Source organism: Pedobacter chinensis (genome assembly GCF_003339865.1).
GTDB lineage: Bacteria > Bacteroidota > Bacteroidia > Sphingobacteriales > Sphingobacteriaceae > Pedobacter > Pedobacter chinensis.
This window is the reverse complement of the sequence record NZ_QPKV01000008.1, coordinates 173,015-220,912: the sequence shown is the minus strand read 5'-3', so window position 1 is coordinate 220,912 and position 47,898 is coordinate 173,015. Positions and strand designations below refer to the sequence as shown.

The 47,898-nt window shown below is 40.8% G+C and carries 42 protein-coding genes and 1 tRNA gene; 27 read left to right on the top strand and 16 right to left on the bottom strand.

Annotated elements, in window-relative coordinates; all coding sequences use genetic code 11:
* Positions 1-143: 143 nt before the first annotated feature.
* The 4 genes from DU508_RS18715 to DU508_RS18700 form a co-directional block, all read right to left on the bottom strand.
* Entirely contained in the window at positions 144-620 is a 477-nt protein-coding gene (locus tag DU508_RS18715; RefSeq protein WP_115404288.1) for a DUF2271 domain-containing protein, read from the bottom strand.
* A gap of 5 nt (positions 621-625) precedes the next feature.
* Positions 626-2,191: an ankyrin repeat domain-containing protein gene (locus DU508_RS18710; protein WP_115404287.1), complete on the bottom strand. Its 1,566-nt coding sequence runs from the start codon at positions 2,189-2,191 to the stop codon at positions 626-628.
* A gap of 71 nt (positions 2,192-2,262) precedes the next feature.
* Positions 2,263-3,516: a DUF4374 domain-containing protein gene (locus DU508_RS18705; protein WP_115404286.1), complete on the bottom strand. Its 1,254-nt coding sequence runs from the start codon at positions 3,514-3,516 to the stop codon at positions 2,263-2,265.
* Positions 3,517-3,539: 23 nt separating this feature from the next.
* Complete coding sequence (locus DU508_RS18700; RefSeq protein WP_115404285.1) at positions 3,540-5,930, bottom strand: TonB-dependent receptor; 2,391 nt, start codon at positions 5,928-5,930, stop codon at positions 3,540-3,542.
* Between the two features lie 211 nt (positions 5,931-6,141).
* On the opposite strand from DU508_RS18700, the gene DU508_RS18695 reads away from it, so the two are divergent.
* From DU508_RS18695 to DU508_RS18685, 3 genes are all read left to right on the top strand, one after another.
* Positions 6,142-7,128, top strand: a complete 987-nt coding sequence (locus DU508_RS18695; protein ID WP_115404284.1) for a helix-turn-helix domain-containing protein — start codon at positions 6,142-6,144, stop codon at positions 7,126-7,128.
* A gap of 101 nt (positions 7,129-7,229) precedes the next feature.
* Positions 7,230-7,856, top strand: a complete 627-nt coding sequence (locus DU508_RS18690; protein ID WP_115404283.1) for an O-methyltransferase — start codon at positions 7,230-7,232, stop codon at positions 7,854-7,856.
* A 12-nt stretch (positions 7,857-7,868) separates the two neighbouring features.
* Complete coding sequence (locus tag DU508_RS18685; RefSeq protein ID WP_115404282.1) at positions 7,869-8,171, top strand: DUF3861 domain-containing protein; 303 nt, start codon at positions 7,869-7,871, stop codon at positions 8,169-8,171.
* Between the two features lie 95 nt (positions 8,172-8,266).
* Here DU508_RS18685 and DU508_RS18680 read toward each other — a convergent pair whose 3' ends face one another.
* Both DU508_RS18680 and DU508_RS18675 read right to left on the bottom strand, forming a co-directional pair.
* Positions 8,267-8,998 carry a LytR/AlgR family response regulator transcription factor gene (locus DU508_RS18680; protein ID WP_115404281.1) on the bottom strand — a complete coding sequence of 244 codons (732 nt, stop codon included), beginning with the start codon at positions 8,996-8,998 and terminating at the stop codon, positions 8,267-8,269.
* On the bottom strand, positions 8,995-9,984 hold the full coding sequence (locus DU508_RS18675; protein ID WP_158542210.1) for a sensor histidine kinase: 990 nt from the start codon (positions 9,982-9,984) through the stop codon (positions 8,995-8,997). The genes DU508_RS18680 and DU508_RS18675 overlap by 4 nt, the downstream gene beginning before the upstream one ends.
* A gap of 491 nt (positions 9,985-10,475) precedes the next feature.
* Here DU508_RS18675 and DU508_RS24360 point away from each other — a divergent pair, with 491 nt between their 5' ends.
* From DU508_RS24360 to DU508_RS18635, 8 genes are all read left to right on the top strand, one after another.
* Positions 10,476-10,802, top strand: a complete 327-nt coding sequence (locus DU508_RS24360) for a DNA cytosine methyltransferase (protein ID WP_394341379.1) — start codon at positions 10,476-10,478, stop codon at positions 10,800-10,802.
* Positions 10,759-11,397: an aldo/keto reductase gene (locus tag DU508_RS24140; protein WP_233509673.1), complete on the top strand. Its 639-nt coding sequence runs from the start codon at positions 10,759-10,761 to the stop codon at positions 11,395-11,397. Before DU508_RS24360 ends, DU508_RS24140 begins: the two co-directional genes overlap by 44 nt.
* Complete coding sequence (locus DU508_RS18660; RefSeq protein WP_199562745.1) at positions 11,381-11,626, top strand: hypothetical protein; 246 nt, start codon at positions 11,381-11,383, stop codon at positions 11,624-11,626. The genes DU508_RS24140 and DU508_RS18660 overlap by 17 nt, the downstream gene beginning before the upstream one ends.
* Positions 11,627-11,890: 264 nt before the next feature.
* Positions 11,891-11,964 (top strand) — tRNA-Pro (locus DU508_RS18655).
* A gap of 629 nt (positions 11,965-12,593) precedes the next feature.
* Positions 12,594-13,787, top strand: a complete 1,194-nt coding sequence (locus DU508_RS18650) for a winged helix-turn-helix domain-containing protein (protein WP_115404278.1) — start codon at positions 12,594-12,596, stop codon at positions 13,785-13,787.
* 114 nt (positions 13,788-13,901) lie between these two features.
* On the top strand, positions 13,902-14,426 hold the full coding sequence (locus tag DU508_RS18645) for a DinB family protein (protein ID WP_199562744.1): 525 nt from the start codon (positions 13,902-13,904) through the stop codon (positions 14,424-14,426).
* A gap of 196 nt (positions 14,427-14,622) precedes the next feature.
* Complete coding sequence (locus DU508_RS18640) at positions 14,623-15,741, top strand: TlpA disulfide reductase family protein (RefSeq protein ID WP_115404277.1); 1,119 nt, start codon at positions 14,623-14,625, stop codon at positions 15,739-15,741.
* 380 nt (positions 15,742-16,121) lie between these two features.
* A complete protein-coding gene (locus DU508_RS18635) occupies positions 16,122-16,475 on the top strand; it encodes a nuclear transport factor 2 family protein (RefSeq protein ID WP_115404300.1) in 354 nt (117 codons plus the stop codon).
* Between the two features lie 10 nt (positions 16,476-16,485).
* On the opposite strand, the gene DU508_RS18630 is transcribed toward DU508_RS18635, so the two are convergent.
* Positions 16,486-16,845 (bottom strand): winged helix-turn-helix transcriptional regulator, encoded by a 360-nt coding sequence (locus DU508_RS18630; protein ID WP_115404299.1) that lies wholly within the window; start codon positions 16,843-16,845, stop codon positions 16,486-16,488.
* A gap of 100 nt (positions 16,846-16,945) precedes the next feature.
* Between DU508_RS18630 and DU508_RS18625 the strand changes: the two genes are divergently transcribed.
* Together DU508_RS18625 and DU508_RS18620 are read left to right on the top strand one after the other, a co-directional pair.
* Complete coding sequence (locus DU508_RS18625; protein ID WP_115404276.1) at positions 16,946-17,332, top strand: DoxX family protein; 387 nt, start codon at positions 16,946-16,948, stop codon at positions 17,330-17,332.
* Between the two features lie 683 nt (positions 17,333-18,015).
* The gene (locus DU508_RS18620) at positions 18,016-18,576 is read left to right on the top strand and encodes an alpha/beta fold hydrolase (protein ID WP_115404275.1); all 561 of its coding nucleotides are present in this window, start codon (positions 18,016-18,018) and stop codon (positions 18,574-18,576) included.
* A gap of 49 nt (positions 18,577-18,625) precedes the next feature.
* Here the strand turns inward: DU508_RS18620 and DU508_RS18615 are convergent, their stop codons facing one another.
* The gene (locus tag DU508_RS18615; RefSeq protein WP_115404274.1) at positions 18,626-19,138 is read right to left on the bottom strand and encodes a tetratricopeptide repeat protein; all 513 of its coding nucleotides are present in this window, start codon (positions 19,136-19,138) and stop codon (positions 18,626-18,628) included.
* Positions 19,139-19,729: 591 nt separating this feature from the next.
* Here DU508_RS18615 and DU508_RS18605 point away from each other — a divergent pair.
* Positions 19,730-20,308: a Crp/Fnr family transcriptional regulator gene (locus DU508_RS18605; RefSeq protein WP_115404272.1), complete on the top strand. Its 579-nt coding sequence runs from the start codon at positions 19,730-19,732 to the stop codon at positions 20,306-20,308.
* A gap of 59 nt (positions 20,309-20,367) precedes the next feature.
* Here the strand turns inward: DU508_RS18605 and DU508_RS18600 are convergent, their stop codons facing one another.
* The 8 genes from DU508_RS18600 to DU508_RS18570 form a co-directional block, all read right to left on the bottom strand.
* On the bottom strand, positions 20,368-20,724 hold the full coding sequence (locus DU508_RS18600) for a cupin domain-containing protein (protein WP_115404298.1): 357 nt from the start codon (positions 20,722-20,724) through the stop codon (positions 20,368-20,370).
* Positions 20,724-21,350 (bottom strand): alpha/beta hydrolase, encoded by a 627-nt coding sequence (locus DU508_RS18595; RefSeq protein ID WP_115404271.1) that lies wholly within the window; start codon positions 21,348-21,350, stop codon positions 20,724-20,726. The genes DU508_RS18600 and DU508_RS18595 overlap by 1 nt, the downstream gene beginning before the upstream one ends.
* An 11-nt stretch (positions 21,351-21,361) precedes the next feature.
* Entirely contained in the window at positions 21,362-22,297 is a 936-nt protein-coding gene (locus tag DU508_RS18590) for a ring-cleaving dioxygenase (RefSeq protein WP_115404270.1), read from the bottom strand.
* A gap of 140 nt (positions 22,298-22,437) precedes the next feature.
* Positions 22,438-22,605 (bottom strand): hypothetical protein, encoded by a 168-nt coding sequence (locus tag DU508_RS23915; protein ID WP_158542209.1) that lies wholly within the window; start codon positions 22,603-22,605, stop codon positions 22,438-22,440.
* A gap of 29 nt (positions 22,606-22,634) precedes the next feature.
* A complete protein-coding gene (locus DU508_RS18585; RefSeq protein ID WP_115404269.1) occupies positions 22,635-24,008 on the bottom strand; it encodes an alginate export family protein in 1,374 nt (457 codons plus the stop codon).
* Positions 24,005-24,445, bottom strand: coding sequence for a DoxX family protein (locus DU508_RS18580; RefSeq protein ID WP_115404268.1), 441 nt, complete (start codon positions 24,443-24,445; stop codon positions 24,005-24,007). The genes DU508_RS18585 and DU508_RS18580 overlap by 4 nt, the downstream gene beginning before the upstream one ends.
* 64 nt (positions 24,446-24,509) lie before the next feature.
* Positions 24,510-26,294 (bottom strand): amidohydrolase, encoded by a 1,785-nt coding sequence (locus DU508_RS18575; RefSeq protein ID WP_115404267.1) that lies wholly within the window; start codon positions 26,292-26,294, stop codon positions 24,510-24,512.
* A 64-nt stretch (positions 26,295-26,358) separates the two neighbouring features.
* The gene (locus DU508_RS18570; protein ID WP_115404266.1) at positions 26,359-27,048 is read right to left on the bottom strand and encodes a hydrolase; all 690 of its coding nucleotides are present in this window, start codon (positions 27,046-27,048) and stop codon (positions 26,359-26,361) included.
* Positions 27,049-27,738: 690 nt separating this feature from the next.
* On the opposite strand from DU508_RS18570, the gene DU508_RS18565 reads away from it, so the two are divergent.
* The 13 genes from DU508_RS18565 (at position 27,739) to DU508_RS18500 (ending at position 47,711) form a co-directional block, all read left to right on the top strand.
* Complete coding sequence (locus DU508_RS18565) at positions 27,739-28,323, top strand: RNA polymerase sigma factor (RefSeq protein ID WP_115404265.1); 585 nt, start codon at positions 27,739-27,741, stop codon at positions 28,321-28,323.
* 145 nt (positions 28,324-28,468) lie between these two features.
* On the top strand, positions 28,469-29,587 hold the full coding sequence (locus tag DU508_RS18560) for a FecR family protein (RefSeq protein WP_115404264.1): 1,119 nt from the start codon (positions 28,469-28,471) through the stop codon (positions 29,585-29,587).
* A 276-nt stretch (positions 29,588-29,863) separates the two neighbouring features.
* Positions 29,864-33,205, top strand: coding sequence for a SusC/RagA family TonB-linked outer membrane protein (locus tag DU508_RS18555; RefSeq protein WP_115404263.1), 3,342 nt, complete (start codon positions 29,864-29,866; stop codon positions 33,203-33,205).
* 34 nt (positions 33,206-33,239) lie between these two features.
* On the top strand, positions 33,240-34,730 hold the full coding sequence (locus DU508_RS18550; RefSeq protein ID WP_115404262.1) for a RagB/SusD family nutrient uptake outer membrane protein: 1,491 nt from the start codon (positions 33,240-33,242) through the stop codon (positions 34,728-34,730).
* 30 nt (positions 34,731-34,760) lie between these two features.
* Complete coding sequence (locus DU508_RS18545) at positions 34,761-35,570, top strand: DUF4843 domain-containing protein (protein WP_115404261.1); 810 nt, start codon at positions 34,761-34,763, stop codon at positions 35,568-35,570.
* Between the two features lie 10 nt (positions 35,571-35,580).
* Positions 35,581-36,999, top strand: a complete 1,419-nt coding sequence (locus tag DU508_RS18540; RefSeq protein ID WP_158542208.1) for a PKD-like family lipoprotein — start codon at positions 35,581-35,583, stop codon at positions 36,997-36,999.
* Between the two features lie 116 nt (positions 37,000-37,115).
* Entirely contained in the window at positions 37,116-38,258 is a 1,143-nt protein-coding gene (locus DU508_RS18535) for an AhpC/TSA family protein (RefSeq protein ID WP_115404297.1), read from the top strand.
* A gap of 162 nt (positions 38,259-38,420) precedes the next feature.
* Entirely contained in the window at positions 38,421-39,554 is a 1,134-nt protein-coding gene (locus DU508_RS18530; protein WP_115404259.1) for a TlpA disulfide reductase family protein, read from the top strand.
* A 70-nt stretch (positions 39,555-39,624) separates the two neighbouring features.
* A complete protein-coding gene (locus tag DU508_RS18525) occupies positions 39,625-41,316 on the top strand; it encodes a trypsin-like peptidase domain-containing protein (protein WP_158542207.1) in 1,692 nt (563 codons plus the stop codon).
* 168 nt (positions 41,317-41,484) lie between these two features.
* On the top strand, positions 41,485-42,129 hold the full coding sequence (locus tag DU508_RS18520; protein ID WP_147273663.1) for a hypothetical protein: 645 nt from the start codon (positions 41,485-41,487) through the stop codon (positions 42,127-42,129).
* 68 nt (positions 42,130-42,197) lie between these two features.
* The gene (locus DU508_RS18515; protein ID WP_115404256.1) at positions 42,198-42,695 is read left to right on the top strand and encodes a cupin domain-containing protein; all 498 of its coding nucleotides are present in this window, start codon (positions 42,198-42,200) and stop codon (positions 42,693-42,695) included.
* Between the two features lie 125 nt (positions 42,696-42,820).
* Positions 42,821-43,549 (top strand): acyl-CoA desaturase, encoded by a 729-nt coding sequence (locus DU508_RS18510; RefSeq protein WP_115404255.1) that lies wholly within the window; start codon positions 42,821-42,823, stop codon positions 43,547-43,549.
* 1,738 nt (positions 43,550-45,287) lie between these two features.
* Positions 45,288-47,711, top strand: coding sequence for a TonB-dependent receptor domain-containing protein (locus DU508_RS18500; RefSeq protein ID WP_115404253.1), 2,424 nt, complete (start codon positions 45,288-45,290; stop codon positions 47,709-47,711).
* Positions 47,712-47,898 lie beyond the last annotated feature (187 nt).

The following is a 47,898-nucleotide window of genomic DNA, read 5'->3' as shown; positions in this document are numbered from 1 at the left end:
GCTGAGCAATTGGGCTACAACTGCTCAGAAACTTGCCATTTGGTTTCCTGATAGAATGATATTAGATTTGAATTGATTTTTTTGAGAAGCATTATTTTAGATTGACACAGTTTATTTTACAAAGCCTCTTGACCTGTCAAACCCTACATTTTAGCAAATCTCACAAATCGAATAAAACCCTTACCATCGGTTTTGGCATTTAATGCCTCGGTGGTTAAAGGTACCTCGACATCCTTTGGCTGATATTTCTGGTCTTCAACTGCCGATTCAAAGCGAAGTTTAAAACCTTTATTGATTTTGGCATCCTCTAACTCTATGGTCAGGTTAGTGCGTTCGCCACCTGTAACCGATGCTCCTGTGATGGCGTTGATGTTGGCAGGTTTTTTTGTGTTGAACTTGTGCCATTCTTTTAAACTGCTGTACCATTTTTTATCGGCTCCGAGCACATACATGGTTTTTTCATAATCGCCCTGTGGATTGATCAGCGAAATGGCTATGTACGCACCTTCCCCCATATAGTTTGACATTTGAATCAGGCATTTGTACCTGGTTGTCTGAGCTGAGGAAAACAAAGCGAGCATGGATAAGGCAAAGGTAAGGAAAGATGATATGTACGACATGTCAACTATTTTAGAAAGTCCACTGATACATTGTTTCTTGACAAGGATTCATTGTCCTTTGCCATTGAATAAGCGGTTTCCCCGAATTCATTGGCCATCTCTTTTTTGGCACCGATGGACAGAAGGTATCTAAGCACCGAATCATCTTTGGCGACCAAAGCTGCCTTGAACAAAGCCGTTTCGCCTTGTTTGTTTTTTGCATTGATGTCGATTTTAAGATCAGCCAACTTTTTGAACAGAACAACATCATTCTTGGCAGCGGCCAGATGATACAAAGTACTGCCATCTTTTTGCGGAGCAGTCAAATTTACTCCCTTAGCCTGAAGTGCTTTCATTTTATTTCCGAAATCGTCCTGCGGAGATGCATTTGCATCGGATGTGCCTGTTCCGAAACCGCTCCCGCCACCAGGCCGGCCCCCACCAAAGCCGCCACGTCCACCCCGGCCACCTCCGGCGCTATAAGATTGGATGAGCAGGTAGGCGAGGTCATTTCCATCTGCATCCTTAACATTTACATCTGCACCTTTTGACAATAAAAGTGAAACTGTTGCGCCTAAGCCGGATTTTACGGCCCCAACCAGTGCAGATTCTCCTTTCTTGTTAACGGCATTTATGTTTTTTACCAAAGGAAACAATGTTTCCACCACTTCAAAACTTTTGCCTGATGCGGCATTGATGAACGGTGTGTTTCCATCCTGATCAGCTTTGTTCACATCCACACCTTTGCTGGCAAAGTATTTTACCACATCGGCCTGATTTTGTTTTTTGGTAATGAAATGAAGAACATTTTGTCCGGCCTTGTTCATGATTTTCGGGTTCATTTTCAAATCCTCGACCAAATATTGATACACATCAATTTTATTCGCGCTGCGATAAGTTCCTTGAGATGCCATTAACAGCGCATTTTCATTGTATTTCGCACCCTTTTGAAGCAGTGATTTCATTAAGCCGACATGACCAATTCTTGCAGCGTAGTTAAAAGCAGTATTGCCCTGATCATCTGTTGAATTAATGGACAGACCCTTAGAGATAAGATAATCCGTGATTGTCAAATCCTTGTCGGTCGAAACTGCAAGTAATAGAATGTTGGCTCCGTCTTTGGCCTGGTATTTTCTGTTGATATCAAGACCGTTTTTCAAAAATGCATCAATAACAGCAACGTTTAATGTTCCCTGTCCGGCAGCAAATGTGAGCGCCGTGTGGCCATTGGCATCCAGAAAATACATGTCAGAGCCTTTTTTCAATAAATAATCAGTGATCTCTGCATTGCCCTTATTAGCAGCGATATGCAGATATATTCGGCCCTCAACGGTTAAGCCTGCCAAATCCACGCCAGGCTGATCGATCAGGTACTTAATGGTCTCGTCCGGTGCGTCATTATTGATCGCCATAAAAAGCGGATCGGTAGCGCCCTTGATCTCCTTAAAATCAAAACCTTTATCAAGCTCTGCTTTCACAGTAGCTACATTTGGTTTTCCTTCCCAGAAAGCCCTGTCTAAAAGCGGTTTGTTTTGCTGTGCATGTAAGCTTAATGAAGCCATTGCAAAAGCAACAAGTAATATTTTTTTCATTTTTGATATTGTCAGCTACATAATTAAAGACAAGTTCTTTGAAACTGTCAAGTGGTTTTCTTTTGTGCGGATTACTTTTGTGGGCTTAGATAACCGAGCCCGGATATACCCGTAGCACCTCTCACGACCATGCCTTTTTTTGCACTGAATGTCTTTGGATCAACCACATAAACCACAGGGTCTGCATTTGCGGTTGTCACGCCGACATAGCACTTTCCTGTAAGCGGATTGGCATAAGGCCAGCTTGTGGCTGTGATCTCTTCCTTGGCAGGGAAACCGGATATCCATTTAAACTCTTTGGTTGACATGCGTACGATCGCATATTGAGATGCGGCACCTGCGGTTGCCGGTGCTCCAGCAGTATTATAAAACTCAAGGAAAAAGTAGTCTTCGGTCAAATGGAATACTCTCTTGAAACGATAACCGGCAACAGCTTCAATATCGAAGTAGTAAGTGGGATCAAACCCATTTGCTCCTTTTTTTATTACTAGGGCACCTGCATGTTTCGTGGTTGCCGCACTGTAGGAGCCAGAGAAAACATAAGTGTCGCCATTGTCGGCATTTCCCATTTGTGAATAACGGGCACCTTGTCTCTGACCCGCAGAGTAGCTTAAACGGTCGTCCTGATAGAATGCCTTCACGTTCAGGTTGACGTCCAGTTTTGCCACATAAACTTTGTTTGGGTCTCCGTTTGTCAATGTCACGCCAGTCAAAAACTCGTTATTGCCAGCATCCTCAATACCAACGAACTGTGCCTCCAGACCCGTGCCCTGAAAGTTTTCTGTTTCCATGAATTTCTCGGTAGTTGCATTGTTGTTATTATAATCAATGAAATAGAACACCGCCCCCAGCTTGCCGTTCGACAATGTTCGGCTGCTTCTTGAAGTTACAATATAATTGCCCACTGCACCTACGGTGGCAAACTGATTGGGAAAGACAACATCAGCCCCGGTGCGTTTAAGCTTGCTTGTGGCATCTAATTCAAAACCTGTTGCCAAATAGCTGTTGCCCTGCCCGTAGAGCAGAGCGAATACGGTGTTGGTACCATTATAAGCGAAATGCGTATAGGTATTGGGTATTTCAATTCCATTGCCAATTATAGAGGTTTCGCCCTCCTCCATGTTATCCACAGACAACGCATAGGTTGTTCCCTGCCCTGTGGCCCCGCTACCGCCCGCACTGCTGATCGATGCAGCTATAAAAAATTTGCCACCAAGAGTGGGTTCCTCATTTTCTCCGGACTTGTCTTTTTTACAGCCAGTGGCAGCGATTAAAACCGCTCCCAGCATCCACGATGTCATTCTAAGTACATTTTTAATTTTCATGATGTTTTTATAATTATTGTTGATTATTTTTTGTTAGCTCTGTTCATAAAGAAATACCTGACCTTTACGTTAAATACTCTAGCGGGCTTTTCCATGCCGAAATTGTCGAACAGACGAACGTTGGTAAAGTCCTTAGCTTCAAGGGTAATGTTGTACCGGCCATTCTCCATAATGTAGGTGGCGATCAGGTCATGATAGACCTGTTGCGGAAGCGTCGCCTTTTCGGACGAGCCGAATGATTCGGGCTTCAGGAAAAACTCGCCAACGAAGTTTAGGGCATACCCGAGGTTAAGGGTGTTTCCCTTGTGTCCAAGGTTATGTAGGTAATAGGCGGCATCGATGTTCCCAAAGCAATAAGGAACATTGGGAAACCTCCCATCATAGGTATAACTGATGGCCGTTCCGGTAGCTGAACGGAATTTTTCTTTGTCGCGCAAATCCATATAGGTTGCAGTTGCGCCAAGCATGATCTTATCTTTGTAATAGTAACGCAGTTCGCCATCAATACCCATATTTCTGGCCCTGCCATGATTGGTGTTAAACCCTGTGCCGAAACGTTGTTCGATGTTCCGCATAATGTAATCCTCAATTTGCCGGTAATATGTGTTCACATCCAGATATAGGGCATGATCTTCACTAAGCGCCTTATTCATTAAAAAGCCTAAATTGAGATTGTAGGATGTTTCTGGCTTTAGCGACAAGTTGCCGAATTCAAAGAGCTCATCGCCAAAAAGTTCCTGTTCCGTGGGCAGGCGCACAGCTTTTTCAGCGGAAAATTTGAATTGCATGTCCTTCAGAAAATAGGTGGTCGCCATACCATAGCCCCATGCCGGGAAACTTTCTGTACGCTCCACATAGCTGGTGCCTGTGTTACTGGTTGAAATATTCTCCGGCCCTATGGCTTTGGTATGATATTGCTTTCCAAATAAATTAACGTTCCAGTTCCTGCTATGACGGTAGCGATACGAAATTCCCAGTACATTTTTAATGTTCATACGCCGCATCAGATCGGTTTCGTCAAGTTCTTCGGCGGTAAGGGACGATGACGGCATTCTTATAAAGTGGGTGTATACATCGTTCATGGATAACGAGTGTTTTTCATCAAGGCTATAGCTCACGTTGGCATTAGCTGAACCATTTCGGTTCGAAAACTCGGTCATTGAGCTCGTTCCGACTGCTTCTCCCCGTCCACGATTTGGACGCGACTGCCCCAGCCAGTTGTAGATGCGCGATGCCGTATCAATGTTTGTATTGGAATTATAGTTATAGTTGGCATTAAGGCGCACGCTCAATCTTTTTGTGAAAAGGTTTCTTTTGTCATATGAGAGGGTGGGCGCAAGCATGTTACTATGGCTGGAACGTTCGCCAAACACGGTAAAAAGATTGTTTGCATTCTGAATGCCCTTGTCGACCTTGCCTGCGGTCAACCCAATGAAGAACCTGTCGGCCCACGCCTTGCCCACAAATCCAATTTTACCTACGAAACTGATATTTTCGTATTTGTCATTAAATCGCCTTACCTTTTGGGTCTCCAGGGGGAGTAAATTTCTGTCCAGATCGAAGATTCTGCCATAAACAGGGTAATTGTTGTCTGAAAAATTATAGATCCCACTGAGCTGAACAGACAATCCGCTTTTGGTCGTGTGGTTCAAATTGATGTTCGTTCGGTGGCTGTTAAAGGATCCATATGAATAGGACGCATCCACATAGGTATTGGCACTCTGGTTGGTCACTATGTTGATGACACCACCTAAGGCATCAGCACCGAATTCTATAGGAACCACTCCTTTATAGACCTCTATGCGTTCGGCCATGGTGGCCGGGATGTTGTTGAGCTGGAACGCCGAACCAAATCCCTGCATCGGCAGACCGTCGATAAATACTTTCACATGCCGACCGGTAAATCCATTTAAGGAGATAGCCACATCAGAGCCTACGCCGCCAGTTTCCCTGATCCTCACGCCTGATGATTTATTGAGTAAATGGGCAAGGTCCAGGGTGGTGTTATAGGAAGCCCTGGCATCCAACGCCACCACATTAAAAGGCGTTTCCCTTACTTCCTGGATTGCGGTTTTGCCGTTTATCTGTACGGTCTGAAGTTCCTGATCCAAGCTTTTCATCCTGAAATCATGGGTCATCCTTTGTGCCGGATGGATTTCGATTTCCCTGACTGATATTTCATACCCTATGCCGCTACAGATAAGCTGGTACTTTCCGGCTTGTATCTCGAACCTGTACCGACCACCTGTGTCTGATTGTGTTTTGTGATTTGTGTTACTGATCTGTAATGTCAAGCCGGACAATGGATTACCGTTGACATCAGAAACCCTGCCCTGTAGAGTGCCTGATTTTTGTGCAAATGTGATGGCAGGGCAAAGGCAGAAAATGATGACCGTAGTAAAGAAAAACTTCATAAAGTTTATTTAGACTCGTTTTAAATTGTGGCAAATGTAAAACGGAGCAGAGTGATATTGTTATCGAAATAGGGATTAAAAATGCCGTAAATGGGATTCCTGGAAGATAATCGACGAAGTCTTGAAATGTATCGACGAAGTCCTTTATCAGCCGATGGGGCAACAATACATTTGCGGTAATTATTTAGATTAATTATAAATAGATGATCCCATGATGATTTGCGCTCGCGACGGAAGTACCCAAACCATGCTTTATAAACTGGATTTGGATGAGGGTTTCAATTTGGACGCAGACATCGAAACCAAGTTGATTAACGTTAATACCGGGAACGACTTTAAGGCCACTTGCAAGTTGATTTACATGCCCGGGCTCTGTTTCATTGATGAGCGTTACACTTCCATTAACGGTAACGAAATAGTGTTTTCTGTCGCTGGCAATCATTTTTTAATTACGCTCATTTCTGATTTGAATTTCGGTCACAACGGGCAAGGGAATGGCTTTCATCTTCCAGGTGAGATCACGAAAGCTTACCAATCCCCGGGAGATGTGGAAACCAGACTTCCTGCAGGATGTGAATTTCGACGTATTTCACTTGTTTTTTCCGGTACATACATTTTGGAACTATTAAAAAATGAGCGATGGGATCATAAGGCATTTCTTGAGAGAGAGAACAACACGTTTCGTCTCGATGGTTCCATTAACGTATTGTTGAATGATTTGAGTGAAAGCAGTTATCAGGGCATTTATCAACGACCTTTTTTTGAGCTCAAGTTGAAGGAGTTTTTCTTTAAGTTATACGCACAGTCCGGATCAAAAATGAATGATGATGGGATTCCTTTTGAAATCAAGGAGAAATTGCTCGCTGCAAAAGCATTTTTGACATCCGAGTTTGTCAAGCCTCCCACTATAAAACAGTTGGCAAGAATCGTGTCGTTAAATGAGTTTAAATTGAAACTTTATTTTAAATTGGGGTTTGGTACCACCATTCATAATTTTGTGACCAAGATAAGAATGAAGGAAGCACAGCGGATGTTAAATCAGTCCCTGTCGGTGACAGAGGTTTCAGAAAAAATTGGTTATAAGAGCGTATCACATTTCATCGAGACATTCAAAAAACATCATGGCAAAACCCCAAAACAGGTTATGAAACAATGTGATTTAACAAAAGGTTCGCATGATCAGCCGGTTTTTATTTAAATGTGTCAGATTTTTTTTGTTCTGGCTGCTGTTTTGCCTTGGGTGGTCTCAGTTTGAAACGATCTCCAACAACTCTAGGTTTTAACTATATAAATATTCAAATGATGAACGACAGATTGATTTCAGACACATTAAGAACCCTGCATGAAAAGGCAGAAGCAGATAACCTGCTTCGCCTTGAAGAGCGGAAAAAAGCTGCGGCGGTGGGGAAGGTTTATGGGCACAGATGGGAAACCGCTTATCTGGCGGTGGGTAAACCAGAGGGTGAATTTCTGTATTTTATTGCAAACGTTTCTGGCGCGAAGAATATCGTTGAGTTCGGTTGTTCCTTTGGTATCTCTACCATTTATCTTGCTGCTGCAGCCAGAAACAATGGTGGTCATGTGATCACGTCCGATCTTGAACAAAACAAAGTTGAAGGGGCAAGGCATAACCTGCGGGAAGCCGGCCTTGACAACTTCGTGACCATTTTACCCGGTGATGCCATCTCAACCTTAAGCAGTATTGAAGGACCAGTTGACTTGTTGTTTTTGGACGGTGCAAAGGAACTCTACCTGCCGGTTTTCAACATGCTGAAACCTAAGTTGAAAAGAGGAGCTATTATACTGGCAGATAATGCGGACAAAGAGGAAGTTCGGGAGTTCAATCAGTTGCTCACCAGCGCTCCGGATGAATACATCACAAGTTTTTTGTTCGACGGTCGTTTATTGGCGGCCACTTTTATTTAACATTTAAGCATCATGGAAAAGAAAGCACATCAATATAAGCTTACGCTCGAATACCTGAAAAACATCAAAGGCGAAAACATGGATGTTCCTCCGATGGAAATCTTATTTGAAAATCATGATGACATTTTTGCCATTATAGAACGGCAGCAAACCAGAAATCTTTTTGGCAACACTGACCAGGTCAAAGAATTTGCACTCGGGCTCAAATTGTTTAGTGAAGTGATGCTCAAAAACAGGAACAATCCATTGTTTGATGAACTGGCACCAGCATTTGGTGCTTTCATGAAAAAGTTGAAAGGGGGTAGCTTTAGATGAGCATCATCACCGCTAAATTGTGTGTTCGTGGTGCAGCTGGTGTAAAATGATTTTGTAGATTTACATGCGTGAGTCATAGCCATCTGAAGATCAGTTTAAAGCCACTTGTTCATCAGTTGTTGTAAAGTGTCTTTGTATTGTTCTCCAATGGTAATTTCAATTTCCCCGATCCATACGCTGTTCTTTGTAATGGCACTGATCTTGTCAAACGCCACGATAAATGATCGCTGAACACGCATGAAGCGATCTGATGGCAATTTCTCATCCAAAGATTTTAGCGTTGCCAACGTAAGAACAGGCTTTTCAGAATTGTTGAGATAAATCTTCACATAATCCTTCAGCCCTTCGATATACCTGATGTCATCCCAGGAGATCTTGAGCAACTGATAGTCTACTCTGACAAACAGGCACTCATCCTGAAGGGGACGACTTGGTGTCTGAATGGCATTCAACTGCTGATAATAAGTAAGTGCTTTCCGGGCCGATCTCAAAAAATCATCATATTCAAAAGGCTTTAGCAAATAGTCCAGCGCTTCCACCTGATAACTTTCAAAAGCAAATTGATTGTAGGCGGTTGTAAACACAATCTTTGGTCTGTTTTCTTCCGGAAGCTGGTGGAGCATTTTTGCAATTTCAATCCCGTTTAGCTTTGGCATCTGAATATCAAGGAAAATCAAATGGAGCTGTTCTGTTGCAAAGAATGTAAGAGCCTCCTGAGCACTTGAATGAGTGTGAACAAGGTTCAAAAATGGGGTCACCTCTACAAAAGCATTCAATAGCCCTAAAGCAAGCGGCTCATCATCAACGGTTGCGCAATTCAGTATCATGTCAAATTAATTTGGAGATTCAGGTGGTACTCGTTCTCTAATGGATCGACTTTCGTGCCGAGCACATGCTTGTGCGGATAAAGCAGCTCCAACCTTCTTTTGGTATTGGCCATTCCAATCCCCGCTTCTGCGTAATCATCTTTGCTGACACCTGTCCTGTCTATGATCTTATTTCTGGTTGTCAGTGTCAGGCTTTCCGTGCTTACCGTGATAATGATCGTGATGGTCACCGGTTCAATATCATCAATCCCGTGCTTGAACGCATTTTCCACAAAAGGTAGCAGCAGCATTGGTGCAATGTAAAGATCATCGTTTTTTTCGGGAGTGGGAAAAATAACAATGGTATTGCTGTTTACCCGGAGCTTCATGATGTTGACATAATCTATGATGAAGGACAGTTCTTTCTCTAGGGTGACCTTGTTCTGCTGGGTTTCATACAATAGGTAGCGCATCATGCGGGAAAGCTTATATAAGACCTTTCTCGATGCTTCCACATCAGTGTAAGTCAGTGCATAAATACTATTAAGGGTATTGAAGAAGAAATGCGGATGAATCTGTGCTTTTAGAAAGGAGAGCTCGCTTTTCGTTCTTTGGCTCTCATAATCTTCCCGGTTGCGTTTTTCCTGGCCCCACTTATCGATTATGGCAATGCTTGTGCTTATGCCCAACACGAACAAGGTGGTCAACAGACCGAAAAAATCGATAAAGGGATTGGACCACATCTTCTTGCCAAAAGCATTTTCCATCTGTTCTGCAATGCCAAGCCAACTATCGACCAGCTTTAATGAAAAGCTGGAAAGCAGAACGAACATGGTGATGCTCAGGCCGTACTGGCCAAACTTGCTTTTGAACAAGAACTTAGGTATGAGATAATAAGCATTTGTGTAATAAGCGGTGAACATCAATAAAATATGAACAATCTGCTTGATGAGAAAATCTGCAGGAGGTTTGATTTGTCTATGTAGCATCGGCGGATAGATAAACAAAATAAAAGTTATCAACGACCATACCAATAGATGGATGAGGATTCTGGCCAGTTTATCCCTGGAATTCAAAAACATTTGCAAAGATAATCAGTCCGCTTGGCATTAAAAGCCAATAATCGTCGTTCTGGCAAAAAACATCGACGATCTGGTTGCGGTTTATTATTTTTTATTTCGCGAGCTATTGACGTGAAGATTACCGACGAAGAAAGCTTAAGTTGTTCTACCGCAAAAAGAGAAAATCCACATAATGACTATTAAAAAAGTTTAACCTATCCGTGATACATGCCCCTATATTTTATGCCTGTTTGTAAAAGCCCTCGCAAATTTTTTCTATTAGCTAATACGAAAGTACCAAAAGGGTAATTTCCATATAGTCAATTTTGACCTCGAAGAAGTGATCGGAGGAAGTGGACGTGGAAAGTGGGAAAAGGTCATTAAGGCATGGCAGCCTGTTCAGTGGTATAGACGGTTTTGATCTGACGGCAGAATGGATGAGATGGAAAAATGTTTTCCAATGCGAGTTAAATCCGTTCTGCCAACGGGTATTAGCATATTACTACCCCAAAGCAAAGAGTTGTGAGGACATCAAAAAAACAGATTTTAGGCCACACAGGGAAAAGATCGATATCTTTGCTGGGGGATTCCCGACAACCATAACAGCGTGGCGGGGAAACGGCTCGGCAGAGAACGATGACCGCCGCCTCTGGCCCGATATACTTAGGGCAGTTCGCGAGATCAGGCTGACATGGGTTGTGGCAGAGAACGTTCTCGGAATTGTTAATTGTCACGGCAGCGCAAAGCAAATATTCTTTATTTGAGCGCACGGTGGAGGAATGCGGCGTACTGAACACGCTTACTGAACTTGGCATAGGTTTCGTTGCCTATTCGCCGCTGGGTCACGGATTCTTATCGGGCCAGATCCATAGTATAGATGATCTGCCCGAAAAAGATTTCCGCCGGGCTATTCCCCGTTTCCAGGAGACGCATTTTTATAAGAATATCGAACTGGTAAAGGCAATGGAAGAACTGGCAAAGCAAAAGGATGTTACCTCATCGCAATTAAATGGTATCTGCGAGTCTTTGAAGATCTGTGAGATTAAAAATTCACTTAATCAGAACTATTTCACACCCTTTTCTTTCGTGAAAAAAGTGCATGATTCCGGGAATGGTGAAAAGATCCAAAACATGAATTTGAAATTGGCGGATTGGATAATTAAGATAAAGCAGTCAGTCCCAATAAAGTCAGAACTTATTAAATTGATCAGAGCTATCACTACTTTCTTAGGTATGGTTGAAAAAACAACAAAAAAAATCCAATTAAAGAAGTTGCAAGTCGAAAAAGATCTTTTCGGGCATCTGTGGAGTTGCGCTCGGCGCAGGCTTTGGGCTTACTTTTATGAACGGAATACCTGACTTGGTTAGTCTTTTGTTTTACATGATTGCATACTTTTTTGGTGGTTTCTTCACTGCTAAAGAAGCCATAGAAATAATATTGAAGGGCGGTTTTGAGATTGATTTCTTGATGCTGATCGCAGCTGTTGGGGCGGCGATACTTGGCGCATGGGTAGAAGGAGCGTTACTCCTCTTCCTTTTCAGTCTCGGTCACTCCCTCGAGCACTATGAAGCTCAGAAACTTCAATAATTTATGCGAAGCTTACCGGGGAATCGTGATTCTCCTTTTATAACCTATTCACGATGGGAAAGGGAACCGAACATTATATATGGGGGTTAATAACAACTGATAATTGGACCATATGGCATGATGAACTCCTCCTGATTATGTGGTATTAACAGAGTTAAAAGGGTAAGGTGTTAAGCAATTTCGGGTTAATGATTTGCAATGTTAAAAAAATGTATGCGATGGGAATTGTTTTTTAAGCAAAGCTGTATTACCTTCGGTCTTTATCGGGATGTAGCGTAGCCAGGTATCGCGCCAGCATGGGGTGCTGGAGGTCGGAAGTTCGAATCTTCTCATCCCGACTAAAAGAAGACCATGTTCTTTATTTTTCAAATCAGACCGTGAATCGTTATCTGGATCAGAATCTGATATTTTTTACAGTGAAATGGACCGGTAAAATTCCTGTTTTATGCTCTGGTGCATTCGGATATATGGCCTAACCCATATATCCGAATGTTTTTTTATCGGTTACCAGGGAAGCTCGCCTTCTTCACCGAAAAATTTTCCTGTCGGACCATTCTCATCCAACACGGCGTATTTTGCAAGGTTGATACAGTTTTTGGCTGATGATCCAAATTTGAAAATATATCTCCTCACTACAATAATCGATTACTTCTTGTTGTGATCCCATCAAAAGAACCCTTCACACAATTAAAAAATCATATTGGAATTACTGATCGTCAATTACCCGTTGATTTTTTATAATCGACACCCCGAAGGTGAAAGTGATCAATTCCGAAATTCTAACAACCAAAACAAGAAACCTAAAAACAGTGACGAAGGGCGCATAACTTAAATTTCAATGAATGAATATAAAGACGTGATTTCTTTGCGGTAAGGGAAAAGCCTTGACATGGACCAGCAACCATTACAGAGGATTATCCAACCCGGGAAATTCAGGTAGTTTAAAACATTTGCCTATTTTAGTGTAATGGAACCTATTTCACTTTCCAAATCTCAAGCGCGAAAGATTATACTGAATGCGGCAGGCCTCGCTAAATCCGCCCAGTTCGGTTTGGGAATCGAGGCAGTTTATAAACTGATCGATCATCTTGGCTTTGTGCAGCTTGATACCAATTACGTCGTGGAACGGGCGCACCACCATGTGTTATTTGCAAGGATCCCAGATTATGAGCCCGGCTGGCTATCAGCGCTTTGCGGGGATGGGCGGGTGTTCGAGTATTTCACTTCAGATGCTGGATATCTGCCGATGAAGGATTTTCGGTTTTCTCTTCCTGTGAAGGAAGCCTTTGCCTCCCAGGGTAAGCCGCTGGAGAAATCACTGACAAATCTCATGCAACAAATAATGGATCAAGTGGAACGTGACGGACCGGTAATGGTCGGGGATTTTGAAAACGACAGGGTAGAAGCCAGTTCAGGCTGGTGGGACTGGCGCCCTGCAAAGGTAGCGCTGGAAAGGCTATACCTTGAGGGAAGACTGATGATCAGCCGCGACAGCAAGTTCCATAAGCGCTATGATGTGCCACTTAACCTGGTGCCGCAGGAAACTGATCTGACCATGCCGACAGCCGAAGAGTTTGCAAGGTTCATTGTCTTAAGGATTTTAGGGGCACTGGGGATTTGTTCGGTAAAGGAAATGGCATGGAGAGCAAGGAGGGTAAAGGGCAATCTGGTAAAATCTGAACTTGAGAAAATGGTAAAGGAGGGGGAGGTAAAACGCGTCAGTGTAGAAGGGGTAAGAGGCTCGCTGTATATGTTGCCTGAACAAAATATTGAAGTTGAAATAACAGGTGGTGTTTTCATCCTTTCTCCCTTTGATATATTGAATGTTTTCCGCCATAGGCTCAGGGATTTCTTTGGATTTGATTACCAGATCGAATGCTTCGTACCAGCACCCAAGCGGCTTTATGGTTATTTCTCGCTTCCTGTACTGGCAGGAGAAATCTTTATCGCCAGGATGGATGCTAAGGCCGATCGAAAAAAGAAAGTGCTGATCGTGCACAATCTCCATTTTGAGCAGGTTGAGCTTAGTGGTGAGGTCCTCGGAAAGTTTATCGATGCGTTAAAGGCATTCGTAGAATTTAACCAGTGCCACGATATTGAATTCGGCAGATCCAATGATCAGGGCCGTCTTGACACGATCAAAAAAGGTTTCGGAAGATAGGTGCCTGTCCCGAACGCCCCTTGAGATTGTCCGTTTACCACCGCGGAAATATAAGGAGAGATGGGTAGGTTTGATCGAATCAAAAAACCGGATATTCATTTAGCCCCGAAACATATGAAACTTAAAAGTTTAACATTCGCACTATTGATCATGACAAGCCAGTTTGCTCAAGCACAGGTAAGCCAGGCCGACATTGTAAAGGAATGGGAACGCTCAAAGGCCTATACCAAAGAATATTTGGACGCGATGCCCGAGGCCAGCTACGTGCTAAGACCGACAAAGGAGATGCGGTCTTTTGCCGAGCAGATGCTGCACCTTGCTGATGCCAACTATGGACTGGCTTCACTTGCAATGGGCGTGAAAAGCCCATCGGCTCCCGGGGAACTTGAGAAATCCAGTGATAAAACTAAGGCGAATGTGGTAAAGATTGTAATGACCAGCTATGACTTTGTGATCGAAAACGCAGGCAGGATGAGCCCGGTGCAGCTTGCAGAAAAAGTAAAGCTTTTCGGCCGGTTCGAAATGAACAAGGAAATCGCGCTATGGAAAGTGCTGGAGCACCAGGCACACCACAGGGGGCAGACCACGGTCTATTTAAGGCTGGCAGAAGTTACCCCTCCACAGGAGAAACTGTTCTAAGAAATTCTAGTGTTCTTGCCACTGATTGGCTCCTTTCTCGTTCGTTAGAATTTGCCAAACATATTGATTTAGGATTAAGCGCAAGAGAAACAAAAACAATGGACAGTTTATCATCACGATTCCTCTTCTATGAACTACAGAAATGGCTGCCTGATCGCTTGCTTGGAAATTCAATAAAGAATAAATAAATTAGGGCATGAGAACGAAGTTGTTTTTATCGCTGGTGTTAATGGGTTTTTACGGCTTTGCGCAAGACAGGTTCACTTTGACAGGGCACGGTAATGGGTTCCGCGAGGGAGATAAGATCTTTCTTTCCTACCCATCATCCAAGGGCTTTACTGATGACTCGGTAACTGTTCATGATAAAAGATTCCAATTTTCAGGCACTGTGTCTGCTCCTGTCAAGGCAAGTCTTTACCGCAACCAGAATCCAAAATATGCTAATATCGTGTACGATGCGGCGACGGTATATCTGGAGAAAGGCAATATCATATTGAACTCTCCTGACACGCTCCGCCATTCCATGAACAGCGGCACGCCCCTCAACAGGGATTACGCTGTGCTCAAAAGAACACTTCAGCCCTATTTTGAAAAAATGCTTACCCTGCGGGACCCTTCCGAGCTTAGCGAAGAAGAGAAAAAAGACACGGCCCTGGTTGTCCGGTTGAAACGGGAATATCATTCTCATCTGGACTCGATGGTTCCGGTACAATTCGCGTTTATCAATCAGCATCCTTATTCCTATGTGAGCCTGGTAACTTTGAGGGACCTCATCAGGGACAGCCGCTGGCTCAAAGATGTGGAAAGCAGTTTTAATGGACTTTCGTCCGAACTCAAATCTTCAGATTTGGGAAAGAGCATAAGCCAAAAAATTCAGTTGGGAAAGAAAGTAAGTGTGGGCATGCCCGCAAGGGATTTTGCCCAACCGGACATGAATGGAAAAGTGGTAAAACTCTCTGATTTCAGGGGGAAATTTGTTCTTCTGGATTTCTGGGCTTCATGGTGCGGTCCCTGCCGTTTGGAAAACCCCAACGTTTTGTCGGCCTATAACAAATACAAGAACCGTGGTCTTGTGGTGCTCAGCGTATCAATCGATGAGGCAAAGGACAAGGACAAATGGTTGAAAGCGATTAAAGAGGATGGGTTGACCTGGCCACAGCTGTCCGATCTCAAAGGGAATGAAAATCTGCCTTACAAGCTTTACGGCATTACTACGATCCCGGCGAACCTATTGATCTCTCCTGATGGGATCGTCATAGAAAAAGACTTGAAAAGAGAAGCATTACATGAAAAACTAGCCAATCTGCTCAAATAACCACAATGTTTTTATGGCTTTTTTAGCACAAAAATCTCAAAACAGTTGTCCCATGTTCAAGCTCAGTTTTTGAGATCATTTTCTTTTGATCTCCAAAAGTTGCGAACAGGTACATACCTGGGGCAACATTTTTTTGTTAAACCGTTGATCGCGCTTCCAATGTGATAATGGTAATTTGTTTTACAAGCTTATGCTATTCAAATCTAATATCATCCACCCAGTAAAACAAATCATATCTGTAAGTGGCTTGCGATCATTTGTTACATCCTTAATCTTGTAGCGGCTTAATAAGCGAGATGTTGGTTTTGTATTTTCAGGTTTGTTCGAAGAAAACTTATTGGCCGCTTCAACCGTTAATTAAAGGACTTAATTTTTTAGGTATGTCAGCTCAACGAAAAGAACTATTGATCAAGGCAAATGAAGCCATCAGCACTGGTGACCATGAAGGTTTTCTGGAATTCTGCACCGAAGACACCGTTTGGGAATTTATCGGTGATAAGGTATTGGAAGGAAAACAATCGGTCAGGGAATACATGGCAGAAAACTATCATGAGCCCCCGAAATTCAATGTGATCGATCTGATTGCTGAAGGCGACCTGCTGACCGCGGTCGGAGAGATTTCGATAAAGGACAAAAACGGCACTGTGCTGCATTATGACTACTGCGATGTCTGGCGTTTTGCTGGCGATAAGCTTGCGGGATTACGGGCTTTTGTGGTAGCGAAACAGAAGTAGTGATTTCCTTTTACTGTTTTTTTCTGATGAGCTCCCGGTGCTGTTGGCCCCAGTTTGCCATGGCGGTGATAACGGGCTTTACGGTTCGTCCATAAGCGGTAAGCTCGTATTCTACGGTAATGGGCTTGGTCTGCCGAACGGTGCGTTTGACGAGTTGATTGGTTTCCAGGTCCTGAAGTTCCTTGGAGAGCATTTTGGCGGCGATGCCCTCAATGCTTGAAAGGAGTTCGCCGAAGCGTTTTTTTCCAAAGATCAGTTCACCGATGATTCGGATCTTCCATTTTCCGGACAGGATGTCCATAGTGTCGCTGATGGCGCGGTGATGGGCGCTACAGGTAACAGGGCTGAGTTGTTGCTCTTCTTTTGTCATTTTCATTGGGTTGGTTTCCTGAAGGAAACTACTTTCTTGTGGTAAACCAGTTACAAAAGTAAACTAATCCTTTGATAGTTTTGGGGCTTAATTATTTTTTATGAAAGCAACGAAGATCATCTATTGGATTTCAACCGGCCTTGTAGTGGCTGGTATGACACTATCCTTTTTCAATTATCTGTTCAACCCGGTCATGGTGGCCGGTTATGCACATATTGGATTTCCCGACTGGTTCCGTGTCGAGCTGGGGATCGCAAAACTTCTGGGGGCACTGGCCCTTGGGATTCCATCTGTTCCCGCCCGGGTTAAGGAATGGGCGTATGCCTGTTTTTTCGTCAATTTCTTTTCTGCGTTCTTTGCGCATTATTTTGCAGGAGACCCCATTAGCAACCTGATTGCTCCAATCGTGATGCTGGCCATTCTGGTGGTTTCCTATGTATCGAGAGAAAAGTTGTCAAAGTTCGCAACACTTTCCGAGGGGAAATAAGAGGGTGCCGGACCGGATACGGTTTGGTCATATTAACTTTTCTCGTGGCATTTCTTAAGAAAAGTTGATTGTTTGTGCTGCTAAACCCTTTGGTGCTTTCAGGTAATGAAAGAAACGATTGCAGGTTCAAGAGGGATCTCAATGTCATTAAGTTAAGGCAATCGCCGTCAGTTTGAGTGATAATTTCATTTTGCTTCGCAGCTACTTTGTGGTCATGAAAATCAATAACATTGAAATTCTTCAGGTATTTCCCGCAGATGCCGCTGATTTGCGCAGAAAAAATAAAATTCGCGTAATCTTTTTAAATCTGCGGGGGTATTCTCTTTAAATTTAAGTTAAAATTATGATTAACAAAGAGTTATAAAAACATATCGATGGTAGTATAGCCGAAGGACAATTCTTTTTAGTTTTCGACGATAACAAGGCCTTCGACTACGATCAGACTGACACAATTGTGCTTAACTTAACGTGAATTCAAATCCTTCGGACTTCAAATAACCACGATGTGTTGGAATTATGCTGGAAAGTGCATCAATAAACAGTTACAAAACCCTGAAAGGGTAACATATCCTGATGTTGAACTTACCCCGGACTGAAGATGGCGGCCGGGATTTTTAGTGGATCAGTTGTTTCCGAACCAAATGAACCCTTGGTTTGTTGCTCTGGTATAAAACGTTTTGGTTATGCAACAACAAGTGCTTTTTATTCATGGAGGGGATGAGGACGGCTATCATGCAGATCTGGCGATGAGGGATTCGCTGGCAAACGAATTGGGCGAAGGTTTTAAGGTTAATTATCCGCAGATGCCTGGAAATGAGGATTCTCCGGATTTTGGCTGGCTGGATAAGATCGGTACAGAACTTGGAAAGCTTGGTAAGGGCGCCATACTGATAGGGCATTCTCTGGGAGGTTCAATGCTGCTGAAATACCTGTCTGAACGGAAGCTGTTAGGCAAAATTGCCGGGGTTTTTCTTTTAGCACCGCCCTTTTGGGCAGGGGATGAAGATTGGTTACAGGGACTGAAATTGAAAAAGGGATTTGGAGCAAAACTGCCCAAAGGTGTTCCGTTCAATTTTTATCATTGCACGGATGATGATGTGGTCAGTTTTGGCCACCTGGAGAAATATCGGAAGAATGTTGCTGATGCAATTTTTATCGAACTGGAAAAGGGTGGTCATCAGTTTGAGGACAACATGGGCAGGGTGGCAGCTGATATTAAAAATCTTTTTGAACAGCTTATTTGACTTCTGGTCTTTTAGACTGCCTTGACTAGGAAGCGGATCAACTTTTAATCTATTTCGCTTTTAAAGCGGATTTTTTTGTTGGGGATTTGGATGGCCCTGGCCCGCCTGTTTTGGAGCGCTTGCTTGTAGGTCTTTTGGCCTGCGTTTTCTTCTTCCTTGCATTTTTCAGCCGATATTCCAGCAGATAGAGCCTGGTTTGCCATTTTTCCAATATGGAATCTCCACGGCGGGGCAGTCCATTTGGTTCCAGGAGCCCCAAAACCTTTGCCAGTTCACGGGTGCTGTCTACCTTGGCCCTGTTTGTGGTTAGCCAGTCCTGTTGCTGTGCCTCGATTGCTTTTTTGTATTCAATAATGGCCATTCTGATAAGTTTTACCTCATCTTCTTTTGTTTTTGATTTGCGGTAAAGCACCATTTGCCTGTTCCAGGCGTGGGAGTTTGACGGGTCGGTGTAAACGGCTTTCTGGTACAGTTTTGTTGCGCTGGCCAGGTCTCCGGATTTTTCAAGATCAAGCGCTGCATCAAAAAGCTGTTTGGACTTTATGTTCTTTCTTTTGGCCATTTAACACTTTGGAACAATTTGACGGCGCTATTGTTTTGAGTGGCCAGCGCGGCCAGGCAGAAAATCAACCATTCCTTGTTTAAATAAGACTTTCTGATTGGGGTTGCCGTTTCATACCAACCAGCTGCGTTGTTCTGAGGGGATATGGCAGCATTCGTTTTGAACGATCTAATACACATAACTTGATTTGAAGATGTCCATTCTGTGAAATAATAAAACATTATAAATGTGTAATCACACTTGAGTGAGGCAAAAGCATTAACGAATCATTATCCTTTACTTGCCCATTGCAGGCAGTTCTTTATTCTATGGCTCAGTTTCATTTTTTTAGTTGGTTAATTTGAAGTGATTATTCCTTAAATTAGCATATCTCAGCGGGGTTTAATTATGGGTAACGTAATGAAAAGAATGCTGATTGAATGCAAATTGTTAGGGCCAGCAGTATGTAAATGGGGCTCAGCATAAGAGATATGATGTCTGCAAAAACCGCCATGAATATAAAATGCCCCCAGCATCCGGATGGAAAAGCTTAATGTGTCTTTGCATTTGAATAGATGTAATTAATGGAAGTTTTAAAATAAATATAAAGTTTTGTATACTGAAATCAATAAAAACGTTACCCGTTATGTTTCTTTTAACGAGGATGAACTGTCAATATTCAATCAATTGTTGAAACACAGATCTATCGCAAAAAGAAAACTCATGCTCAGGGCGGGAGAGACCTGTAACTTTGAAGGATTTGTGGTAAAAGGCTGCCTGCGCAAATATTATCTTGACGAAAATGGTAACGAAGTGATTATCCAGTTTGCCGTTGAGGATAACTGGATAAGTGATATTGCCAGTTTTGCAGACCAACAACCTGGAAATCTCTTTATTGAAACCCTGGAGGAATCGGAAATTTTATACCTTAACCACCAGGCCAAAGAGGAACTGTTGGCTCGGGTTCCGAGGTTTGAGCGGTTTTACAGGAAACTAGTTGAACGCAACATCTCCGTATTGCATAACAGACTGCATTTTAGCATCTCCAAAACGGCACAAGAAAAGTATATTGACTTTTTGGAACATTATCCAACCATTCCACAACGGGTGGCCCAGCACTATATCGCCTCGTATTTGGGCATGTCGGCCGAATTTCTCAGCAAGGTCAGGAAAAAGATGATCAAAGATTAAGTTAAAAAGGGCAATTGCATTACTGCAATCCCCCTCTAACTATATAAACATGAAGAAATTTATAGGGTAATAAATATGCTTGAACGAACTTGTGGCCTGAGATTTCTGGTACGGTGTCCCTTTCCCCAGGTATCTTCAACCAATAATACTTCTCCTGCGAAAAAACTACGTTTTTCCCCTGTGGAAGTTTCAATCTCAATGGCCCCATCGAGAAGAATAATGTACTGTTTGGCAGGTGCGCAGTGAAAATCATAGTTGTAAGATGACTTCACTTTTCTGAAAATAACGCTATCGGCATTTTGTGCTTCGGAAAGCAGGCCTATTTCTCCGCTTTCGTTCAATGGAATGTTGATGTCTTGAAAATGACTTTCTCCCTCAGAATCTGTAAATATTCTGGTAATCTTAAATGTTTCCATTAACTGAAGTTTTTGCCGAACCATTCTACCGCCAGATTAATGTCTTCACTGGTTAGGTTGTGGCCCGAGTTTAAAATATGATGTGCTGTTTGGTAACCGTGATCACGGAGTGACGCCACGTAACCTTCGGTGGCAGCTCCGTCTACAGTTGGATCAAATCTTCCGGAACTTAAAAATACAGGTTTTGCAGCTTTAGACCGATATTCAGGCAGTTGTTGATAAGGCTGCATTGGTCTGAACAAAATTGCACCGTTTAAGAAATCGGGATAGTTGACTAATAAGGCACCAGCTATGTTTGCCCCGTTCGAGTAGCCTAGTGCAATGATTTTCTTTAAGTCAAACCTTTCTTTGGAGGAAACTTCCGTTAAGAAGCTGACCAACTCAGCAGTTCTGAAAAGAAGATCCTGCTCATCAAAAACACCCATTCCCAAACGCTTGAAAAAACGTGGCATTCCGTTTTCCGAAACATTCCCCCTAACCGATAACACATTGATGTTGCTGCCGAATTTTATTGCCAATGGAAGCAGATCCATTTCGTTGCCCCCCGTTCCGTGCAATAGCAATAAAGTGCTTGCATTTGCTATTTGGGCTGGCTGATAAATATATTTTAATGGTTGATATTCCATGATAATTCTCCTTAATCTAATATTGCCAGGTGCTTAATAATTTCCTCTCTTTGTTCTTCGTATTGTAGGGGTAGCTTTAGGTTTTTGCCAAGTTCCTGTAGCGGTTCATCAACAGTAAAACCCGGATTTTCGGTTGCGATTTCGAAAAGTACGCCACCAGGTTCCCTAAAGTATAATGAATGGAAATAATTTCTGTCGATTTGTGGGGTAATACCCAGACCTAGTTCTACAATCTTTTTACGAAATTCCATTAGTACTTCATCGTTTTTTACTCTGAAAGCCACATGATGTATTGTTCCATTTGCATTGAAACCTCTTTTTTCACTTTCTATCTCTACCAGATCGACAATCGAAGCATTGGCAACCGCTTTGGTGATATATCTGCTTCTATTACCTTCTTTTGCTACAAATTCATAACCAAAAACCTTAGTCAGGATATTTGCTGTTGCTGTTATATTGTTCAAAGTTAAAGTGATATGATGAAAACCTCTTGTTGCAATAGCCGCTTTTACCTGATCTGTTTCCCAAGGTGTCCTGTCATCTTGCTTCACTTCAGTGAGTTCGAGTTTCAGCCCATCCGGATCCAGGAAAGTAAGGTAGCGTTCCCCAAATTTTATAGCTGGTTTATTATAGGTAACGTTATTGGCCTCAAACCGCTCGATCCATTTTTCCAGGCTTCCTTCTGGTACCGAGTAACCAATCTCTGTTGCCATGCCAGCACCTTTTCTGCCCTGTTGGATTTCATCGCCCCATGGGAAAAAAGTCAGGATTGTACCCGCGCTACCCTTTTCGTCGCCAAAATAAAAATGATAGGTATAGGGATCGTCAAAGTTGACAGTTTTTTTGATGAAACGCAGACCGATCACTTTGGTGTAGAAGTCGAAGTTTCTTTTTGCATTTCCGGCAATCGCAGTAATGTGATGAATGCCTAATATTTGATTTTTCATGTTCTTGTTATTTTATGATACAAATTTAGGACGCCGAGGCAACCCCGGCATTGAACTAGTTCAAGAAATGAACTTGCCTGATTAGGGAAAATACCCGCTGTTAGCCTAAGATCTAATGTAGTGATGGCCTGCCCGAATATTCATTTCGCTGGCAGTGATGAATGAGGAAGACTTGTATGATAGTCTTCTGCTGCCCGGTTTCCGATGCCTTTTTTTGTTTCTTGTCTGTCTTTCTGAATACAACTTTCATAAACAAGGGTTGTGAAAAGGATAATAATGGCGGAAAAAAGATTGATTTTTGTTTTCATGGTCTTAATTCGGTTGGAGATAACCTTTTTTAAAATTTCAATTGTATGGTTGCACCTGTGAGCAGGATATTTTTGCCTTTGCTCACATTTTCGAGATATGTTCCTGCTATAAACCAGGTGGCTTCTGTAGTTATTGATAAGTATGGACTGAGCCGATAGGAGAGATCGGCGGCCAGCTGTTGTCCGATAAACCTGCCATCCATGGTTTGTCCTTTATATAAGGTGTGAAGATTTGTTGCATAGATACCATCATTTTCACTATATCTCCAGAATAAATCGTAATCAACAGCCAGAACTATCTTTTGATTTAACTTAACCTCAAGATAAGGGTGCAAGTCCATTAGGTTTGATGGTCCGATCAGTGCAGCAAGACCAAAATATGCTCCTTTAGGATAAAGTGCATTAAATGTTTGGAGTTTATGATCCTTTGGATCATTGTCGCCCGAAATCACTTCGGCCTTTAATCCGATCTTAGGTTTGGCCTTTAATCCCGTAAAAGTATAGCTGCTGTTGGAAGAGAGGGTATAAGCGCTGATATCACTAGTTCCAAACTTTCCGAACTGATAAACGGCCTCGAAATCATATTGCCAATTTCCAGTTTCTTTCCAAACCCTGATTCCGGTGCTGTGTCTTAGTTCTCTTTGTGTGAAGTTCCCAAATTTAAAGTTCTTTTTCCAAATTCCAAGATAGTATAGATCAAGGTTATTGAGAAATCTTAAGTTGTGTAAAACAGTATAATTTCCCCAGAATTTAACATTTCTATTGATATTGTCGTCGAAAGAATTAGGCTTATTGGCCACTGGCAGAGTAAAAAAAGAGGAATTGTTTAATGATTTTTTAGCAAAAGTGATTTTTATCCCATCAAAAGCTTGTCGGTTATTTGGTCGTTCCCTTAACGATACCAAACGCTGCGAACCGTATTGCATTTCTTGCCTGCCAACGCTTAGCATCAGTTTATTTTCTTTATTGCGAATAAGGTTCATATCTATAAATGCCTGATGGAGATCCAAAGGGTTGTTGTCAACCGGGCTTGCATCTATTCTACTAAAGGCCAGGCTGCTCTGCAGCTGTAAAAACAGGCGAATGTTTTTTCGGTAATGAAGATCAAAGTGTAGGAGGCTACGGTTGAGCAGGTAGTTGTCATCATCTACTTGCTGGTCACCCCAACTTTCGTTCTGCACATTGAAATATTGGGTGCGGATTTCGCCACCAATTGTGGCATAAAAATCCTTTTTGCTATTCAGGGGAATAAACTTAATGGTCCTGTACCAATTTTTCAGGCTGTCATTTTTAAGATAGCTAAAATCATCCTCTGACCTAAGCGGCTTAAAAACTGGCTTGAGTTGTGCGAAAACTGGCAGGGCAATAACAAGTCCAATCAGTATCAGGGATAATTTTTTCATGGCCTGGAATACTTTGACTTAGAAAAAAAATAATCTAATGAAAAACGGCCCGGACCAACAGCTGCGATAAAAAGAAATGCTACGCTGAACATAAATGGAACATCCCTCACTATTAGGCTGTCATTGCCGTGAACCACAAAATAACCTGTTAAGGTAACTGCCAGAATAGGAATTGTTGCTATTCTGGTAAATAATCCAGCGATAATAAAGAGTGGAAAAACCAGGTTTGCGGAAACAGCAAATAGTTGGTTTAAAGTTTCGGGAATGTCCAATGGATTTGGAACAACTTCAGCAGCCACTGTTCCAATGCCAATCTTTTTTAAACCATGAACAACAATGAGCTCAAGCGATACGGCAATTCTGAAGATCAGGATTGCCTGGTTGTTCACTGTGGTCCAAAGGTCGGAATACATCGATTTAATTAAGATCTTTTTCATCTGTTAAATTTTAAGTTCGCAGATGATCAGAATAATAACCATTACTAATCATCTGGCTTTGTTGTTATTTGTGCTGATAACCTCCATAAAAGTTAACCGGACTCCATGCCGGAATGGCTTTTGGCAATGCTGGCGCGTATGATTCGAATTCCTGCGTTCCAAAAACAGGTTTGCCGTTCAGGATAGTAAGTTTTGCCTTCAGATCTTTTAGCTGATCGGCTGGTACGGTCAGGTAATCAGCTGATAAGATGACAAGGTCTGCCAGATAACCAGGCCTGATCATTCCCCTGTCTTTCTCCTGGTTAATCAGAGAAGCGCTTCCCTGGGTATAGATCTTTAATGCGGTAATGCGATCGAGTTGGTTTTGTTTAGAGGCAAATTCCAGTCCGCCAACAGATTTTCCGGTAACAAGCCAATAAATTCCGACCCATGGATTGTAGCTCGAAACGCGTGTGCCATCTGTACCAGCGCCAAGTTTAATGCCCATGTCGATCATCTGTTTCACAGGAGGTGTATTCAATGCGGCATCTTTGCCATATCTGGAGATGAATGTTTCGGCCTGAAATGCCATCCTATCCTGAATGGAAATACCACCACCAAGTTTTTTGATCCGTTGCAGGTTTTCTACAGACACAGTTTCGGCATGGTCAAAAAACCAGATCAAACCACTTAATGGTGTCTCTCTGTTCACTTCTTCAATTACGTTAAGAAACCTGCTTATGCTTTCGTTATAGGTAGCATGTAAGCGGAATGGCCACCTGTTTTTGACAAGCAAGCCGATAACCGATTTGAGCTGGGGCTCCATGGTTGGCAGCAGTTCGGGCCGTGGTTTGGTGAAGTTTTCAAAATCTCCTGCGGCAGCAACCAGGTTCTCTCCACCACCCTGTACATCATATTCGGTCGAATGATCGTCCTGATGTTTTCCAGGTTCATCAATCTCAACCATCTGGATCCATTTTTGATAATCCTGAAGTTCTGTTCCAGGTTTTTGTGCGAAAAGATAATAAGGTAGCCTCACGGTCAGTTCACCAGTTTTGGTAAGCAGATCGGTAATGGCATAATCATCCGGAAAATTTTGGAAACCACCACCTGCATCCATTACACTTGTTACACCAAGTGAGTTAAGTTCGGACATGAATAATTTTGTGGAATTGATTTTTTCCTGCTGACTGAGTTCCGGGAGTTTTGCCAGTGTAGAATAAAGAATGAAAGCATTGGGCTCGGCTACCAATAGCCCCGTTGGTTTTCCTTCGCTATCTTTCTGTATCAGTCCGCCAAGGGGATTAGGTGTATTTTCATCAATCCCCAATTTTTCAAGGCCTGATTTGTTAAGAAATGCCTGCCCGTATAAGTGGAGTACGAAAGCTGGGGTTTTACCTGTTGCGGCGTTGATTTCCTGAAGTGTAGGAAGCCTTTTTTCGGCAAACTGGTATTCAGACCAGCCACCAACCACGCGCACCCATTGTCCTTCCGGAGTACGTTCGGCCTGTTCCTTTAGCATTTCCAGCGCACGAGCCAGGGTTTTCACACCATCCCATCGAAGTTCAGTATTATAAAATCTTCCTCCTCTTATTACATGGAGATGAGAATCGTATAATCCCGGAATGATCGTATTTCCTTTGGCATCAATCAGTGTGGTGTTTTTGTTCCTGAACTTTAAAACCTCTTGGTTACTGCCCACAGCAATGATTTTGTTTCCGGCAATGGCAACTGCCTGCGCAGTGGTTTTCGAATCGTTCAAAGTAATCACCTTTGCATTTGTAAGAATTAAGTTGGCCTTTTGCTGAGCCATTACAAAATGCATTGAGAGCAGAATAACAATTAAAATTAGCGTAAATGGAGATTTCATTTGTTTATTTTTAATATTATTGAAAATGAAAAAGCAGGGTTTGGTTCCCTGCTTTTCAAAAGATTTAGTGTTTTAACATTTCTTGAGAATATTGGATGCCAATTCCATAAGCACCGCCATATTTTTTTACAAGATCTGTAACGGCTTTATAGGTTTCTCCTCTGGCCCAGTCGCGTTGAAGTTCCAGTAGATATTGTATCGAAGTAATCGGATGTGCACCGGCCTGAACCATACGGGTTACTGCCTGTTCGTGCGCTTCTTTGGAAACATCGCCACTGGCATCTGTGATTACATAAACAGTATAACCATCATTGATTGCAGAAAGTACTGGTCCTACAATACAAACACTTGTCCATAGGCCGCCCATTACTAAAGTTTTTTTGCCTTTTCCGGTTATTGCTTTGTAAGCATTGGCATCCTCCCAGGTATTCATCGTTGTACGATCGATGTAATTGGAAGTTGCCTTAGGATAAAATTCTGATAACTCGGGGAAAACCGGCCCACTGAAAGATTTTTCAGCAACCGTTGTTACAACTGTTGGAATCTTGAAGATCTTAGATGCTCCGGCAACAATTGCCGTATTTTGGCGCAATTGGTCTACCGTAATGCTTTGCAATGGAAATGCCATTTGGCTTTCATAATCAATCAATACCAGGGCGTGGTTTGTTGGTGTTAACAATAATGGACTGGCTTTTTGAGCGAAGCTGTTCAGTGAAGCGATGGCAACTAATGCCGATAAAATTAACTTTTTCATTTTTTTAATTTATTTGTGAATTGCTTTTAATTATATCCCAAAGTTGAGGTTGTAAAAAATGTTGTGCATTGAACTAGGACAAGAAAAATCATGTAGCTTATAAAAAGAAAGAACAGGTGATTCTAAGTTCCAGATAATTGATTTTCGCTGCTTATACCAGTATCTCTAAAGTTCGTAGAGCGTTCACACCTTGCACCTGCATCAATAAAAACTCTGTTTCCCAGAGGAATTGATAGCCAATCTGTGGTGCATAAAAATGAAGGCTGCGGATTGATCGAAATTCAGGTCTGATTTGTTTAGTACGAATAATACTTAACAAGATTAGTGCGTTGCTTTTTGAAGATAAAACCTGCGGATTTGAATAAAGACTGGTTAAGGACAATGTAAATAGGATTAGAGAAATTTTAATGTGGCCTTATGGCGTTAAAGCATAGCGCACATAGGTGTTGCTGAATAGCGTGGAACATGAAACTTCTTTTTGAGTTGTGTTTTTTGGATATTGTCCACACTGCACTCACTAATATGTTTTATGCTTGTTTTTGGGCTTCCGAAATAATCCTTGTTTAGACGTTCAGAAAATCTGCAAGCAAACTTGATCAATGAGGTTATGGGCCCAAACAAAAACCAGATTTATAAGACTGGAATGGATAATGAAATCGATTGTATTTATATTATCTTTGTGTTATCTCTATGCGTAGTTACCGTCCATATTCCGATAGCGAATTGGCATTCCTTTTGACTCAGGATGATGAGCAGGCTTTTACCGAAATTTACAACCGTTTTTATGGGCTGCTTTTCATTCATGCGAGTAAACGCTTAAACGATGAGGAGGAGGCAAAGGATTTACTGCATCAATTGTTCGAATCATTGTGGATAAAACGTTCTCAGGTAGCACCCGATGGCAACTTATCAGCTTATTTATATACCGCGGTACGTAACCGGGTTCTGGATGTGTTTGCACATCACAAGGTAGAAAGCAGATATGTGGAATCTTTACAGAACTATATCGATCAGGATCATATACAGACGGATTACCTGGTCCGTGAAAAGCAAATGAGCTTGCTCATTGAACAGGAAATAGATGCCCTGCCTCCAAAAATGCGTGAAGTATTTATTTTAAGCCGAAAAGAAAATAAATCTCATAAAGAAATTGCCCTTGAACTAGGTCTTTCTGAGTTAACTGTTAAAACACAAGTTAAAAAAGCACTAAGGATTCTTAAAACCAGATTGGGACTGGTTGTTTACGTCGCTTTCCTGTTAAAAACTTATCATTAAATTTTTTTTGCTTAATATTTAGAGCAAATTTCCATTGATTAAAGATGTTTTGAACGAAATTATCATAAAAAAATGATTTTCGATACCCCCATGGTGTACCCTTCGCCGTATATACATTAATCAGCCAAACTAAACTTCTTTCTTAATGGAGAAAAATGCGAAAAAGCTTCTAGATAAATTTCTTGCAGGCAATTGTACACCAGAGGAACGTGCTATTGTTGAAGACTGGTATCTTCAAATGCCTTCTGGAAAAGATGCTCCCAATCATTCTGCTATCGAATCCAGTAAAGCGGAAGTTTGGACCAGATTGAGTCCACGTGTAAGGTCAATAAAATTCGTTACTGTCAAACACTTTGCAATAGCTGCGAGTATTATTTTATGCCTTACAGTGGGGTTCTACTTTATGATAGATCGCAATACTTTGCCATTAACCACTACAACAGAATTAAAAGATATTCTTCCAGGTGGCCATAAAGCTATCTTGACCCTGGCCGATGGAACTGTGGTCGATTTGGATGATGCCAAAAATGGTCAGATTGCCAAACAGAATGGCATTGTAATCCGCAAGGATAAGAATGGACAGCTCGAATATATCATTAAAGAAATTCTAAATCCCCTGGTTACAGGCTCGAATACCATTAGCACACCCCGTGGCGGACAATACCAGGTTAGTTTGCCCGACGGCACAAAAGTTTGGCTCAATGCAGCTACTACATTAAAATATCCTTATGCATTTGCAAAAAACGAAAGAGCGGTAGAGCTGAGTGGAGAAGCCTACTTCGAGGTTTCCAAAGATCATACCCGTCCGTTCAGGGTAAAAACAGATGAGCAAACAGTCGAAGTTTTGGGTACTCATTTCAATATCAATGCTTATAAGAATGAAACTGCTGTTAAAACCACGCTGTTAGAAGGTGCTGTAAAAGTGAGCAATGCGTTAGGTAGTGTTAATCTTCATCCGGGTGAACAGTCAAGATTAAATAGCAGCACGGCTAAATTAATAGTCGATCAACAGATTGATATCGATAAAGAAATGGCCTGGAAGAATAATGTTTTCTCTTTTGATAACGATGATCTACAAACCATTATGCGGCAGATTTCGCGCTGGTATGATGTAGATGTGGTTTACGAGGGGAAAATTACATCTGAAAAATATGTGGGTGAAATCCCGCGAAGCAGCAATTTGGCAGAAGTATTTAAAATATTGGAACTTAACCACGTTCATATTGATATAAAAGGCAAGGTACTTACTGTATCCGGAAATTAAACAAGAATGGCTTTTCTTTAAACAGCCGCAAATCAACCAACCAATTTACCAACAAACTAAACTTTATGATGAAAAAACTACCAGAAATTTAGCATCCTACCTTTAAAAAAACCGAAAGCGCGGGAACGCTTCCGGTAGAAATTTGGACAAGCAGCTTGCTTTCGAAACCCAGCTGCTATTTTATTAACCTCATTCAAAAACAAAGGTATGAAATTAACTACCCTTTACAAGCCCGTATGCGCAATACGGAACGTAAGGATTAAATTTTTATTGGTCATGAAATTGACTGTTTTATTACTGTTGGTCGGTGCATTACATATATCCGCCGCCACATTTTCTCAAACCGTAACTATATCTCGTAGAACCACTTCGCTAAAAAATATATTTAAGGAGATTAAGAAACAGACGGGTTACTTCTTTTTTTACAAAGGACAGGTGCTTCAGGGCAAGCCAGAAGTGTTGGTGGAACTGAAGAATGCTTCTTTAAACGAAGCACTGAATGCCACTTTAAAAGGGCAGAACCTTAATTTTAACATCGTTAACAAAACAATTGTAATCAGTAATAAGGAAAGTATTCCTGTTATTCCTGTTGGGGCTGAACTGGTTTCAGCTAAAATAGAAGTGAAAGGAAAGGTTGTTGACAGGGATAACGGCGAATCATTGCCAGGAGTGAGCATATCTATTAAAAATGGAGCAAGTATTGGCATTACAAATGAAAAAGGTGAATTCAAAATCAATGTAGATGAAGGAGCTTTGCTGGTTTTTAGCTATGTAGGTTATGAAGTTCAAGAGGTAAAGGTAACGGGGAATGAACCACTGAATATTAAGCTTGTTTCAAAGCTGACGCAAATGAATGATGTGGTAGTAACCGGATACCAAACGATAAAGAAAGATAACTATACCGGAAATGCAATTACGATATCCGGAGATCAGCTGAGAAGAGTAAATCCACAAAACTTGCTGCAAAGTATCGGAACGTTCGATCCTTCATTTAAACTGATTGATAATAATCTTGCCGGCTCCAACCCTAACAGAATTCCTTCTATCAATGTTAGAGGGGCCTCAGCGTTGCCAAGTGGTGATGGGCAGGTGTTGAGAAGAGACGAAATTCTTGGAACGGCAAACATGCCTGTTTTCATGCTTGACGGATATGAAGTAAGCGTGCAGAAGGTATTTGATCTGGATGTTAACAGGATTGCATCGGTTACCTCATTGAAAGATGCGGCTGCAACAGCAATCTATGGTTCACGCGCAGCCAATGGTGTAATTGTGATTACTACTAAAACGCCCTTAGAGGGGAAATTGCGGGTAGAATACAACTACGAATTGAATCTTACTGCTGCAGATCTAACTGATTATCAGGTTTTAAATGCGGCCGAAAAACTAGATTATGAAGTTCTGGCAGGATTATATAATTCCTCTAAACAGCAGGTACCTCAAGATCAGCTCGATGAAATCTATTACCATAAAAAAGCCAATGTTATTGGTGGAGTGAACAGTTATTGGCTATCGCAACCCCTGCGTAACACCATAGGACATAAGCATGCCGTAAATCTTGATGGTGGTTCACAAGCATTTCGATACAATGTAAACCTTCGCTATCAAACCAGGCCAGGAGCAATGAAAGGATCTGAAAGGGATCAATATTCGGGCGGAATGAGTTTCCAGTATAATGTTAACAAAATTCAATTCAGAAATGAATTATCGGTAACACAAATGGGCGCTGCCGAATCTCCCTATGGTGATTTTTCTATGTATGTACGGATGAATCCTTATTACCCATTGAAAGATGCTAATGGTATGGTTATGAGGATTTCAGATATATATGAAAAACAAGATCGATCAAGAGAATATGTTTTTAATCCGCTGTATGATGCCGGTTTAAGCAGTTTCAATAAATCTAAATACACCGAAGTGATTGATAACCTCTCTGCAGATTTAGAGGTGGCAAATAATCTTAGATTAAGGGCTCAGATGAGCGTAACCACCCGATCAAACTCAGATGATGTTTTTACCTCTCCTCAGGCAAATAGATATTACCTGTACGCAACAGATAAAATAGATGAAAAGGGAGAGTACATGAACAGGGAAATGAAAGAAACCTATTGGGATGGTAATATTAGATTAACATGGTTAAAGCAGATCGGTGACAATTATTTTAATGCGTTAGCAGGTGTAAACGCCCGTACAGAGCTGCGCGATCAAAAAGAGTTTACTGCTATTGGATTTGCGAATGACCGTTTTACCAGCATAGGATTTGCCAAGGGCTATGCAGAAGATGGAAAACCTCAAAGCAGACTCGAAAAAGCAAGACTTCTTGGCTCTTTCGTTACGATGAACTACTCGTATAAAAATCGCTATCTTATGGATGGAACCGTTCGTATTGATGGTTCTTCAAAATTCGGAGTGAACAACAGGCTGGCTCCTTTCTGGTCGTTCGGGTTAGGATGGAATGCACATCAGGAGAAATTTCTGCAGGATAATAATGTGATTAGCCAACTTAGAATAAAGGCCTCCACGGGCCTTACAGGTTCGGTAGAGTTTGATCCTTATTTATCCAGAACCATTTATAGATATAATACCGGAAACTGGTATTCATCGGGTATTGGCGCCCATGTAAACAGTTACGGCAATGACAACCTTTCGTGGCAAAAAACAAGGATGACGGATATTGGTATTGACATCGGGCTGTTTAAAGATCGTGTATTGATTACTCCGAGAGTATATAAGAAATTTACCAAAGATATTTTGGCCGATATTACCCTGCCTCCATCAACAGGATTTCTATCTTATAAAGAAAACCTTGGAGATATGGAGAACAAAGGAGCTGAACTGGGGCTAACAGTAGATGCAGTAAGAAGCAAAGACTGGTCGGTGAATCTGAATGCAAACTTGGTTACCAACAAAAACAAAGTGGTAAGAATTTCAAATGCATTAAAAAAATACAATGATAAGGCAGATGAACTGCAGTCGGTGAAACCAGGAGATGGTGGTTACAGGGGCATTCCTTTACTTAGGTTTAGCGAAGGTCAACCTTTCAATGCCATTTATGGCGTGCGCTCATTAGGCATAGATCCGGAAAACGGACGTGAACTATACCTCAAAAAAGATGGTACACTTACGTATGATTACGATAAGAGAGACTATGTTGTAATTGGCGATCCAAATCCTAAAGTGAGCGGCTACTTTGGCGGAACGGTTAACTATAAAAGATTTAGCCTTTATGTACAGTTCCAGACTTTTTTCGGGGGCGACAAATATAACCTGACGCTGGTAGAACGTGTTGAAAATGCTGATCCAAAATATAATGTTGACAGACGCGTGTTCGAAGAAAAATGGAAGCAATCTGGCGACCTCTCTTTTTATAAAAATATAGCAGACAATGGTGAGACTGATGTAAGTTCGAGATTTATACAGCCTGATAATCTGATCAATCTTCAATCGCTTAACCTTTCCTATGATATGAATAAAAAAATCGCCTCTAGATTAGCGATGTCGAGCCTTATGTTTCAGGTAACAGCCAATGATCTGGTGCGTTGGTCATCAGTAAAAGAAGAAAGGGGAATTAATTATCCATTTACAAGGAGTTTGACCTTTTCAATCAGAGCCGCTTTCTAAGCGATATTAATTAACAGATTTAAAATATAAAAACATGAATATTAGATTGTTAATCTGCCTCATCTTAGTAACAGGACTATTTAGCTCCTGCAAGAAATGGCTGGAAGTTGAGCCGGAATCAGAAATAGCCGCTCCAATTTTATTCAGTACCGAAAATGGCTTTATGGAGGCAATAAATGGAGTATATAACCGCAGTACAGAATCAGATCTGTATGGTAAAGAACTTACATTTGGTACAACAGAAGTACTGGCCCAAAACTTTTCTATGCGTGAAGACGGACAGGATTACAGGCAAACCTCACTGTACAATTATAAACATGGAGAGTTTATCAAACGTAAGGATAAAATATGGGCTGGCTTATATAACGGAATTGTAAACTGTAATCTGATCCTGGAGAATGTGGATGCAAAAAAGAACATTTTTAGCGGTTCCAATTACGCCATCATTAAAGGAGAAGCACTTGCATTAAGGGCGTATTTACATTTCGACCTGTTGCGCCTTTTTGCTCCTTCTTATTTGAGAAATCCCTCTGCCAAAGGAATTCCCTATGCAAACAAATACACCAAGGATGTTACGCCTCTTTCTACAGTGTCAGAAACCATCGATCTGATCGTCAAAGATTTGGAAGAAGCAAAACAACTATTAGTTGTCGATCCGATTCGAAGTGCCGGTTATATTGTAAACTATCCCTTAGTTACCGATACGCTGAAAAATACAGAACAGAAGAGCCCAAGTCTTTTTTTGCAGAACAGAAGGCATCGCCTGAATTATTATGCTGTATGCGGAACGCTTGCCAGAGTTTACCTTTATAAAAATGATAAGGTTAAAGCCTTATTTAATGCTAAAGAAGTAATCGACTCAAAAAAATTCCCCTGGACTGCAAAAAGTGATTTTGAGGCATTTGAAGATTCCAAAAAAGACCGTATCCTTTATAAAGAACTTGTTTTTGGATGGTACATACCGGGAGCTGCAAAAGACATCAAAGAAAATTGGTTTCAAAGTGGTACCAGAGGTTTTTATTTGATTGAGGATGCCGCTGATTATATTTATGAAAAGGCAACAGCCGGAGCAAGTGATTCTCGTTATAAATACTGGTTATCCGCTACCTCCAACCAATCATCGAGATCTTATGACATTGTTAAATACCGCAGAAATCCCTTAAGCACTGAGGCAAATGCAAATCTACATTATCTGATGGCCCCTGCAATCAGGCTTAGTGAGATGTATTACATCGCTGCCGAGTGTACATATGCAACCAATCCTGCTGATGCAGTCAATTATCTTAAACAGGTTCGTGAAGCGAGACAGATAGGCGATCCTTTGACCATAAATAACGAAGAAGATTTATTAAAAGAACTGCTTAAAGATGCACGTAAGGAATGGTTGGCAGAAGGACAATTGTTCTATATGTACAAACGGCTTAACAGAGGCATCGTAGGACAAACCGGTGTAATCATTCCTGCTTCCGATAACATTTTTGTACTTCCTCTTCCTAACGATGAGATTGTTTATGGTGGCAGATAAAACAATTTGAAATCCTATTAATAGTAAATTATGAAAGTATATATATTAATATTCGCAATCATCTGTCTTGTTTCCTGCAAGAAAGCAGAAGAAATGCGTTTTGATCACAGTGCTAATGTCTATTTCGATATTTATAATGCTGATAAAGACAGTATAGTAAGAACCTTTGCCTATAATCCTACACTGGCTCAGGATACCGTATGGCTACCGGTACGTTTATCCGGAATCAGAACCGATGCAGAGCGGAAATTTAGTGCACGGGTAGACACTGATTCTTCTACCGCCACTCCCGGAGTTCATTATGAAGCTTTGAAAGCTCAATATTCAATCCTTCCAAATAGAGGAATAGGATACATTCCGGTGGTCATTTATAACAAGGATAAGGAACTTGAAAACCGGTCGGTTTCGATCCTGATCAAATTAACCGGCACACCAGATCTGGGTATCGAAATCCCTTATATGATCAGGGCGAAAGTGGTATTCTCCTCCAAACTGGAAAAACCAGATTGGTGGGATACCTGGCCTCTTCCTCCTTATTCGAGAACCAAGCACGAGTTGTTTCTTCTGGTAACCGGACAGACCTCTCTGACTACCGACGGACTGGATGCACCAAAAAACCTTTACTATGTGGGTTTATTAACCACTATGCTAAACAATCCATTTAATTGGGTAACTCAAAATGTAGCAAAAGGGTATGTGATTGAAGAGGTAACCGCGGGCAATACCGATAGCTATTATTTCTACAATAAAAGTAATCCGGCGAAAAAAACGCTTCTGAGAAAAAACATACAGAATGGTAAATATTATTTTATAGATGAAAACGGCAATGAGGTCATTTAAATATAGAAACATGAATATTAAAAAATTAATCTTGTTAATAGTTGGTGTGGTTTCTCTCGCTGCATGCCATAAAGATCTGGGCAATTATGACATCAATCTGCCCATTGAGCCTAAATTGTCTAATCTCGATTCCGTGTACACTGCAAGCGTGGGCGATAGTTTGATCATCAAACCAAAAATAGAAGGTGCCGATGCTGCAAATATAGAACTTCAATGGAGAATCAGTGTAATAGAAGGCAATGACGTTCTATATACCGGACCCGCTTTAAGGATCATATTCGGTTTGCAGGCTAAAAGATACGCTGCCCGTCTTACGGTTTTCAACAAAGCGAATGGAATGAAATATTTCCATAAATTTTATATAGACGGCGGAACCGAATTTGCCAGCGGAACAACGGTGTTAAGCGTTGAAAATGGAATAACACAGTTTTCATTTGTAAAACCAGATGGTAGTGTGCAAGCACGTTTGTACAGGGTAATGCAGGGGAAAGATTTGCCTGCAAACCCCACAAATTTATTTTTGCTTAAGAATACATTTACGGGCGGTACGTTATTGGGCTATTGGATTATTACAAAAAATGGCGGAATCAGGCTGGAACCAAATACCATGCAGGAAGATCCAAAATATCCAAATACACTAAAAGAAAACTTCTTTACGCAGCCAAATGATCTTGAAGTTGGTTCACTTATCTCTCATCCCCAGGGGGTAATGATGGGGGTTGTAAATGGTAAATTTTATGGCGGAACAACAAGTACCTGGGATCAGGCTGCTACTTATGGAATGTTTGGTTTACCTGCTGAGGGTGACTATGAACTGGCTCCGTCTTTTGTGATGGCCTTTACACAATCGGCTACTTATTTTATTGGTTTCGACCGAAACAGAAAGCAATTTGTCCGAATTAATCTTTACGGAGCTCCTGTTTATTTTGGTACCCAGTACTCAGTTACCACAACAAATGCTTTCGATCCTATAAATGTAGGTATGGACCTTGTTCATTTGGAGCAACTTAATAATGCAGATTGTTTTGCCTATTGTAAAGGAACCGATGGTAAGATTTATGAATTAAAGTTCAATGTTGAGTTTAACGGCCCATTTACCTTTACACCTCAACATAAACGTTCTTTTGTGCGCCAGGAGTTAATTAATGAAAATACAAAATGGCGCGGTGCTAAAAATGGGGTAATCTATATTGCCAATGGCAGTAGGGTTTATCGATACAACCCTGTAAATGAAGAACTGAGAGAATTGGCCACTAGCTTTAGCGGAAAAACGATTACCATGTTAAAACTTACCGAAAATGAAGAAACGCTGATGGTAGGAACAGAAGAAACTGTTTCATTTCTAAATATAACTACCGGAATGAATGGTATACTAATTAAGAAGATTGAAGGAATTCCGGGCGTTCCTGTAGATATAGCCATCAGATAAGTTAAACTAAAATAACAATATGAACCATCCATGATGAAGTTAATTATTAAACACCGAAATAATTATTTAACCATGGTAAGCTCCATTTGATTATGGAGAAAATGAAAAATAAACAAATGAAAATAAAGCTTTTAATCTTCGCTGCACTGGCTCCTGTCATCGTAGCGGCACAAACCCCCAATTTTACCATAACAGGTAAAATTGGGAACTTAAACAAACCCGCCAAGATCTATTTAGACTATACTTCAGAAGGTAAAGGCGGTTCCGATTCATGTGAACTGGTAAATGGTGCATTTAAATTCAGCGGTAATATTACCGGCTATGCCTCCTCACGCATCACCTTATCGAGAGAAGGTATTCGTGACAAGGAAATTTATGGCACTAAAGGATTGGGTGATGTTATTTATGTCAATTTTGGTCCTGAAAACATCCGGATCAACTCTGCAGATTCCTTATACAATGCAAAATGGACAGGTTCTAAGGTTTACAATGAAATGAAAGCTTTTGAAAAACTGGTGGGACCAACTGTAATGACAGTGCACCATAACGCCAATGTGACCATAAACAGGGCCACACCAGAACAGCAGAATGATACACTTTATTTTAAAGCACTCGACAAGCAGGTACAGGCTTTCAGAAAATCGAGAGGCGAAAAAATGCTGGAATTTGCGAAAACTAATCCAAACTCTTATTTCGCATTGCAGAGTTTATCAGAGCTGGTAAGTGGCTATTCCACAAAATCTGACATCGCATTACCCATATTCAACAATCTGAGTGAAAAACTACGCTTATCTTATGGAGGACAAGGACTTTATAAGCTTTTAAATGCCCATACCGTAACAGCATTGGGTGCTGCTGCTCCTAATTTTACCCAAAATGATGTCAATGGTAAACCGGTTTCTCTTTCAGATTTTAAAGGGAAGTATGTGTTGATAGAGTTTTGGGCAAGCTGGTGTTCGCCATGCCGCGCCGAGAGCCCTAATCTTTTGAAACAATATGCAGCTTATAAAGATAAGGGTTTTGAAATACTCGGCGTTTCAGTTGATGGAGATAAGGCCAAATGGGTAGATGCTATTAAAAAGGATGGATTAACATGGACTCAGATTTCCGATCTTAAAGGATGGGACAATGAAGCACGTAAAGTGTATGGCATATCAGGCGTGCCCGCAAATTTTCTGATAAGCCCTGAGGGTAAAATAATAGGCTCGCACCTGATGGGTGAGGTTTTAAATAAAAAGCTGGCCGAACTGCTAAATTAACTGAGAAAATACGTTAAATAAAGCCTACATCATAAAACCCGTTGTTGTTCAGCTCAGCACAAGCATGGCGTTTGAAGTTGAAATTTGCAAACCCAGTGCTTTTTAACATTAACAGAAATATTAATTGTTGACTTTGAGTAGTCAATTATAAACTTTTTATAGATGAAAATTAGATTTTTAATCCTTATTGTATTGTTGCCGTTTTTAGCTTTGGCACAGGCTCCAAATTTTAGTTTAACAGGTAAAATAGGCACACTGGGCACTCCGGCAATGGCTTATATCGATTACATGGATAATGGTGTGAGTCACGAAGATTCTGTAGCCCTTGTTAATGGAAGTTTTAAGTTTGCCGGGCATATTTCCGGCAATGCCTATGCCCGTATGGCACTTGATCATACTGGTGGCGGTAAAGGTAAGGCGGTTTATACCGGAGATGTGATTTATTTTTATTTTGGTAAGGAGCAAATTAACATCACTTCAAAAGATTCCTTAGAAAATGCTGTTTTCAGTGGCTCAAAAGTTTATCAGGAATATGATGCCTATAATAAAGCTATAGGAGGTACCATTATGGCCCTGACCAAGGCGGTTAATATCGATTTTAATCGTGGTACACCAGAACAGCAAAAAGATACCGCTTACATAAAAGCAGTAGATACAAGATACCGGAAAAACATCCAGAACAGAACAGATAAGCAGTTTCAATTTGCAAAAGAACACCCAACTTCTTACTTCGCGCTGGTGGCACTATCAGAAGCAGCCGGAAGTAAGGTAGATGTAGCCAAAGTTCAACCCCTTTTTAATGCTTTGAACAAAGCGTACCGCGAAACCGACATGGGTAAAGAACTGGCGCAGCGCATTGCTGCAAGTGAAATTACTGCTGTTGGAAATGTAGCACCACTTTTTACCCAGAACAACGTGGTAGGTAAGCCAGTTTCATTAGCCGGTTTAAAGGGAAAAGTTGTACTGGTTGAATTTTGGGCAAGCTGGTGCGGACCATGCAGGGCAGAAAATCCAAATCTTGTAAAGCAGTATGAAACTTATAAAGATAAAGGCTTCGAAATTATTTCTGTTTCATTAGATAATGTTAAAGAGCGTTGGCTGGAAGCAATTGAAAAAGATGGTTTGGACTGGATCCATATATCTGATTTAAAAGGTTGGAACAACGAGGTAGGTCGTTTATATGGTGTAAGGGCTGTTCCGGCAAGCTTTTTAGTTGATACGGACGGGAAAATCATCGCAAATGGATTAAGAGGCGAGCCATTGAACAAAAAACTAGCAGAGATCTTTAATAATTAACGTCACATCTACCTAACTCCTGGCATGTCGGTTTTAACCGGCATGTCTTTTTTACATGATTCCAATAAACATGAATAGATATTTTAGGCTGACCATTTTGATCCTGGCATTCCTTTGTTCAAAAGTCTTCGCACAAGATAAGGTAATAAGAAAGATAGAAACCATCGTTTCAGCAGCCGTTAAAAAAGCTTATCCGGCAAGTGTCCGTATCTGGGGCTTTGATGTGCAGCAGAACCAAAGAACCAGTGGCCAGTTTAGTGGGGTAGTGGTTAGTGCAGATGGATATATCCTCACGGCTGCACACACGATTCAACCGGGTAAAAATTATAAGGTGTTTTTCCCTGATGGGCGCGAATGTATTGCGATGGCTTTGGGTAAAATAGAAAACAGAGAAACCCCAGGTATTCCAGATGTGGGTATGATGAAAATTACCGATAGCGGAACCTGGCCTTTTGCAGAGATGGGTTACTCTGCCAGTTTGATTAAAAATGAACCTTGCATTAGCATTTCCTATCCGGAAAGCTTAAATCAAACTTTGCCAACTTTAAGATTGGGCAATGTGGCTGAGGTAAAAAACGAATATGGTTTTATCCGCTCAACCTGCAAAATGGAGCCTGGCGATTCCGGTGGCCCATTGTTTGATTATTACGGTCGTGTTATTGGATTACATAGTGCCATTGATGTTTCAGAAGAAATGAATTTTGAAATTCCTGTTGATCTTTACCGTCGCTATTGGACAGCCTTAAACAGCGAAACGCTTTATACAGCTTTTCCAGAAAAAATGGATATTGTTGAAGTGGATCCTTTGCTGCCGGTAATCCAAAAAAAAAACAAACAAAAAGCTTTGCATCCGGATTTTGATGTGCCCGATATTAAAAGCAGCTGCCTTTTGATCAAAAGTATTATAAAAGGGAAAACTCAGGAAATAGAAGCAACTTTACTGAACGTCAAAACGGCTGCCGGGAATAAAAAACAGTTTTTGTTTAGTAAGGACACCATGGTTGGTGAAAACGTACAATGTTATAACAATGGATCGGTTGTTCCGCTCAAGCTGGTGGGAAGAGATCAGGATAACGACCTGGTTTTGTTTGAGGCCATGGAGAAACAACCAGGAGGCATTAATTTAGATTTCTCTGCCGGTGATACAGCTAAAATAGAAATGGGAAGGTTTTTATGTACCGTTTCGCATGACGGTAAGCAGGTTCGCAGCGTTTTATCTAGTGCGGTATTTAGTTTACCTAAAATCAGCAGTCAGCCCTATTTAGGTGCAATGGTGGTTTACAACTCCAGCCCTGTTCAGTTTTCATTAATTAAAGAGGGAAGTCCGGCTGAAAAAGCAGGTATTAAAGTTGGCGATGAACTGATCAGTATCAATGGAAAACGTATCGAAAAAGCAAGTGAGTTTGCGCCTGAAATAATGAAGTATTGGGCAGGCGATGAAGTCAGTTTTGAATGGACAAATCCTGCCGGTAAAATGGACAAATCTTTTAGGCTCGACGGACGGGTACAGCCGGCTTTTAATCATCCTGCAGAGAAATTTCAGGGTGGAAAATCAGAACGGAGAGATGGTTTTAATACTGTTTTTGCCCACGATGCTGCCATTAAGGCCGATGCATGTGGTTCACCGGTTTTTGATTGGGAAGGCGGTTTTTATGGGATGAATATTGCAAGGTTCAGCAGGACTGCTACTATAACCATTCCTAAAACTGTTCTTATCAAATCGCTCATAAAGTTGCTTGATTACACAGGGCAACCTGAATAAAAGACAAAAAATAGTGATGAAGTTGTTTTATATATTTCTATTAAGGTCAGCAAAACAATCAGTTGCTTAAAATTTTACAACTTCTACGCGTAAAATTGTAAACCCGATTGTGCAGCAAATTTTACATCAGCCAAAAAGTATAAACTTAATTTTGATGTTTATTCATTCATGATGAGAAACATCTATTATTCAATCGTAATTATTTTGATCACGCTCACAACCTGCATCACTTACAATGCCTTAGCACAGGGTTCGATTGATAATTTTAATCATCAGGAATTTGCCATCAATGAAAAGATTGATGGTAACCAAATAATTGAAGTATTGTTTAAAGAGCGTTATCTTTTTAATAAGAATCTAATCAGACACTCAAACCGTATTGCTCAGTTGCCCCAAACAAGGTTTATTCTTAAAGGAAACCAGTCGGTTATAACCTTTGATGGTCATGATTATCTATTTAATAACGGGCAAATTGTAGAGATTAAAGGTGTTCAGCTTTCCAAAGCGGCTTTGACCGCGATAACAGAGAGAATAACCTTATTAGATCGCATCCAAAAAGATTGTTCAGAAAGTGTGAATGCAGAATACAATAGAGAAAATCGAGATCTGCAATATATTAAAGCCATTGATCGTCAGTATTTTTCTGCACTTAAACAATTATCTTCAATAACCGCTAACATTGCCGCAAAAGCCAGAAAACCAAATGCTTCTATAACTATTGAAATGGCAATGGCTCAAATTAATATTCCTGATGTAAGTGTTAACCATAACAAAGAAAATGAACTGGATTTAACCATAAATGATATAAAATAATCAACCGAAAAAAAATAAAAAGCCTGAAAGGGTTTTTTTAATTTCAAAGCATTATTTTTACGGCAATTATGGAAAACGACAAAAAAGAAATATTCGATAGCGTTGCACAACGTTTAAAAATTGAAGGTTTTAATGTAGTAAACCGCGATGAAACTCGTCCTTGGGGTGGTTTCTTTGTTATTGATGAGGCACAGGCTCAGCAATTTGCCGATACTTATTTTGATGGATTAGATGTTGAAAGCTTAAAAATTGGTGGCAAATTAAGCCCTAAGATTTTAATTGTTGCCCCAAATACTCGTCTTTCCTGGCAATACCATCATCGCAGAGCCGAAATTTGGCAAGTGGTTACCGGAACTGTTGGTATTAAAACCAGCGAAACTGATGAGGAAGGTGAATTGAAAAAATATGAACCAAAAGATCAGATCAAATTACAACAAGGAGAACGCCACCGTTTAATCGGTTTGGATGATTGGGGTGTTGTTGCAGAAATCTGGCAACATACAGATGCTTCCAATCCATCAGATGAAAGCGATATCGTAAGAGTTCAAGACGATTTCGGCAGATAATAATATTTCTTGATTCCTGTTTTGATGAACAGGAATCTTCTTATTCTAACATTCCCAATTAGCCGGTTTCTATCCGTCAAAACTAAACGTAGCTTAATTACGTTTATAAAGTATATATTTCTTACATGATCATTTTCATTTTTTTTCTTTGCCATTGGTTTTTGTCCTTATTCAGCCAAACCTTTTTTCTCCACCGTTATTCATCACACAAAATGTTTAAAATGGAACCTTTTTGGGAGAAATTTTTCTATCTGGTGTTGCTGATTTCACAAGGTTCATCATTTTTAAACCCAAGGGCTTATGCAATCTTACACCGCATGCACCATGCTTACAGTGATACTGAAAAAGACCCTCATTCACCTCATTTTTTTAAGGATGTTTTTGGGATGATGATTGCAACGAAAAACATGTATATGAATTATCTTCATTTTAAAATCGAACCAGAACCTGCATTCAGAGGGAATTATCCTGAATGGCCATTGATTGATAAAATCGGCGACTCATGGTTTTGGAGAATAGGTTGCGGATTATTTTATATCGGATTTTATATTGCTTTTGCAAATTACTGGTGGATGTATCTTTTATTGCCAATTCACTTTTTAATGGGACCATTGCATGGTGCAATTGTTAACTGGTGCGGACATAAATATGGTTACTCCAATCATGATAATGATGATCACAGTAAGAATTCCCTTCCATGGGATTTCCTGTTGATGGGTGAATTGTTTCAAAACAATCATCATAAAAAACCAAACAGCCCGAATTTTGCCACTAAATGGTGGGAGTTTGATCCAACATATCCGGTTATGAAAGTTTTGCACTGGGTAAGGATTATCAAGATTAGAAAGGTTTAATTTCTTTTTAAGGAATGATTTCATTGTTTGGGGATGTTGATCCCATGATTGGATGAACTTAAATCAATGTTTTAATTAATATTAAGAAACATTAAGTTGGCCTCTTGTCATGGCGCAATTATTCTCCGATCCTTCATCGGTAATGATTGTAGCAATTCCTTATTAGCAATGAGATTGCCACAGCCAATGAAGGATTGGCTTCGCAATGACGACCGATTTAGGCAAAATGATCACATTTCCTTTTTTATGCTAAATTTAGGCAAGAACGTGGCGGTTAAGCATAGTGCATAAAACCCCATGCATGTGAACGGTCGTCATCCTGAATTTTTCATTTGCTTTTAAGTTTTTATTGGTATTCAAGAGGGCTGCGCCGTTTATTTCATGACCTTAATGGCATGAGCCCATAGCGGGAAAGATGCTGAAATAAATTTACTTCGTAGCTTTCCGCTTCGCTACAGGTCAGCATGGCGTGGTGGCTGGTCGGGGCGCCTAACGCCATACATAAACGCTCATCATCCTTGATTTTTCATTTGTTTTTAAGTTTTTATTGGTATTCAAGAGGGCTGCGCCGTTTATTTCAGGACCTTAATGGCATGAGCCCATAGCGGGAAAGATGCTGAAATAAATTTACTTCGTAGCTTTCCGCTTCGCTACAGGTCAGCATGACGTGATGGCTGGTTTGGGGCGCCTAACGCCATACATGAACGATCATCATCCAGAATTTTTCATTTGTTTTTAAGTTTTTATTGGTATTCAAGAGGGCTGCGCAGTTTATTTCAGGACCTTAATGGCATGAGCCCATAGCGGGAAAGATGCTGAAATAAATTTACTTCGTAGCTTTCCGCTTCGCTACAGGTCAGCATGACGTGGTGGCTGGTTGGGGGCGCCTAACGCCATACATGAACGATCATCATCCTTAATTTTTCATTTGTTTTTAAGTTTTTATTGGTATTCAAGAGGGCTGCGCCGTTTATTTCAGGGCCTTAATGGCATGGGCCCATAGCGGGAAAGATGCTGAAATAAATTTACTTCGTAGCTTTCCGCTTCGCTACAGGTCAGCATGACGTGGTGGCTGGTTGGGGGCGCCTAACGCCATACATAAACGGTCGTCATCCTTAATTTTTTATTTGTTTGTAAGTTTTTATTGGTATTCAAGGGGGCTGCGCCGTTTATTTCAGGGCCTTAATGCATGAGTCCAGGGCGGGAAAGATGCTGAAATAAATTTACTTCGTAGCTTTCCGCTTCGCTACAGGTCAGCATGACGTGGTGGCTGGTTGGGGGCGCCTAACGCCATACATAAACGCTCATCATCCTGACCTGTAGCGAAGCGGAAAGCTACGAAGTAAATTTATTTCAGGGCTTAATAGTATGAACGCATACAGGAAAGATGCTGGCCACGATTAGCTACAAGGCAGATTAAAATTAATACTCACTATTGTAAAAAGAGTTCAGCAGAACAATAGTCTGAAACCATTTTCGTCGAACTGAAGGAAAGGTTTTGCATCGGAGTGAAACACTCTTTAACTCCTGTAAATTGGATCAGTAATGTCAAAATAGCTTGCTTCATCGTTCCCTCTTTGCAAGCGGAGTTATTTAACTCATTCATTTTCATTATTCTTTTACCGATAAAAGTTGCAACTTTGCCGACCAAATTAACGCAGTCGCGCAAAAAGTAGTTTATAACATTGTAACAAATTGCAACTTGCGCAGACTAAATAACAAAGACTAACAAATTAACATGAAACAAATTCTACTCTTAACCTTCATCTTTGGAATATTCTTTAAAGCTCAGGCGCAGTTTCCTGCTGGCTTTGGTGGAGGTGCTCAAAAATCTACAGTTACAGGACGAATCTCAGCTGTCATTTTAGATTCCATTACAAAACAACCTATAGATTATGCAACAATATCATTAATTAATGTTAAGGATAATAAATCAGTGAACGGAGGAGTAACCGACCCGAAGGGGAAAATCTCATTACAAAATGTTTCTCCAAACTCATATAAGTTAATGATTGGTTTTATGGGGTATAAAACCAAATCTGTTTTGGTAACCACTACACCTTCAAAGCCTGATAATAATTTAGGTAATATTTACATTTCATCATCTGAAAATACATTAGCCGATGTTCAGGTTCAGGGAACAAAAGCAGTCATCGAAAATAAAATTGACAGAATGGTTTACAATGCTGAAGCAGATGGAACAAATGCTGGTGGCGATGCCACAGATGTGATGCGCAAAGTGCCAATGCTTTCTGTAGATGTAGACGGAAATGTTCAGTTACGTGGTGGTGCGGTTAGGGTTCTAATCAACGGTAAACCTTCAGGAACAATGGCCAGCAGCGTTTCCGATGCTTTGAAAATGATTCCTGCTGAACAGATTAAAAGTGTTGAGGTAATTACAAGTCCATCAGCAAAATATGATGCAGAAGGTTCAGGTGGTATCATTAATATCATAACCAAAAAATCAAATGCACAGGGCGTAAGTGGAACAGTAAATACTTCAGTCGGTACACGCCAGAATAATGGCGCATTTAATTTAACGGCTAAAACAGGCCGTTTGAGCTTGAATACTGCCTTAGGAGGTAATTTTGCTTACGCGCAAAATTCGAGAGTAGTTATTGTGAATAATACACAACTTAACAATGGTGGTTTTAACAATATCTCACAAGATGGGTATTCTAAATGGAGCAGAGAAGGCTTAAATGGAAGTTTAGGTGTTGATTATGATTTTAATGCCTACAATAACATTAGCTCAAATGTAAAGTTTAACAGTTTTTCGAATGGTGGCCCGGGCGAATCGGCTTTTGTTTTCAATAACATTGTTCAAAGAAACATTAGCGATATGGACATGTCCTTTAATAATATGGATTGGAATATCGACTACAAAAAAACATCTAAAAAAGAAGGGGAGGAATTTTCTCTTTCAGCACAGTTATCAACCGGACGTACGCCACAAAGCTTTAGCAATACGCTAATTCCTGAAGGAGCCACCGTAGGTAATACCACGATAAGAAATAATACCAGTAAAAATAATGAATATACCATTCAAACAGATTATACTTATCCATTTAGCAAATCTTCAATTTTAGAAATTGGTGCAAAAGGAATTTTCCGTAAGATTAAAAGCCAGTTCGATGTTTCATCACAGGATTTTGATTATAATCAAGACGTTGCAGCAGCCTATGGTGTGATGAGTTTTAATTTGACCAAAAAACTTAAGTTTAAAGGTGGTTTAAGAATGGAATACACCACAATAAACTTTAACACCCAGGCTAACGGAATCCAAAAAAATGACTATTTAAACTTGTTTCCCAGCGCAATTTTATCAAGAACCTTAAAGGGAAATGCAACCTTAAAACTAAGCTACAACCGTCGTTTACAAAGACCTGGACAAAATTACTTAAACCCTTTCTTAAACGACAGTAATCCAATTAACCTAATGCAAGGAAATCCTTATTTAAATCCGGAACTTAGCGATAATTTAGAACTGGGTTATAGCACTTTTATTAAAGGTTCGGTAATAAACGCATCGGTGTTTTACAGGCGTACGGGAGGGATTATCGAAAGTTCTCTAACTACAACCAGTGGGAATACTCCATTAACCACTTATATTAATGTGGGTACCGGCCAAACTTATGGTTTCAATGTTTTTGGTTCATATAACCCTAAACCAAAATGGACTTTAATGAGTAATTTGGGACTAAATACTTATGAAGTTTTTAACAATGCAAGCAATTTAAGTACAGGAACATATTTAAATTATAACATTTTTGCCCGTTCCGCATATGGTTTTGGTAAAGGTTATAATTTCGAATTATTTGGTGTAGTGAACTCGCCCAGAAGAACTTATCAGGGTAAAACCGATGCTATGATTTTTTATGGAGCATCATTTAAAAAAGATGTCTTGAATAAAAAAGGATCTATCGGTGTAAACTGTTTAAATCCATTTACAAAAGATCTTCATATTCAAACCGTAAATAATTCGGTAAACGCCTCCGGATCAGTTTATCAAAGTCAAAATGTCTATTACCCGTTGCGCTCTTTCGGTGTTAACTTCAGCTATAGTTTCGGTAAACTGAAATTTACGGAGAAGAAAAAAATCAAAAATGACGATGTTAAGCAAGATCAGCAACAAGGTGGTATGGGCGGCGTACAACAGTAAAAAACCCAATCAATATAAATTTAAGGTCCCCGGTGCAAACCGGGGATTTTTTGTGTTTAAGATTTTCTGTTTTCTGCTCAACATTATTTCCGCGAAGGTGGAACCCAATGTCATTAAGTTAATGTGGGCTCGAGAATTGTGCAATGTCTTCCTTTCAATATTTGATAACAGTTTACCAATCATTTTT

Coding starts and splice junctions, on each gene's coding strand:
- DU508_RS18710 (WP_115404287.1), bottom strand. CDS start 2,191: ATGAAAAAAATATTACTTGTTGCTTTTGCAATGGCTTCATTAAGCTTA.
- DU508_RS23915 (WP_158542209.1), bottom strand. CDS start 22,605: ATGAAAACAAAAATCAATCTTTTTTCCGCCATTATTATCCTTTTCACA.
- DU508_RS18560 (WP_115404264.1), top strand. CDS start 28,469: ATGGAGAAAAATGCGAAAAAGCTTCTAGATAAATTTCTTGCAGGCAAT.
- DU508_RS18635 (WP_115404300.1), top strand. CDS start 16,122: ATGTCAGCTCAACGAAAAGAACTATTGATCAAGGCAAATGAAGCCATC.
- DU508_RS24360 (WP_394341379.1), top strand. CDS start 10,476: ATGAGATGGAAAAATGTTTTCCAATGCGAGTTAAATCCGTTCTGCCAA.
- DU508_RS18685 (WP_115404282.1), top strand. CDS start 7,869: ATGGAAAAGAAAGCACATCAATATAAGCTTACGCTCGAATACCTGAAA.
- DU508_RS18530 (WP_115404259.1), top strand. CDS start 38,421: ATGAAAATTAGATTTTTAATCCTTATTGTATTGTTGCCGTTTTTAGCT.
- DU508_RS18705 (WP_115404286.1), bottom strand. CDS start 3,516: ATGAAAATTAAAAATGTACTTAGAATGACATCGTGGATGCTGGGAGCG.
- DU508_RS18510 (WP_115404255.1), top strand. CDS start 42,821: ATGATCATTTTCATTTTTTTTCTTTGCCATTGGTTTTTGTCCTTATTC.
- DU508_RS18660 (WP_199562745.1), top strand. CDS start 11,381: ATGAACGGAATACCTGACTTGGTTAGTCTTTTGTTTTACATGATTGCA.
- DU508_RS18555 (WP_115404263.1), top strand. CDS start 29,864: ATGAAATTGACTGTTTTATTACTGTTGGTCGGTGCATTACATATATCC.
- DU508_RS18650 (WP_115404278.1), top strand. CDS start 12,594: ATGGAACCTATTTCACTTTCCAAATCTCAAGCGCGAAAGATTATACTG.
- DU508_RS18630 (WP_115404299.1), bottom strand. CDS start 16,845: ATGACAAAAGAAGAGCAACAACTCAGCCCTGTTACCTGTAGCGCCCAT.
- DU508_RS18690 (WP_115404283.1), top strand. CDS start 7,230: ATGATGAACGACAGATTGATTTCAGACACATTAAGAACCCTGCATGAA.
- DU508_RS18615 (WP_115404274.1), bottom strand. CDS start 19,138: ATGGCCAAAAGAAAGAACATAAAGTCCAAACAGCTTTTTGATGCAGCG.
- DU508_RS18570 (WP_115404266.1), bottom strand. CDS start 27,048: ATGAAAAAGTTAATTTTATCGGCATTAGTTGCCATCGCTTCACTGAAC.
- DU508_RS18680 (WP_115404281.1), bottom strand. CDS start 8,998: ATGATACTGAATTGCGCAACCGTTGATGATGAGCCGCTTGCTTTAGGG.
- DU508_RS18525 (WP_158542207.1), top strand. CDS start 39,625: ATGAATAGATATTTTAGGCTGACCATTTTGATCCTGGCATTCCTTTGT.
- DU508_RS18595 (WP_115404271.1), bottom strand. CDS start 21,350: ATGGAATATCAACCATTAAAATATATTTATCAGCCAGCCCAAATAGCA.
- DU508_RS18715 (WP_115404288.1), bottom strand. CDS start 620: ATGTCGTACATATCATCTTTCCTTACCTTTGCCTTATCCATGCTCGCT.
- DU508_RS18565 (WP_115404265.1), top strand. CDS start 27,739: ATGCGTAGTTACCGTCCATATTCCGATAGCGAATTGGCATTCCTTTTG.
- DU508_RS18540 (WP_158542208.1), top strand. CDS start 35,581: ATGAATATTAAAAAATTAATCTTGTTAATAGTTGGTGTGGTTTCTCTC.
- DU508_RS18600 (WP_115404298.1), bottom strand. CDS start 20,724: ATGGAAACATTTAAGATTACCAGAATATTTACAGATTCTGAGGGAGAA.
- DU508_RS18550 (WP_115404262.1), top strand. CDS start 33,240: ATGAATATTAGATTGTTAATCTGCCTCATCTTAGTAACAGGACTATTT.
- DU508_RS18515 (WP_115404256.1), top strand. CDS start 42,198: ATGGAAAACGACAAAAAAGAAATATTCGATAGCGTTGCACAACGTTTA.
- DU508_RS18700 (WP_115404285.1), bottom strand. CDS start 5,930: ATGAAGTTTTTCTTTACTACGGTCATCATTTTCTGCCTTTGCCCTGCC.
- DU508_RS18585 (WP_115404269.1), bottom strand. CDS start 24,008: ATGAAAAAATTATCCCTGATACTGATTGGACTTGTTATTGCCCTGCCA.
- DU508_RS18535 (WP_115404297.1), top strand. CDS start 37,116: ATGAAAATAAAGCTTTTAATCTTCGCTGCACTGGCTCCTGTCATCGTA.
- DU508_RS18545 (WP_115404261.1), top strand. CDS start 34,761: ATGAAAGTATATATATTAATATTCGCAATCATCTGTCTTGTTTCCTGC.
- DU508_RS18520 (WP_147273663.1), top strand. CDS start 41,485: ATGATGAGAAACATCTATTATTCAATCGTAATTATTTTGATCACGCTC.
- DU508_RS18575 (WP_115404267.1), bottom strand. CDS start 26,294: ATGAAATCTCCATTTACGCTAATTTTAATTGTTATTCTGCTCTCAATG.
- DU508_RS18620 (WP_115404275.1), top strand. CDS start 18,016: ATGCAACAACAAGTGCTTTTTATTCATGGAGGGGATGAGGACGGCTAT.
- DU508_RS18645 (WP_199562744.1), top strand. CDS start 13,902: ATGAAACTTAAAAGTTTAACATTCGCACTATTGATCATGACAAGCCAG.
- DU508_RS18640 (WP_115404277.1), top strand. CDS start 14,623: ATGAGAACGAAGTTGTTTTTATCGCTGGTGTTAATGGGTTTTTACGGC.
- DU508_RS18580 (WP_115404268.1), bottom strand. CDS start 24,445: ATGAAAAAGATCTTAATTAAATCGATGTATTCCGACCTTTGGACCACA.
- DU508_RS18695 (WP_115404284.1), top strand. CDS start 6,142: ATGATGATTTGCGCTCGCGACGGAAGTACCCAAACCATGCTTTATAAA.
- DU508_RS18590 (WP_115404270.1), bottom strand. CDS start 22,297: ATGAAAAATCAAATATTAGGCATTCATCACATTACTGCGATTGCCGGA.
- DU508_RS18500 (WP_115404253.1), top strand. CDS start 45,288: ATGAAACAAATTCTACTCTTAACCTTCATCTTTGGAATATTCTTTAAA.
- DU508_RS18625 (WP_115404276.1), top strand. CDS start 16,946: ATGAAAGCAACGAAGATCATCTATTGGATTTCAACCGGCCTTGTAGTG.